The organism is Candidatus Obscuribacterales bacterium (assembly GCA_019744775.1).
GTDB lineage: Bacteria > Cyanobacteriota > Vampirovibrionia > Obscuribacterales > Obscuribacteraceae > SBAT01.
On record JAIETZ010000003.1, the window covers coordinates 575670 to 633340 of the forward strand.

Annotated in this window: 48 protein-coding genes and 1 tRNA gene (1 of these 49 only partly in view); 20 read left to right on the forward strand and 29 right to left on the reverse strand. The window is 47.3% G+C overall.

Features of this window, described 5'->3' with window-relative positions; all coding sequences use genetic code 11:
- The first annotated feature begins 48 nt into the window (after positions 1-48).
- A complete protein-coding gene (locus tag K2Y22_09325) occupies positions 49-363 on the forward strand; it encodes a hypothetical protein (GenBank protein MBX9878646.1) in 315 nt (104 codons plus the stop codon).
- Between the two features lie 8 nt (positions 364-371).
- On the opposite strand, the gene K2Y22_09330 is transcribed toward K2Y22_09325, so the two are convergent.
- Positions 372-1082, reverse strand: coding sequence for a glycosyltransferase family 2 protein (locus tag K2Y22_09330; protein ID MBX9878647.1), 711 nt, complete (start codon positions 1080-1082; stop codon positions 372-374).
- A 192-nt stretch (positions 1083-1274) separates the two neighbouring features.
- Here K2Y22_09330 and K2Y22_09335 point away from each other — a divergent pair, with 192 nt between their 5' ends.
- The 4 genes from K2Y22_09335 (at position 1275) to K2Y22_09350 (ending at position 6154) form a co-directional block, all read left to right on the forward strand.
- Complete coding sequence (locus K2Y22_09335) at positions 1275-2468, forward strand: hypothetical protein (protein MBX9878648.1); 1194 nt, start codon at positions 1275-1277, stop codon at positions 2466-2468.
- A gap of 66 nt (positions 2469-2534) precedes the next feature.
- Positions 2535-3737: a DUF1574 domain-containing protein gene (locus tag K2Y22_09340; protein MBX9878649.1), complete on the forward strand. Its 1203-nt coding sequence runs from the start codon at positions 2535-2537 to the stop codon at positions 3735-3737.
- 615 nt (positions 3738-4352) lie between these two features.
- Complete coding sequence (locus tag K2Y22_09345; protein ID MBX9878650.1) at positions 4353-5363, forward strand: MBL fold metallo-hydrolase; 1011 nt, start codon at positions 4353-4355, stop codon at positions 5361-5363.
- A 101-nt stretch (positions 5364-5464) separates the two neighbouring features.
- Entirely contained in the window at positions 5465-6154 is a 690-nt protein-coding gene (locus tag K2Y22_09350; protein MBX9878651.1) for a hypothetical protein, read from the forward strand.
- On the opposite strand, the gene K2Y22_09355 is transcribed toward K2Y22_09350, so the two are convergent.
- The 8 genes from K2Y22_09355 to K2Y22_09390 all read right to left on the reverse strand — a co-directional run bounded on the left by K2Y22_09355 (position 6151) and on the right by K2Y22_09390 (position 16796).
- Complete coding sequence (locus K2Y22_09355) at positions 6151-7389, reverse strand: hypothetical protein (protein ID MBX9878652.1); 1239 nt, start codon at positions 7387-7389, stop codon at positions 6151-6153. The genes K2Y22_09350 and K2Y22_09355 overlap by 4 nt on opposite strands.
- Before the next feature lie 6 nt (positions 7390-7395).
- A complete protein-coding gene (locus K2Y22_09360; GenBank protein MBX9878653.1) occupies positions 7396-8676 on the reverse strand; it encodes a hypothetical protein in 1281 nt (426 codons plus the stop codon).
- Positions 8677-9996 carry a DUF1574 domain-containing protein gene (locus tag K2Y22_09365; protein ID MBX9878654.1) on the reverse strand — a complete coding sequence of 440 codons (1320 nt, stop codon included), beginning with the start codon at positions 9994-9996 and terminating at the stop codon, positions 8677-8679.
- 12 nt (positions 9997-10008) lie between these two features.
- Positions 10009-11349 carry a hypothetical protein gene (locus K2Y22_09370; protein MBX9878655.1) on the reverse strand — a complete coding sequence of 447 codons (1341 nt, stop codon included), beginning with the start codon at positions 11347-11349 and terminating at the stop codon, positions 10009-10011.
- 455 nt (positions 11350-11804) lie between these two features.
- Positions 11805-12533 (reverse strand): response regulator transcription factor, encoded by a 729-nt coding sequence (locus tag K2Y22_09375; protein MBX9878656.1) that lies wholly within the window; start codon positions 12531-12533, stop codon positions 11805-11807.
- A gap of 49 nt (positions 12534-12582) precedes the next feature.
- Complete coding sequence (gene plsY / locus K2Y22_09380) at positions 12583-14280, reverse strand: glycerol-3-phosphate 1-O-acyltransferase PlsY (protein ID MBX9878657.1); 1698 nt, start codon at positions 14278-14280, stop codon at positions 12583-12585.
- A 12-nt stretch (positions 14281-14292) separates the two neighbouring features.
- Positions 14293-15657, reverse strand: coding sequence for a ribosome biogenesis GTPase Der (gene der, locus K2Y22_09385; GenBank protein MBX9878658.1), 1365 nt, complete (start codon positions 15655-15657; stop codon positions 14293-14295).
- A gap of 47 nt (positions 15658-15704) precedes the next feature.
- Positions 15705-16796, reverse strand: a complete 1092-nt coding sequence (locus K2Y22_09390; GenBank protein MBX9878659.1) for a hypothetical protein — start codon at positions 16794-16796, stop codon at positions 15705-15707.
- A gap of 65 nt (positions 16797-16861) precedes the next feature.
- Here K2Y22_09390 and K2Y22_09395 point away from each other — a divergent pair, with 65 nt between their 5' ends.
- Complete coding sequence (locus tag K2Y22_09395) at positions 16862-17221, forward strand: acylphosphatase (GenBank protein MBX9878660.1); 360 nt, start codon at positions 16862-16864, stop codon at positions 17219-17221.
- Here the strand turns inward: K2Y22_09395 and K2Y22_09400 are convergent.
- Positions 17177-18313, reverse strand: a complete 1137-nt coding sequence (locus tag K2Y22_09400) for a tetratricopeptide repeat protein (protein MBX9878661.1) — start codon at positions 18311-18313, stop codon at positions 17177-17179. The genes K2Y22_09395 and K2Y22_09400 overlap by 45 nt on opposite strands.
- Positions 18314-18626: 313 nt before the next feature.
- On the opposite strand from K2Y22_09400, the gene K2Y22_09405 reads away from it, so the two are divergent.
- Complete coding sequence (locus K2Y22_09405) at positions 18627-19301, forward strand: response regulator transcription factor (protein MBX9878662.1); 675 nt, start codon at positions 18627-18629, stop codon at positions 19299-19301.
- 89 nt (positions 19302-19390) lie between these two features.
- On the opposite strand, the gene K2Y22_09410 is transcribed toward K2Y22_09405, so the two are convergent.
- Complete coding sequence (locus tag K2Y22_09410) at positions 19391-19894, reverse strand: HEAT repeat domain-containing protein (GenBank protein MBX9878663.1); 504 nt, start codon at positions 19892-19894, stop codon at positions 19391-19393.
- Between the two features lie 253 nt (positions 19895-20147).
- Between K2Y22_09410 and K2Y22_09415 the strand changes: the two genes are divergently transcribed.
- Positions 20148-20414: a hypothetical protein gene (locus tag K2Y22_09415; protein ID MBX9878664.1), complete on the forward strand. Its 267-nt coding sequence runs from the start codon at positions 20148-20150 to the stop codon at positions 20412-20414.
- A 28-nt stretch (positions 20415-20442) separates the two neighbouring features.
- Here the strand turns inward: K2Y22_09415 and gyrA are convergent, their stop codons facing one another.
- Positions 20443-22875, reverse strand: coding sequence for a DNA gyrase subunit A (gene gyrA, locus K2Y22_09420; GenBank protein ID MBX9878665.1), 2433 nt, complete (start codon positions 22873-22875; stop codon positions 20443-20445).
- Positions 22876-23124: 249 nt separating this feature from the next.
- Here gyrA and lysS point away from each other — a divergent pair, with 249 nt between their 5' ends.
- The 3 genes from lysS (at position 23125) to K2Y22_09435 (ending at position 25971) form a co-directional block, all read left to right on the forward strand.
- Complete coding sequence (gene lysS / locus K2Y22_09425) at positions 23125-24615, forward strand: lysine--tRNA ligase (GenBank protein ID MBX9878666.1); 1491 nt, start codon at positions 23125-23127, stop codon at positions 24613-24615.
- Positions 24615-25100, forward strand: coding sequence for a hypothetical protein (locus tag K2Y22_09430; protein ID MBX9878667.1), 486 nt, complete (start codon positions 24615-24617; stop codon positions 25098-25100). Before lysS ends, K2Y22_09430 begins: the two co-directional genes overlap by 1 nt.
- Positions 25101-25212: 112 nt before the next feature.
- Positions 25213-25971, forward strand: a complete 759-nt coding sequence (locus K2Y22_09435; GenBank protein ID MBX9878668.1) for a hypothetical protein — start codon at positions 25213-25215, stop codon at positions 25969-25971.
- On the opposite strand, the gene K2Y22_09440 is transcribed toward K2Y22_09435, so the two are convergent.
- The 3 genes from K2Y22_09440 to K2Y22_09450 form a co-directional block, all read right to left on the reverse strand.
- On the reverse strand, positions 25968-27773 hold the full coding sequence (locus K2Y22_09440; protein MBX9878669.1) for a glycosyltransferase family 39 protein: 1806 nt from the start codon (positions 27771-27773) through the stop codon (positions 25968-25970). The genes K2Y22_09435 and K2Y22_09440 overlap by 4 nt on opposite strands.
- Before the next feature lie 97 nt (positions 27774-27870).
- Positions 27871-28536 carry an HAD-IA family hydrolase gene (locus K2Y22_09445; GenBank protein ID MBX9878670.1) on the reverse strand — a complete coding sequence of 222 codons (666 nt, stop codon included), beginning with the start codon at positions 28534-28536 and terminating at the stop codon, positions 27871-27873.
- A gap of 19 nt (positions 28537-28555) precedes the next feature.
- A complete protein-coding gene (locus K2Y22_09450) occupies positions 28556-29257 on the reverse strand; it encodes a hypothetical protein (protein MBX9878671.1) in 702 nt (233 codons plus the stop codon).
- 124 nt (positions 29258-29381) lie between these two features.
- Here K2Y22_09450 and K2Y22_09455 point away from each other — a divergent pair, with 124 nt between their 5' ends.
- The gene (locus tag K2Y22_09455; protein ID MBX9878672.1) at positions 29382-30806 is read left to right on the forward strand and encodes an MATE family efflux transporter; all 1425 of its coding nucleotides are present in this window, start codon (positions 29382-29384) and stop codon (positions 30804-30806) included.
- On the opposite strand, the gene K2Y22_09460 is transcribed toward K2Y22_09455, so the two are convergent.
- The 3 genes from K2Y22_09460 to K2Y22_09470 are packed head-to-tail and all read right to left on the reverse strand — an operon-like array spanning position 30803 to position 33614.
- The gene (locus K2Y22_09460; protein MBX9878673.1) at positions 30803-32209 is read right to left on the reverse strand and encodes a tetratricopeptide repeat protein; all 1407 of its coding nucleotides are present in this window, start codon (positions 32207-32209) and stop codon (positions 30803-30805) included. The genes K2Y22_09455 and K2Y22_09460 overlap by 4 nt on opposite strands.
- Positions 32210-32250: 41 nt before the next feature.
- Positions 32251-32595 (reverse strand): DUF1292 domain-containing protein, encoded by a 345-nt coding sequence (locus tag K2Y22_09465; GenBank protein ID MBX9878674.1) that lies wholly within the window; start codon positions 32593-32595, stop codon positions 32251-32253.
- Entirely contained in the window at positions 32592-33614 is a 1023-nt protein-coding gene (locus K2Y22_09470) for an NAD-binding protein (protein ID MBX9878675.1), read from the reverse strand. The genes K2Y22_09465 and K2Y22_09470 overlap by 4 nt, the downstream gene beginning before the upstream one ends.
- A gap of 268 nt (positions 33615-33882) precedes the next feature.
- Between K2Y22_09470 and atpD the strand changes: the two genes are divergently transcribed.
- From atpD to atpC, 3 genes are read left to right on the forward strand one after another with little or no spacing between them, the layout of a single operon-like run.
- On the forward strand, positions 33883-35310 hold the full coding sequence (gene atpD, locus K2Y22_09475) for a F0F1 ATP synthase subunit beta (GenBank protein ID MBX9878676.1): 1428 nt from the start codon (positions 33883-33885) through the stop codon (positions 35308-35310).
- On the forward strand, positions 35310-36014 hold the full coding sequence (locus tag K2Y22_09480; protein ID MBX9878677.1) for an ATP-dependent Clp protease proteolytic subunit: 705 nt from the start codon (positions 35310-35312) through the stop codon (positions 36012-36014). Before atpD ends, K2Y22_09480 begins: the two co-directional genes overlap by 1 nt.
- Positions 36015-36031: 17 nt before the next feature.
- Positions 36032-36466 (forward strand): ATP synthase F1 subunit epsilon, encoded by a 435-nt coding sequence (atpC, locus tag K2Y22_09485; protein MBX9878678.1) that lies wholly within the window; start codon positions 36032-36034, stop codon positions 36464-36466.
- A 34-nt stretch (positions 36467-36500) separates the two neighbouring features.
- On the opposite strand, the gene K2Y22_09490 is transcribed toward atpC, so the two are convergent.
- Positions 36501-39524, reverse strand: a complete 3024-nt coding sequence (locus tag K2Y22_09490) for a hypothetical protein (GenBank protein MBX9878679.1) — start codon at positions 39522-39524, stop codon at positions 36501-36503.
- A gap of 332 nt (positions 39525-39856) precedes the next feature.
- Here K2Y22_09490 and K2Y22_09495 point away from each other — a divergent pair, with 332 nt between their 5' ends.
- Positions 39857-42982, forward strand: coding sequence for a hypothetical protein (locus K2Y22_09495; GenBank protein ID MBX9878680.1), 3126 nt, complete (start codon positions 39857-39859; stop codon positions 42980-42982).
- Positions 42983-42985: 3 nt separating this feature from the next.
- Here K2Y22_09495 and K2Y22_09500 read toward each other — a convergent pair whose 3' ends face one another.
- Positions 42986-44134: a hypothetical protein gene (locus K2Y22_09500; GenBank protein MBX9878681.1), complete on the reverse strand. Its 1149-nt coding sequence runs from the start codon at positions 44132-44134 to the stop codon at positions 42986-42988.
- On the reverse strand, positions 44131-45273 hold the full coding sequence (locus K2Y22_09505) for a tetratricopeptide repeat protein (protein ID MBX9878682.1): 1143 nt from the start codon (positions 45271-45273) through the stop codon (positions 44131-44133). Before K2Y22_09505 ends, K2Y22_09500 begins: the two co-directional genes overlap by 4 nt.
- On the opposite strand from K2Y22_09505, the gene K2Y22_09510 reads away from it, so the two are divergent.
- Positions 45262-45693, forward strand: coding sequence for a heavy-metal-associated domain-containing protein (locus K2Y22_09510; protein MBX9878683.1), 432 nt, complete (start codon positions 45262-45264; stop codon positions 45691-45693). The two genes, K2Y22_09505 and K2Y22_09510, sit on opposite strands and share 12 nt — an antisense overlap.
- 11 nt (positions 45694-45704) lie before the next feature.
- On the opposite strand, the gene K2Y22_09515 is transcribed toward K2Y22_09510, so the two are convergent.
- Both K2Y22_09515 and K2Y22_09520 read right to left on the reverse strand, forming a co-directional pair.
- Positions 45705-46682 (reverse strand): phosphodiester glycosidase family protein, encoded by a 978-nt coding sequence (locus K2Y22_09515; GenBank protein ID MBX9878684.1) that lies wholly within the window; start codon positions 46680-46682, stop codon positions 45705-45707.
- Positions 46683-46859: 177 nt separating this feature from the next.
- Positions 46860-48356, reverse strand: a complete 1497-nt coding sequence (locus tag K2Y22_09520; protein MBX9878685.1) for an aldehyde dehydrogenase family protein — start codon at positions 48354-48356, stop codon at positions 46860-46862.
- A 327-nt stretch (positions 48357-48683) separates the two neighbouring features.
- On the opposite strand from K2Y22_09520, the gene K2Y22_09525 reads away from it, so the two are divergent.
- Positions 48684-49832 carry a tetratricopeptide repeat protein gene (locus tag K2Y22_09525; protein ID MBX9878686.1) on the forward strand — a complete coding sequence of 383 codons (1149 nt, stop codon included), beginning with the start codon at positions 48684-48686 and terminating at the stop codon, positions 49830-49832.
- Between the two features lie 16 nt (positions 49833-49848).
- On the opposite strand, the gene ftsH is transcribed toward K2Y22_09525, so the two are convergent.
- Positions 49849-51822: an ATP-dependent zinc metalloprotease FtsH gene (ftsH, locus tag K2Y22_09530; GenBank protein MBX9878687.1), complete on the reverse strand. Its 1974-nt coding sequence runs from the start codon at positions 51820-51822 to the stop codon at positions 49849-49851.
- Positions 51823-51938: 116 nt separating this feature from the next.
- Positions 51939-53372, reverse strand: a complete 1434-nt coding sequence (gene tilS, locus K2Y22_09535; GenBank protein ID MBX9878688.1) for a tRNA lysidine(34) synthetase TilS — start codon at positions 53370-53372, stop codon at positions 51939-51941.
- Positions 53373-53483: 111 nt separating this feature from the next.
- Here tilS and K2Y22_09540 point away from each other — a divergent pair, with 111 nt between their 5' ends.
- A complete protein-coding gene (locus tag K2Y22_09540) occupies positions 53484-54248 on the forward strand; it encodes a TonB C-terminal domain-containing protein (GenBank protein MBX9878689.1) in 765 nt (254 codons plus the stop codon).
- A gap of 136 nt (positions 54249-54384) precedes the next feature.
- On the opposite strand, the gene K2Y22_09545 is transcribed toward K2Y22_09540, so the two are convergent.
- The 3 genes from K2Y22_09545 to K2Y22_09555 all read right to left on the reverse strand — a co-directional run bounded on the left by K2Y22_09545 (position 54385) and on the right by K2Y22_09555 (position 56215).
- Positions 54385-54458 (reverse strand) — tRNA-Met (locus tag K2Y22_09545).
- Between the two features lie 12 nt (positions 54459-54470).
- The gene (locus tag K2Y22_09550) at positions 54471-55463 is read right to left on the reverse strand and encodes a GDP-mannose 4,6-dehydratase (protein MBX9878690.1); all 993 of its coding nucleotides are present in this window, start codon (positions 55461-55463) and stop codon (positions 54471-54473) included.
- Positions 55460-56215 (reverse strand): gamma-glutamyl-gamma-aminobutyrate hydrolase family protein, encoded by a 756-nt coding sequence (locus K2Y22_09555; protein ID MBX9878691.1) that lies wholly within the window; start codon positions 56213-56215, stop codon positions 55460-55462. Before K2Y22_09555 ends, K2Y22_09550 begins: the two co-directional genes overlap by 4 nt.
- An 80-nt stretch (positions 56216-56295) precedes the next feature.
- Between K2Y22_09555 and pyrE the strand changes: the two genes are divergently transcribed.
- The gene (pyrE, locus tag K2Y22_09560; protein MBX9878692.1) at positions 56296-56898 is read left to right on the forward strand and encodes an orotate phosphoribosyltransferase; all 603 of its coding nucleotides are present in this window, start codon (positions 56296-56298) and stop codon (positions 56896-56898) included.
- On the opposite strand, the gene K2Y22_09565 is transcribed toward pyrE, so the two are convergent.
- A protein-coding gene (locus K2Y22_09565; protein MBX9878693.1) for a tetratricopeptide repeat protein crosses the window boundary here: on the reverse strand, positions 56899-57671 show its 3' portion. Its footprint extends 289 nt past the window's final position; only the last 773 of its 1062 coding nucleotides appear in the window; the start codon falls outside the window, past its right edge; the stop codon is at positions 56899-56901.

Sequence of the window (57671 nt, forward strand, 5' to 3'; positions counted from 1 at the left end):
GGCGCCGGAGGCAAGTGAAGGTGCCATTCATGGCACCGGAACATAAGTGTGTTTCATAACCTCTTGAAATGGGTATTACTTAAGTGCAAGGCATGGTGGGAGTCTATTAGTGGGAAAGCTTGCAGGTCTCAAAAAGATGGTGCAAAACCGATGGTTACCCAGGAGAAAAATGATCATGTATTGTGGATGGCGGATTGCTACACGCTAGCAAAACGCTTTCCTGAAGTGACCACCTGGATGTCACTGTTGGAGAAAATTGCCCCTAAAACCTGCAGTCTAAGCCCATTCCACTATTGGTTGTGGAAAGAAATTTGGCTTGCTTCGCATTCAACAGATGCAGAAGAAAAACCTGCTTTGGTATAGGCGGAAATTTAAGGACGGAAAAGTGGACTTGCTTTGAGTCCATTCTTTGCTGCCCAGAAGCTCATTAGGCTGCGCAATACGCCTAAGCCATACTTGACGCTATTCATAAAATTGATTGATGAAGCTTCAGCGAAATAACGTGTTTCGACTGGAATTTCTTCGATGTTGAATCCGAAGTAGACAGCCTGGCAAAGTATTTCCGCATCGAAAACAAATGCGAGTGAATTGCGCAGGAATGGAACTGTCTCGAGGAAACGACGGCTGTATGCTCTGTAGCCCGTGTGGAACTCAGATAAGTTTGTGCCGAGAATTGTGTTTTGTGTAGTTGTCAAAAAGCGATTGGCGATGTATTTGTACATCGGCATTCCGCCTTTAAGTGCACCACCACCGAGGAAGCGTGAGCCTAATACGATATCTGCACGTCCTTCAACAATTGGTGCAATCATTTCCGGAATTTTGCGTGGATCGTATTGGTAATCCGGGTGCAACATGATGACGATATCGGCACCATCACGCAGTGCTTCGAAATAGCAAGTCTTTTGGTTGCCACCATAACCAAGGTTATGTGGGTGTTTAACAACCTTGATCGGCAATGTGCCGGCAACTGCAACTGTGTCGTCTTTGCTGCAGTCGTCTACGAGAATCACTTCTGAGAATGTGCCCTTCGGCATGTCTTCAAAGGTCTTCAGTAACGTTTTGGCAGCATTGTATGCCGGCATAGTGACTATGACCTTAGGATTTTGGGGAACAGAGCTAGTGGTGCTAGCGGTCTGGCTGGATTGATAAGTAGTCGTGCTATTAACCATATCGATTCTGCAAATTCCTAAGTAAGAGTCTAATAAATTCCCAAACCCTAGCATGTTAAGAGGACTTGGCTTCAAAGTCAATTTTCAAAGGGGTACATTAGGTTAATGAAGGGCTTGTCAACCTCGCTGAGCCATCGCTTGTATACGCTCCTGGGCGCCACTTTCGTCGTTTTCGAAGGAGTGTTTCTCACCCTTTGGGCAAATGACTTTTGGTTTAGGATTAATCTAGTCTTACTGGCACTGCCTGTTTTGGCTGTTGCGTGCGGAATGGCTCACCTATTTCTCTGCTGGCAGGAAAGCCCGCGTGGAATTGCATTTTTTGCGTGGCTTTTTAAAGGTCAGGCACCGATTACTTATCGTCGTTGGTTGAGCCTGGACGACAGTGGAATTGTGGTTGGATCAAGGCGGGTAATTTGGGAAGCAATTGATGGATTGACTGCCACTTTTTTCGGCAATTTGCAAATTCGTTCATTCGCTCTATCTGGAACAGCAGTAAAAGAACCGGAAGTAATATTGAAATTCCCCTTGGGTGCAGCAAATGTAAGTGAGCAAATTGCGCTTGTTACAGCCATAAAAGAACACAAGCCAAATCTCATTACCAATAAGAAAATTGAAAAAGTAGTAAGTGCAAAACCACTAAAAGGCGAAGTGATATTGCGTTATCTCTATGCTGGATTCATAGTGCTTTTACTCTGTGATATTGCATTTTCAACATTCTCGTATTTGGAGATGATGAAGCAATATCATCAGGCGCAAACAGCAGCAAAAAATCACGAGATGGAAAAAGCAAAAGAATATCTTGCCGCTGCTGAGAAAATTCAGGACAACCCGCCGGCGTTTTCGTATACTGCGCCAAAATTATTGAAAGATGGTTCGGTTGCAGGTGGTGCATTGCGTGTACGTGCTGAAACACTTTATGCCCTTGGTGATAAACAGGGCGCAATTGATGCGGCTTACAGAGCGCAGAAAGCTCAACCTGCTAGTTATAAAACAAATTTGTTGCTGGCCCGTCTCTTGGTTGAGGATGGAAAATTGGCAGAAGCACGCGCTCAGGTGATATCAGCAATCGATGCAAGAGCCGATGAGCTTATGCCATACCTGTACATGATGGCTATTTACTGCCAGATGGATAAACGTCCAGAGGCTGAACGCCTTTATAAGCAAACTATGAACACTTTAATAGACCAGTTCTTTGGGGAGGAGCCAATTTGGCCCCCAGGCGGCAATCGCACTCTCCATGAGCTTTTCTCCTCAGATGACGTTAATTTCCTCTTTGTGCGTCTCCTTAAGTGCCCCTAATGGTCTCTCAATAACCCTTGGCTGCCGGTTATAATTGGCAGGTCACAGAGCCAGTTTGAGAGCCGCGTGCAGCAATCAACCATATCCAGAATTCTGTTCAGCACAACGGTATTGTCCGTGGTGCTTGTTGTTGCTTTCGATCTCTGGATAGGACTTGCGCATCCGTTAGCAAAATCACCGACTGCAAGTTTGGATCGCACTGAAGTTTATTGCGCGACAAATACATACGAGAAGGAAGTGAAGTCACCTCCTGTAGTTGTATTGGGTTCGTCGCTTGTAACTGCGCCAATCATGCAAGCGGAATCTAACTATCACAAGACTGCGATACCGCGCTTTTTGCATAGACGCTCGCATGTTCTAGAAAATGCGATTGCAGAGAAATTGGGAAGCACACCCGATGTCTATTGCATGGCAGTAGGTGGAGAGATGGCATCGGATGCTTATCTCATCACGAAACGCTTACTGAAAAAGACAACGCCTATCGCTGTTGTGTATGGCGTTGCGCCAAGAGACTTTCAAGACAACTTGATGCCTGGCATTCAATCCAGTGAGACATTCAGAATTTTGTCTGACATCGATGATGTTAAAGACCTGAGTCAAAAAACCACCTTGTCTTTTGAAGAACAAGGCGGACTATTTGTTGAGCGTATTAGCGCATTGGCTCGTTATCGCGCAGACATTCGCTCATATGTTGCATTGAGAGCAAAGAAAATTATCGACGCACTTTCGCCAGTGCCACTCTTTGAAAAGATGGGCCCCGATTTGCAAGTGCGCGTGCGCCGTGATGGCTGGTTTCCTGAAGAAGCACTGGGAACTCCACCGGCTGTACCTGGCTATGCCGTGGAGCACACGCCCGAGAAGCAAGTCACTTATGAATACATCCGTCGCTATAACCCAATCGCACCAAAATTCGTAGACGCTGAATTCGGTTATCTAAACAAGCTATTTCAATTGTGCGATGAGAAAGGCGTATCCGTAGTCGTCGTCAACATGCCGCTGAGCGCCTTCAACAAAAAGCTGATGGCCAAAGGCTTCTACACCGAGTACATGTCCCGCATGAAAAACGTCTGCGCCCAAGCCAACGCCGAATTCGTCGACCTCAACACAACAGAGTGGGACGCAGCCGACAACTTCGTTGACTCCGTGCACTTAAAACCGGAAGTAAGCCAGAAATTCCTCGAGACTCTAGCCGACGTCGTCTCCAAATCACAAGCCGCCATTGCCATCAAGTCCGGCAAAACCATCGCCGCAACCACACAGACGCGTTAGTTCCGGTACTTCGTAGGGGCGCATTGCATGCGCCCGTCTAGCTCGCTCTCGGCGCTAGTCTCTGTAGGCTGGACAAAAAGTTGGGATCCACCATACACAGCCCATCCCGACAATTGCTCGACGCAACTACCTCCAAAACTTCCTCTTCCTCATGCGTTAACACTGGACTCGTCTTCGTATGCGCATTAGCGGCAAACAGCACTCGCCGTGCAATCAGCGGATCCAGCCACACTGACCCAAACTGCACCGACCTGACCGATGTCTCAAGCGCCTGAAGCATTGCCGTTCCCAGCCGAATGACCACGTCAACCTCGACAAGCAGTATTTTTACAGGTTCTGTTTGTGTTCGCATAACCGCTAACTCCTCGTTCCCAAGGGTAATGTAGTCGATTAAGGTGCAAGATTTGTGGAAAAGTTTCAGACTTTTGGATTGTAAATTAATCTGTTGTGAAGATGCAGAAAATCTACCATCAAGCCAAGAAGATAGACGGTGAGTTCGCTTAATGCAAGACTATTTAACGCGGCGGCCATTCTACTTTTGTTGCATATGAAACATTGTTGGAAAATCGATTTTCCATTGGGAATAAAAATTGATGTATCTGTTGATGGTGAAGTATGGCTGATAAGAAAAAGATGGTCCCCGGGAATGTGCCAGGCGATTTTTTCGTCGATACGACTTGTATTAATTGCGACAACTGCAGGGCTTTGGCGCCTACGGTGTTCGGGGAGTTTGGGGATTATGCGGGTGTTAAGAAACAGCCGGAAAATGATGAGGAAGTGCGGGCGGCGTTGCATGCGCTTGTTTGTTGTCCGACTGGCTCAATTGGGACTGCCGAGAAGCATGATATTAAGGCGGCGATGGCCGACTTGCCGATTCATATAGACGGTGGGATTTATTATTCGGGGTTCAATTCGCCAAAGGCTGCCGGCGGACAGAGTTATTTGATGTTGCATGATGGCGGCAATTGGATGACGGATTCGCCGAAGTTTCATCCGCATGTGACTAATTGGATTGATGAGCATGGTGGGTTGAAGTACATATTTCTGACGCATAGGGATGATGTGGCGGATGCGAATAAGTATGCAGAGAAGTATGGGGCTAAGCGAATTATTCATAGAGAGGATTTGGAAGCGCAGCCAGATGCTGAGATTGTTATTGAGGGCATTGAGCCGGTGCAAATTGATAACGATTTTCTGGTAATTCCAATGCCGGGACATACGGAAGGGCATTGCATGATGCTGTACAAGAACAAGTATTTGTTTTCCGGTGATTCGCTGACGTCGAATTACTATCGTAAGGATGGGCTGGAATGCTGGGGTCCATTGTGGACTTGGTATTCGTTTGATGTGCAGACAGAGTCGTTGGAAAAGCTACGTAAATACGATTTTGAATGGATTCTGCCGGGGCATGGGCGTCGCTGGCATGTGGATTCGGCAGAGATGAAGCGTCAGGTGGAGAATATGCTGAATCAAGCTCAGCACGAGCCGCCACCTAATTGGAAGATTAAGCTAGCCCATGTGGAAGCCTATGCGGACTATATGGAGAAGTCTCACCAGCCAATTTATGCGGCTAAACAGCGCAAGATAGCCGAAGAAATCCGGGCCCAGATGGCGATTACGAAATAGTTTGTTTGTCCTGTCCAATATTGAGCCTGTCCGTATAGATAAAGTCACGAGGGTTCATATTTCTGTTGCCGTCTAAACGGACAGAAACAGGGGAGGACTAAATGTCAGGACTGGATACTATTGAGTCAAATGATAAGCAAGCTGGTGCAACAGTTGATGCGTCGAGATTTACTGATTACATAGCGTCAAATGATGTTGGAAGTGCTGGTTATCGTCAGATGAGTGGGGCGAAGTATGATTCGGCGAAGCCGGTCGGTGGGCAGGTTATGGTGCCTAAAATGGACGAATCCATTTATCCGAAGGCGCAAGAAAAACCAAAATTACTTCAAGGACATGCTTCAGTAGTTGATCCTGATGCCGGTAATGAAGACGTTATGATTGGTTGGAATAAGTGGGCGAAAGACGTTCAACTACAGAGCAAGAAGAATCTCAATGAGTTTTTGACCCATCCAAGCAAATTGACGATAAATGATGAGGCTGTGACACAAGCTGACATGCTGGAAGGGATTGATCAGCAGAATAGATTTGCGGTTAAATTCGATCGCAACGGGCATGTCGCGCAAATCAAAAAGATGCAGAGTTCCGGTAATAAGATATTCGACAAAATATCCGAGACAGCGATAACGGATTTGGATGGTACAGATACTGTAGATTTTCCGACGGGATCGCATCGCCAGGTTAGTGATGTTCTTGAATTTGGTTTTCGTCCAGGTGCTGGGCGTGATGATTTACGACAAATGAGCGCTGAGCGTGTCACTCGTCCGAGAAACTACTACGATTCAGACAACTAGTGAACTTGCTTGATGGCAACTGGCTGATTGGTCAGTCCGGCAGTTAGATTGCGATCGTCTGAAATTGAGTTTGCGATATTGGTCAGCAACTTCAATCCGCCGTTTGCGTTCAAGTGCACAGTGTCTAGATAGTCTTCTAGAACAAAGTCAGGACTGGTCGACATGTCTGCAAGGGTTGCATTGTTCTTATTGCACAAAGTTGAAATGTTGGTGCGGAAGACCTTCCAGAAGGTATCGGGTAACAGTGCTCTATTTGGTCCAAGGCTGGGCATCATGACGATAAGTGTTGGCACTTTTGATGCATTGAGACGTTCCAGCAAGTCACTAAAGAATGCAAGTTCGCTTGCATACAATGGTGGGTTTGGATTTGTGTAGCGATTTACGTATTCAGCAGTGTTGTCTTTGAATAAGTAAGGCATAAAGGCTGGGACAAACCAAGAGTCTTTCTCTACCTTGGTAGAAGAGGCGAACATGCCCTTCATGAAGTCTGCTTCTTGAGTTGATTTTTTAGCGACAGCTGTTGTCTTGGGAAGAAACTTGGCTGGCGAATAAGTTGTTTGCATTTCGGTTTTCAAACGACCTAGCGGTAGGTACTTATTGATGTACCAATTCATTTGACCGAAGTAATCGCCAAATGCGAGTTGGGCAAGATTGCCTGGATCCGCACATTGGGAGAAGAAGCGAAATGGTTCAGTTGTGCCGGCAGAAGGAAGCGTATTGTCGATGAAGATGCGTGGCGAGATGCCTATGACTACAAGCTTTGGTTTCTCTGTGTCTGCATTGTCTAAGAACAGACTGCGGGCGATAAGGTTGTGATCAGAAGCCATTGAGCCGGCCATAGCTGCGTTAAACACAGATACAGGTCGTGCCAGCTTGTTGGAAAGTCTTTGCTCAAGTCCTTCTACATGGCGATGAGCAATAACATCAACCTTCTTGCCTGATGCTTTAGCATCAGCTGTGAAGATAGCCGTTGCCATTTGTGAGTCGCCAAGGACGACAACATCGGGAGTTCGCTTCTCATCGAGATAGGCTTTGGCAATCCACCACGGCCAAGTTTTAGACATACTTGTCGTGTCTGATTCGTCGTTTTGTTGGACGAGTTGTTGCAAGTCTTTCTGTGGCGTGAATAATCCGAATGCGGATGTTTTCCAAACAACAAGATTAACCAAAGCAAAACCAGCCAGGGCATAAATGAACCGGCTGGATAGTTTAGAGGTGTTGTTGTTGTCTGGCATTATCCTCTACATTGTGGGTTCAGATTTCTTCTGATCTTTTTCTTTTTTTTGTTCGGCAAGCGCTTGGTGTTTTTCCAAATTCTGTCCGGACATGACCAGAAGGCTTGAGCTACGCTCGTTCACTTGCAGTGTGGCAACTAGGGTGTCGAAGAATTTCTTGGCGCCAAAGGCATTTAGGTGTACGGAGTCGTGGAAGTCGCCGCGTTGATCGTATTGAGGGAAGCTCGCCATGTTGTACAAGCTTGTATTGTTGTTGATTGAAAACTGTTGTAGGTCACTTAGGTAACGAACATAAGCACCTTGTGGTAGCATGCCGACGTTGTAGAGAGTAATTGGCATATTTACGATGATAAGTTCCATGCGCTCTTTGTGACAGAAATCAGCAAGCTCTCTCAAGAAATGGAATTGCAATTTATAAGTGTGTGGGTCCGGATTGCGGTAGCGGGACATGTATTCGACTGTGTTGTCCTTGAATTCCGCTGTTTGTTTTGTGATTGGCCCAGCCATGACGGCTTCCGGATGAATCTCGCCAGGCATGTAGCGTGGTAGAAGTTTGACTCTGTCCCACCAAGTAAAAGGCGTTTTCGTCCATGGTGCAGGAAGCGCGGCAGCGAGGAATTTGTTCGCTCCGTCAACGAAAGCAAGTCTGAAGTCGAGGGATGAACCGTATAAATAGACGGCGCGTTGCAACCACCATTCAAGTTTGTCGTCAGATTTGCGGAAGGCGACATCGGTTAAGTCGTCGGCGTTGACCAGACGGCGCAAATAACGAAATGGTTCAGTATCGGCAGGTGATGACAAAGTGCTGTCGATAAAGTCACGCGGAGCTACGCCATAGATGACGATGTCGGGGCGCTGAGCGGTGTTGACCATCGCTTTGAGTGTAAGCAGCGCATCCGAAGGCATTTGTCCGGGAGCCGCCAAGCTAAAGGTGTTGAATGTGCCGCCGAAGCGTGTGCGAAGTAAATGTTCTAGGTAGCTTGCCTTGTGATAGTTGGCGAGATCTAAGCCTTTGCCGAGGTAGTTGGAATCACAGCCTGCTATGGCGCTCACCATCAAAGATGAGCCAAGTAAAGCAACGTTATTTGTTTGCTGTTGCTTGCGCAAGTCATTCATCGTCCACCAAGCCCAGCCGCGATAACCAAACTTGTATGGATCAAAATTAAAAGGTGTATAGAAAGACAAAGCCCAGTTTAGAGCTAGGAAAAGACCCATAGCAAAGAAGAAGGAACTTCTAAATGGACGAAATGCCTGTTTTTCAGCTGGTTGTTGTGAACCGGGTTCCATTTAGAGCGAGTTGCCTTTGCGTTGTGCTAGGGATTTAGTATCGATTTCTACATTGCCTTTGTTCAAGTAAGACAAAGTGGTGCTGTCCAATCTAATAGTTTCAACCAAACAGTCGAGCATTTTCTTTCCGCCATCCGGACTCAAGTGAACAGTGTCCATAAAGTCTGTGACTTGAAATGCGCCGCTGTTGTGCAAGTCGACATAACTTGCGCCTTTGGCTTTTGCCAGGGCTTTGACGCTGTTCATATATGCGCCCCAGGCTCTGTCTGAAAGCAACGAGCGATTTACATCTGTGATTGGCATCGCCATGACGACAACGTGAATACCTCGCTGTTTAGCAACGTCCAAGAAGCTGGCAAAGAATTGCATTTGGGTAAGGAAAGTGTCCCACTTCAATTCTTTGTAGCGCTTGCGATATTCAGCGAGGTTGTCGAAGATGCCGCGCTTTTTGTCTTCAGCTGTTTCAGGGCGGAAGAAGGCTTCGCCAACTTCAAGCTCTGCAGGACGATAGGCCGGAAGCAATTGGCGGCGGTCAAATATCGAAAATGGCTTAGCCCCTTTTGGTGCAGGCAATACATCATTGATGACGGTATTGGCAAGCTTTGCCAGTTTGTCAGTTATCTTCTCGCGGTCTTTGTAGAAATAGAAGACTTTGCCAAGTTCGTAGTCTAAACGAGCTTGCCAGTCAGGCAAGAACAGCGATGCATGGTCGTCAATTGAACCAAGTTGACTCAATAAACGAAACGGATCTGTTGCTGATGGACTGGGCAACAAGTTGTCCATGAAATCACGTGGACCGACTCCATAGACAATTACATCGGGCTGCTTGTCATCTTTCAACAAGAAGTTGGTCACCATGTAAGCGTCAGATGGCATTTCACCAGGCAAGGCAAACGTATAAGCACTCGCTGAATAGCCTGTGCGGCGCTTCAGTTGATCTTCGAAATATTGTGAATGGTGATGCTTTGATCCGTCCAATTTCTTGTTCAGGTAGTTAGCGTCGTTGCCTGAAAGCGGCACGAGCATTAAGGATGAGCCAAGAAAGACAACGTTCTTGCGATCGGGTGCATTGATGAAATCATTCACTGCCCAGCCAACCCAAGACTTGTCCAGCTTGTAATTGTTGGCGTTTTCCTTGCTCTTTCCGGCGATGTAATAGTTCAGTGCAAGAAAGATCATTAGGGCAACCACCGCAGTGCTGCCCTTTAGGAGGCGTGTTATGGGACAACCTGAAGACTGTGCGCAACTCGCCAACTCTGACGGAGTTGATTCACACAATCTTTGAGCCGCCGCATTCTTTGTAGCTTCGGTCTCTTTCATGTGAATCTACCGTTAGAACTGGAAGTAGATGAACTTTGGTGATGTGTCTGGGCTGAATACGGTCAGTACGCACATCAATGCCACCATTACGCAGACTTGGAGAGCCCACGGTGGGGATTGGTAGAAGCGCTTGTCGTTCATCCAGTCGATAACGACTTGAGAGATCATCAAGATTGGCAGAATGATAAGTAGTGCCGGGAAGATGATTGGATCTCTTATCTGCAGAATGTTCAACTGGCTGGCTGTGAAGTGGAGAAGATCCACTGGAGCCATCATCATTTTGCTGAGCATTTGGCCGGCGATGTTCATATCTTCAGCTCTGAAGAATACCCAGCCGATAACAACCAGGTGGAAAGTTACGACCACTGATACCCAGTGATACACCTTCGAGTTGACCAACTTTTTGGCAACACCTAATGCTTCGCAAAGTTTTTGATATTCCTTGTGCAAGACAAGTAAGATGCCGTGGAATGCGCCCCAGATGAGGAAGTGCATAGCTGCACCGTGCCAGAGTCCGCCTAACGCCATTGTTACGAATAGGTTTCTGTAGCTCTTCCACTGGCTGCACTTGGAGCCGCCCATTGGAATGTAGAGGTAATCGCGCAACCAGGTTGACAGCGAAATGTGCCAACGATGCCAGAAATCTGAAACGTTTGCCGAGATGTATGGCAGATTGAAGTTGATCGGTACTTTGTAGCCGAAGAGCAACGCCGAACCACGAGCGATATCCGTATAACCGGAGAAGTCGAAGAAAATTTGGAAGGCATATGCGTATGCGATAAGCCAAAGATCAACTGAACCAAAATTTGCCGGATGAGCAAATCCTGCCTCAACTGCTAAAGCCAAATTGTCGCCAAGGATGAGCTTTTTGAACAAGCCCATGAGAATGAGGTTCATGCCCTGGTCAACGTATTCCCATTTGAATTTTGCCGGAATGGACAATTGTGGAATGAAGTCCATGTAACGCTTAATTGGACCAGCAATTTGTGTTGGGAAGAATGAAGCGAACAATGAGAAGTCGATGAGTGACTTAACTAATGGCTTGCCGCGATAGACTTCGACTGCGTAGTGAATAAATTCGAATACGAAGAAGGAAATACCTAACGGCAACAAGATGTGCAAGTGTGGCTCTCTCCAAGCTACACCGAATAAATCCAAGCTGTCTTTGAGGCAGGTGATTGTGAAGGTTGCGTATTTGAAAATGCCCAAGGTGATTAAGTTGGCGGCGACGATAAGTCCGACCATCCACTTTTTGCCCTTTTCGGTTTTTGCTTTTGTGATTAAAGGCACCAAAAGGAAATTGCCGAGCGTGAGACCGGCAATGAGAAGTCCGTAGATTGGACGCCACGACATATAAAAGATATAGCTTGCCACCAAAAGTAGTGGCACGCGCAATCTGTGTGGACAAATCCAGTAAAGGAGGAAAACCGTTGGTAGAAAAACCAGATACTGAAGGCTTGTGAATAACAAAGCTTTGTCTCCCTATAGGTCGGCTTGTCAAGCGCTCGCAAATCAGCGCAACACCGAAATAATCGCTTACCGGTTTCCAGTAAGCGTCTGACCAATAATAATGTCTAGATTTCAAGGATGTCTAGTCAAAACTAGTTCTCTTAATCTAAAAGCTTTTATATAGAAGAAAGTAAAAGGGCGCATGCAATGCGCCCCTACGAGAACTATGCGCTCTTGACAGCTTGAATTTGTCATTCTGCGGCGATAGCCGAAGAATCTGCCGTGGCTATCTCTGGCGCAAGTGATGCAACTCGAACGTGCTGACTTACGGCAGATCCTTCACTTCGTTCAGGATGACGCTAGTCGTTGTTGTCGCCAGCGGTTGAACGGGAAAAGCCTTCGGCTATTAGCTGGTAGCCGCCGCCATAGACGGTTTTGATGTACTTGCGGTCGCCTGTCTCAAGGCGTGTGCGCAAATGGCGAATATGCACGCGTATCGTGTCCACATCGTCATCTGGCGAGTATCCCCAGACTTCTTCCAGAAGCTTGCCTGTGGATACGGTCTGACCGTGATGCTGCATCAAGCAGTGGAGAATTTCAAACTCGGTTGGTGTCAGCTTGACGATGCGTTCTCTGACCTTCGCCTGCAGGTTTTCCGGAATTAGCGTTATCTCACCGGCAGTGAGAATTTCCGGTAGCGAAGCCGACGGTGGAACGGTACCTGCACGGCGCAGAAGCGCTCTGACGCGTACTTGAAGCTCGGGAATCTCAAATGGTTTGACCAAATAGTCATCAGCACCTGAATCAAAGCCGCTGACCTTGTCATGAGTCATGCCAAGAGCTGTAAGCATCAAAACAGGAATTGTTTGGGTTGTTGGATTTTGACGGAGGCGTTGGCAAACAGTGAAGCCATCCAAATCTGGCATCATGACATCCAGGACGATTAAGTCCGGACGATTTTGCTGAGCAAGCGCCAGTCCCTTGATACCATCGGACGCCGTTGCTACCTGGTGTCCCAAGAGTTCAAGGTTTACTTTGACCAATTCGGCAATAGCCTGGTCATCATCGATTACGAGAATCCTGCTCAAGTTCAAACTCCCTTTTTCGGGCTTACTTGCCATACTTACCTTTCACTATTTACCCGGCATTTCCTACAGTCAATTTTACCGGCACTTTAATTAATTTGCCGTGCCTGAGAACAGTCAATGTAACTAATTGTCCTGGTTTCAATTTATCAACATAAGACAACAGGTCATCTGCTGAGCGAACTTGTTGATTATCAACCATTGTTATGACGTCGGCTTGCGTGCTGTCCACCGATTGGATGGTGAATGCACCTTGCTGATAAACAACATTTTTTGGTCCTTGCAGTCCGGCTTTGGCGGCAGGACCATTTGGATCAAGTCTCATCACGCGTAAGCCAACATCGAGTTGTTGAACGGCTTCGATGCCGGTGTCCGGGCGAATAATGCGGTGATGAGCAATAAGCTCAGGCACCAAATTCTTCGCGATGTTTATCGGAATGGCAAAACCAAGACCGGCAGATTGTCCAGAGCGCGAGAAAATTGCTGTGGTGATGCCGACCATTTGTCCTGACGAATCAAGTAGAGGTCCGCCTGAATTACCGGGATTTATCGCAGCATCTGTCTGAATAATGCCTTTGATAAGTCTTCCTGAGCCTGTCTGCATTGTTCTGCCTGTCGAGGAGATAATTCCTACAGTCAGTGTGCGTTCTAAACCAAACGGATTACCGATTGCCAAAACTTTTCTTCCGACTTCCATCTTGGAAGAATCACCGAATGGAACAACAGTGAGTTTTGTATTTGCCGGCGGTACGATTTTGACAATCGCCAAATCATTTGCCGGATCAGTGCCGACAATCTCAGCAGGTACATTGGCTCCGTTAAATAGCGTGACGCGCAAGCGCTGCGCCCCTTCAATCACGTGATTGTTGGTGAGGATATATCCTTCGGGGCTGATAATTACGCCGGAGCCAAAACCTTCTCTGGGAATTGCATTCAAGAAGAAGTCGCTTTGTATCGACTGAGTGGAAATGTTGACCACAGCCTGATTGGTTGCTTTGTAGACTCTGATGTTGACCGCTTCGTCGGGTAACAATCCTGTCGTGCCGTTTGTGGCAGCAGGCTTTGCCCAGACTGCAGATTGGCAAACCAATAACGTTGTTAGGAAAAAGAGGATCAGTGAGCTGAACAAGCGCTTTTCTTCTCCTCGCATAATGCGACCAATGTTGTCTTTGTGTCTGAATATTACATATGATGCGCCCATGGCGATGTAGAGGACAAAACTAATCGGTGCTTTATAGGGATAAGTAACTGTTGCAACTGATATGACGGCAACGACAGCGGCAGTCATTGATGCAATGCTTATGATGCGTGTTGTCAGTCCAATTAAAGCGAAGATAGCGAATGTAATTGCAGCAGCTACAGGTTGCATGGCGATCACATTACCGAGAGCAGTTGCCGCGCTCTTGCCGCCTTTGAAGTTCAAAAATATTGACTTGCTGTGACCAATGAGTGTCATTGCTGCCACTATCGGCGGTATTATCATCCAGTCTCCGTATGGTATCGCATCGAGCACTCTTGCTTTCTGCAAATAGATAGCAAGCCAGACTGGGAAATAACCTTTGAATACATCAGCAATCAGCACAAAAACACCAGGGCCTTTGCCGACTGTTCTGGCAACGTTAGTTGCGCCGGTTGAGCCGGAGCCGACTTCTCTTATGTCTATGCCTTTTAGGAGTTTACCGACCCAATAGCCGGTCGGAATTGAACCTAGTAAATAACCTAATGCAATCAGCCCGAGTGCTGTCAGCATGAGTGTCCTCCGTCATTTTCTTTCTTTGGGTCGTGTAATAAGTCTAATTGGCGTACCGGAAAAACCAAATGCTTCTCTGATACGTCTTTCGAGATAAGTCTTGTAGTTGTCAGTCAAAAGTTTGTTGTCGTTGACAAACAATACAAATGTCGGTGGGAGAACTGATACTTGCGTGCTGTAGTACACCTTGAGGCGTGTGCCGCGCTTGGATGCCGGCGGTGGTGTAATGGCTACTGCTTCATTTACAACCTGGTTGATTAAAGAGGTTGAAATGCGTCTGGTGCTTTCTTGCAAGGCGCGGTCGGCTGCTTCAACAATCTTGGGTAAGCGCTGCTTCGTGTGTGCAGAGGTGAAGACAATCTCTGCATAATTTAAGTGGCGCAGTTCTCGTTTCGTCTCTTCAATAAGATCGTTCATTTGCGCCGAAGATCTATCTGGAATTAAGTCCCATTTGTTGAGTACTAATACTACCGGTTTGCCGGCCTCTTCAATCTTGCCGCCGATTTTTTGATCTTGATCAGAAATCGGTTGGCTGACATCAAGCACCAGTGCCACCACATCTGCTCTGCTTATTGCTCTTAAGGAGCGTACAACAGAAAATGCCTCAATGCCGTAATCGACTTTCGATTTGCGCCTAATTCCGGCTGTATCGATGAGGGTGATTTCGTGACCCTTGAATTTGAACTTGGTATCGATTGCATCACGAGTCGTACCTGGCTCTGCGCTGACGATCATGCGTTGCGTGCCTGTCAACACATTGACGATTGATGACTTGCCGACATTCGGCTTGCCGACAATTGCCAGTGAAAAGTCTTTTTTGGCTTGAGGCTCTGCGTTTTCGTCTTCTTCGGTGAATTCAACCGGCTTGTCTTCTTTGGGTGGGAAGAATCCAATTATTTTATCGAGAAGGTCGCCTACACCACCAGAACCTCTTAGAGCTGAAAGCGAATTTGGTTCGCCTAGCCCCAGACTGTAGAAATCGCTTAAGTTGATTTCTTCTTTCGGCTCGTCAATTTTGTTGACGGCAAGAATAATTGGTTTCTTTGACTTGCGCAGCATATTTGCTACGTCTTTGTCGTGTCCGGCAACACCGGATTTACCGTCAACCAGGAAGACAATGACGTCAGCTTCTGCTACTGCTTCAGCGACCTGTTCAGATACTGCTGAGGAAATGTGCTCCTTGCTGTCTGGTACCAGACCACCGGTATCGACAAGAATGAAGTCACGCCCTGACCAATCGCATTCGCGATACAAACGGTCGCGCGTGACACCAGGGCTATCATCAACGATAGCGGCTTTGTCACCGACACAACGATTGAAAAATGTGGATTTCCCGACATTGGGGCGCCCGACAATGGCGACCACTGGTTTGAGCATGAGGAACTACCTAAGTTCTGTTTGTTTCATTTGTGAACACTATTGTGTCACATGCTTGGTTCAGTTTCATCTGGGTCGGATTCGGCGCCAGGCTGGGGTTTAGACTGGGTTCCGAACTGCTTGCCAAGCTTTGGCTCTTGAGTTTCCCACCATCTGAGCAAAACATCCTTGGCTGTATTTAAGTAAACGGCAATTTCGGAGTCTCCGCCTTGATCCGGGTGGGTACCGGGGCGTGTAATTTCGCGCTTCCAAGCCTCCATAATTACCTGCCTGCTGAGTTCTTCGGGTCTTATGCCTAATACCAAACAAGATTTACGAATATCCGGTGGAACAGTTCGTAATATAAAGCCCTTAGGCGCCTGTTCTGAAGTGCGCGCAAATCCTGAGGCGGCCAAACCCTTACCTTTGCCTTGAGCAGGATCAGCCTCTGTTTTGTCTCGATGCTGCTTCAAAATGTTGCGCAACTCTTCGGTGGAAATGGTATTTCCCATCTCGTCGTGCTGCTCGTCTTGCCCTTCCGTTTGATCTAATTGTTGATCGTGAGACTGTATTTCACTCTGATATTGTAGGTCTTCCGACCAAGCGGGAGGCGGTGCTTCTTGTGGTTCATCATACGAATAGTCAAAGCTTTGTGGCGCTGAGTACTGCTCGCTTCTGTCGTAAGCGTTGAATGTGTTTTCTTCAGCAGGCGGTTCACTGGGTGCTTCTTCTGTGAATGCGCTGCGGCTTTCCTCTGGGAAAGGAGCACCATCGACTAAGTAAATGGATGCTTCGTCCCAACCTGCTTTGTAGCCGCGCTGCCAGTTGTCTTTTTGCTGTTCTAAAAGTTCGGTGTTTTCCAATTCCAACTGGTGAACTCGCTCTTGCAGAGCAGCCACACTTTGAGTGCCTTCCGATGTCTCGTGGGGTGCGTCAGGAACTGCTTCATCAGTGTGAATCATTGGCAGTCCTGCTTTCTGGCGTGCTTCGTTTATCAACTCCATCGCTTCACTGTTGCGATAGATGTTGGTGCGAGCGGTTTTCATCTCGTCAGCTACAGTGTACGGGTTGATATCCCACGCTCTTGAGCGCAATGCAGATATCGCAGCAAGTACAACTTGCTTGTCTATTTTTTTCGGGTTGGTTAAATCGCGTAGCATGTACTCTAAATATGCCCCAGTCCTCTTTATCGTAATTGCTGAGCGTGTTTTCTACAAGAAATTTCATGTTTCCAACAATGGCTGGAATGCCCGACTGGCATAGAATTCTAGCTATGGAGCAAACAGTTACCTTTGTCAGGCTAGTAGTAAAAGGTCGCGTGCAGGGTGTTTTTTACCGGCAAACGACTAAGGAAAAGGCGCGCCAGTTGTCCCTTCGGGGCTGGGTGGCGAATGCTGACGATGGTAGCGTCGTCATCGAAGCTTCGGGTCCGGTAAAGTCATTGGAAGCGCTTATCAGCTGGTGTTGGCAAGGACCGCCTGCCGGCAAAGTTGAGTCGGTTGATGTTGATTGGCTCAGCGAAATTGCTGACAAGTCCTATTCATCGGGGTTTGAGGTTAGACCGGACATTGCGGGCCTTGGCTAAAACATCTGCGGCTAGTGGATTGTCGGGTTCAAAGGTCAGCACGAAACGCGCTATGCGTAAGGCTTCTATTGAATTGCCCGTTTTTAAATTGATGTCTGCCAGATTCAGTAGAGCGGCACTATTGCGGGGATCGCGTCGCAGTGCGCGATTCAGCAATTCTTTTGCCTCGGGCAATTTCCCTTCTTGAATAAGTAAGTACGCCAATCCGACTTTCGGTTCGACGAAATCAGGCTTCAAGAATAAGGCTTTGCGCCAGTTTTTCGCAGCAGAAGGAAAGTCGTTTAAGTGAAACTCCGTTGCAGCAAGACTTGCCCAGGCGAAGGTGAACATAGGATCAATTCGAAGTGCCTTCTCGTAGAAGTCTTTTGCTTCCGGATAGTTGCCTGCGTGATAGTAGTGGTTGCCGGAATTGTATAAGTAGTTGACTGTAGTCTTGCGTCCCATAACAAAGACAAGTCCTATTGCGATAACGCAGATGATAAGGATTCTTTGACGTCCTTTGGCAGCGTAAGCGCGTTTGAGATCTTTGTTGGTTTCACTGAATACAAATGCATTGAGTGTATCTGGTTTTGTATTGGCGATTTGCCTGCAAATAAGTTCGACCAATTCTTTGAACTTGGGTTGCGTATAAAAGAAGGACGGCAGGTCATAGCTGGCTAACTTGTTTTTGCGTCTTTCAAATACCGTTAGGCGCAGCACGTTTGGCTTGAGCCGGCAGACTTTGGAGAAAAGCGGCTGTGGCTCAATAGCGATTGCCGCAATTTTGTCCCAGCTGATCAAATGTCCAAAATGACCCAACTTGAGACCTGAGTCACTTACTTTGATTGAGCCCAAAACCAAGCCGAGGGTGTGGATGATGATTTGGAAACTGACATACCAAAGGATAAGAGCTGAAATCCAGAGCCCGACAAAGTCTATAAGTAAGGAAGTAAGGTCAGTGGCTGATGGAATCAGGGCGATCGTGTCCAGAAACGCAAGCAGGGTGGCAACTATAGCCGCTGTCCCTTGCGCCAAACGGGCGGTTGCCTTGAAGTCAAAGCCAAGGTCTTTCCATCTGATTTCTTTGCTCGGAGGCAATTTGGTTGTATCCAAGTGGCAGTTTTTCTCTATTTTTCTTTATTGACAAGCTGGGTAGATAGTAGCCAGGCAACAATTTCGCAGTAATTGATAACCTCCCCCTTTTCACTAGATTAAACACCTGGTAGATTAGTGGGACATTAACCCAATTATGAAATGGTAAGGTCTTAACAACGTAAGTCGTTCGGATATGCGATATATGGGCTTTTCGCAGTTTGTTGTGTATTAGCTTGTAACAATTTCGACATGCTCGACGATAAAGATTAAACCGGTTCAAATTGATTGGGGTTTAATATTAAATGCTGGCGTTTAATGATGAGGTGCCTCCTTGAAGATTTTGATTATTGAAGACGATGTCAATATTGCGCGTCTAATTGAGCTGGAGCTTGGTTACGAGGGATACCAGGTCAATGTTGCGCATGAAGGCAATCAGGGCATCGAGCTGTTCAAGAAAGAGCAGCCGGATTTGGTTCTTTTGGACATCATGCTTCCTGGATTGGATGGCGTCGAAGTTTGTAAGAAGCTCCGCGCTATCTCCAAAGTGCCTGTCATCATGTTGACAGCCAAGGACGGCGTTCAAGACCGCGTAGTCGGTTTGGACAGCGGTGCTGACGATTACTTGACCAAGCCTTTTGCTACAGAAGAGCTTCTGGCAAGAATTAGAGCCGTTATGCGCCGTAAGCCACAAGAAGGCATCCTTACTTATGCCGACCTGTGGATGGACCAGTTGAACCGTGTTGTTAAGCGTGGCGAGCGTCAATTGGATCTCAGAGCCAAAGAATTCGATCTGTTGAGACTGTTCATGCAGTACCCAGAACAAGTTTTGTCCCGCGAATTCATTTTCGACAAAGTCTGGGGCTACGACTTCATTGGCGAATCAAACGTCATCGAAGTGTATATCCGTTACTTGCGCTCTAAGTTGGAAGATGCCAACTCCAAGCGCCTTATCCAGACGGTAAGAGGCGAAGGCTACGTCCTTCGTGAAGAAGAACCGTCGAGATAATCGAAGGAACTGACAGCTAAACAAAGAGACGGCATCCATTTAGGTGCCGTCTCATCTTATTGTAGGGGCGCATTGCATGCGCCCGAATTCTAGAAAGCAAATCCAGGCTGCATTACCATGTTGAGTCGTGACTGCACTTCCGGGCTGAGCATTCTTACAGTTTTCATTGCCCGGCATCTGACATAAGGATTGTCGTCCTGAGCCAAGAGCAAGAGAATTTGCTCGGGCATATGTGGGCTTTCAGCCACGCCATAACGAACATCCGAATCTTCATCCTCTGCAAGTCTCACCAGGATGTCTGTCGATGCGTTGGGGTTCTCCGCTACAGCCAGGCGGACATCTGAGTGAATGTCACCGGCCAGCTTTCTCAAAACTTCTATGGGGGTATTAGGATTTTCGGCTATGCGCTGCCGAATCATCGGGTTTGTATCTTCCGACAAGCGACTTAAGACGTGACCAGGAGTATTTGGATTTCCTGCAACTACTCGCCGAATATGCAGCATGTCGTTGCTATCAGCGTCCGTTTTTGAGTATAGGTCCGAATCTTCCGAATCGAGGCTCAGCCCGCCACCAAACCTTTCTTTATCGGTCATGTACTACTCCTTGCGAAGGGGTTAGGACTAGGAGCTAGTCCGTATCTGTCTTTTACCCCCTGACAATGCCTTCAAAACGCCACAGGACACTAAATGAGCAAAAATTCAACCGGTTGCGGAAATCACCAATTAGTACGAGAAATCACCCACTTCACCCCTTGGCCATTATGCTCTGTAAAGTTATGATAAATCTAAGGTTGTCTCGGGCGCGTGCAATGCGCCCCTACAGAAAAAAGACCGAAGGGACTTCTCAGTGACACCAGTTGTAGAACTAAACAAACAACCAGCGGATCTGGAAGGTCGTCTCTGGTTGGAAATTTTGGCCAACAATGGCAATGACACCAAGTATCAACTGCCGGCGCAGTTGCGCATGCATGAAGCTGAGCTCGAAGTTTTAATGGGCAAAGTCTTTCGCGGCAGATCGCGTGGACCGGAAAACATCGACTTAGCTCGACAGATGTATCTAAACTGGTGCCTTTCGAAGAGTCGCCAGCTTGGTATTACATTCGACGCGCAATAAGCCGCGGCGCATTTTATGCGCCCGATCCTTAGCCTTCGGTGGCTTCAACATCCGTTGCATCTTCTTCAACAAGCGGTGTGACGGAGATGACTGAATCGTCTTCGCCCAATTGTTGGATGCGTACGCCTGTGGCCATGCGGCTTTGCGAGCTTATCTCTTTGCACTTCTGTCTGACGACTACACCGTTGGCGGTGGCGATAATCACTTCGTCATCCATGTTGATGATGCGCAAGCTTGCCAGTCTGGACTGTGCGTTCTTGAACTTGATACCGATTAGACCGATGCCACCACGGTTTTGACGTCTGAAGTTGTCGTCAGTCAATGGCACGCGCTTGCCGAAACCATCGTTGGTTACAACAAGTACAAATACATCATCTTTCGGCTCAAATACATCGAAGCCGACAATCTTGTCGCCTTCACGCAAGGTGATCGCTTTGACACCGCGAGCTGTACGTCCCAGTTCGGATACGCCTAATTCGTCGTAGCGAATACACATACCTTCGGAAGTACCGATCATGATGTCGCACTTGCCTGTGGATGGACGTACCCAACCGAGTTCATCACCGGCGCTCAATGTTATGGCTATGATGCCTGAGCGACGTACGTTGGCAAATTCGGTGAGCGGAATACGCTTGATGTATGCCTGACGTGTGAGCATGGTCAAGTATTGATCTTGGCGATACTCAGATACAGGAATAACAGCCGTAACAGTGTCGTTTTGTCCAATCGACAACAGATTGACGATTGCCAGACCGCGAGCGGTTCTGCCGCCTTCCGGAATGTCCATTACTTCAAGCGCAAATACTTGACCGCGGTTGGTGAAGACCAACAATCGGTCGTGCATGTTGGCACTGAAGAAATGTTCGAGATCGTCTTCTTCGCGAGTCTTCACACCGGATACGCCACGTGTATTTCGACGTTGACGGCGGAAAGTATCAAGCGGTAAGCGCTTGATGTAGCCTTGCTTGGTGATGAAAATGACCATCGGCTCGTTAGGAGTTAAATCCTTAGCGGATATATCCATATCAGCCGAGCGTTCAATCTTGGTGCGACGCTCATCGCCGTACTTGTCGCGAATCTCAGTCAATTCTTTTTTGATGAGATCAAGAACAAGATTGCGATCTTTGAGGATAGCTTTGTATTGCTTGATCTTGGCGGTAAGTTCTTTGTATTCCTTCTCGATCTTGCCGCGTTCCAATCCTGTCAATCTGCGCAGTTGCATTTCCAGGATGGCGTTTGCTTGAGGTTCGCTTAATTCGAACTTCTTCATCAAGCCAGTGCGCGCTTCTTCAGTTGTCTGAGCTGCACGGATGAGCTTAATTACTGCATCGAGATTTTCTAGTGCCTTGAGATAGCCTTCTAAGATGTGAGCGCGCTCTTCGGCTTTCTTCAATAGGTATCGCGTACGTCTGGTTACGACTTCGATTCTGTGGTCGATGAACTCTTGAATCATGTCAGCCAGCTTCAATGTAGCTGGGCGATTGCGTACCAGAGCCAGTGTGTTAACTGGGAAGGACTGTTGCAATTGTGTTTGCTTGTACAAGTTGTTCAATACGACTTGTGGATTAGCATCACGTCTCAATTCAATTACGACGCGCAATCCTGTGCGATCTGTTTCGTCGTTGACGTCGCTTATACCTGTGAGTTTTTCGTCTTTGACCAGATCGGCAACTTTCTTAGCGAATGCTTCCGGTCCGACAAGATACGGCAACGAGGTGATGACGATAGCCTGACGTGTCTGTCTTCCGCCGCCACCGGGAATTGTCTCGATGGTTGCGTCACCGCGCATCGGTATTGAACCTTTGCCGGTTTCGTAGGCTTCGGTAATACCTTCGGAGCCCATGATGGAACCGCCCGATGGGAAGTCCGGTCCCTTGATGTATTGCATCAAGCCTTTGGAATCCAATTCCGGATTATCAATTTTTGCAATTGTTCCGTCGATAACTTCTTTCAAGTTATGCGGTGGGATATTGGTCGCCATACCGACTGCAATACCGGCTGAACCATTTAAGAGCAAGACTGGAACTTTAGATGGCAGTACGACAGGCTCACGGCGGCTGTCATCGAAGTTAGGACGTGTATCAATTGTTTCTGCTTCGATATCGGCCAAAATTTCCATAGCTAACGGAGCAAGTCTGGCTTCCGTATAGCGCATAGCAGCTGGTGGGTTGTCTAAGTCACCGAAGTTGCCGTGACCGTCAACCAATACATAGCGTGATGCTGATGGTTGAGCCAAGCGGACCAAAGATTCATAGATTGCTGAGTCGCCGTGTGGGTGGTAGTTACCCATAACGTCACCGACGGTCTTTGCTGACTTACGGTAGCGCTCGTTAGGAGCCAAGCCCAATTCGTACATGCCGTAAATAATTCGGCGGTGTACTGGCTTCAATCCGTCCCTGACATCCGGAATGGCGCGGCTTACGATGACCGACATTGCATAGTCAATGAATGACTTGCGCATCTCATCGCGAAGTTCAACTGTTACGATTCTCTCGCCACCAGCTTGCTGACTCACGTGTGTATCTCCTACGAATATCCGATCGACAAAAACAGCCCAACGGCTTGCTTAAATTACCCTAAGACTTGCGGGCAATCCAGCTTTTGCTAGGTCATAGATTGTATCACGCTTATAATAAGAACTTCCGCTGAAACGATGTTCAGAAGCGGAAAAGCCAAGCATTAGCTTTTGAGTTGGTAAGGAATAAATCAAATGACGGTATTAGATATCGAAGAAACACGGCTGAGAGCCGAGCGCCTGCGAAAACTGCAGGAACTCAAAGAGCAAGGTATTAATCCTTACCCATATAAATTTGAGCGCACTCATACAGCTGAGCAACTGAAAAACCTTTACAAGGACTTGCCAGCAGGTGAAGAAACCAAGGACGAGGTCAAGGTTGTCGGGCGGGTTTTGAACGAACGCAACACCTGGATGTTTGCCGATATATATGACGAGACAGGCAAGATGCAAATTTTCTGCCACAAAGAAAGCCTGCCGGAAGCCGATTTGAAGCGATTGCGCTTGATGGACAAAGGGGATTTCATTGGTGCAATAGGAACAATTCGCCGGACAAAGCAAGGCGAATTATCCGTTCGCGTCACCAGCTACGAAGTGCTGTGTAAGTCGTTGCAGCCGTTGCCTGATAGTTGGGAAGGCTTCAAGGATGTGGAAGCACGCTATCGTCACCGTTATGTAGATATGATCATGAACCCGAGTGTGCGCGACACTATCCGCAAGCGCAGCGTTGCTGTACGTACAATTCGTGAGTTTCTTGATTCGCGTGGGTTTTTGGAAATTGAAACACCATGCTTGCAAGTTGAAGCAGGCGGAGCTGATGCACGTCCCTTTATCACTCATCACAATGCGCTTGATCTGGAATTGTTCTTGCGCATTGCCACAGAATTGCACTTGAAGCGTTTGATTATCGGTGGCTTTGAGCGCGTCTACGAAATTGGCCGTATCTTCCGCAATGAAGGAATAAGCACAAAGCACAATCCTGAATTCACCATGCTTGAGCTTTACCAAGCATATGGTGACTATCATCAATTGATGGACTTCACGGAAGAAATGCTCGTGAATGTTGCTGAAAAAGTCACCGGCTCGGGCAAGCTTACCTATCAAGGAAGCGAAATTGACTTCAAATGTCCGTTTATCCGCCTGAGCATGCGTGATGCCATCCTCAAGGAGACAGGCGTTGATGTGGACACAATCTCTGATTTTGCTGCGGCAAAAGAAGTAGCCAAAAAGCTTGCCGTAGAAACCAAAGATTTGGATTCTCGCGGAGCTGTTATCAACGCAATCTTTGAAGAAAAGGTTGAACACACTTTGATGCAGCCGACATTCATCATGGATTATCCGGTGGAGATTTCACCGTTAACCAAGATGCACCGTGAAAAACCAGGGGTGGTTGAGCGTTTTGAGTTGTTTGTATTTGGTCGCGAGTTAGGCAACGGCTACAGTGAGCTTACCGATCCGCAAGATCAAAGAGCGCGTCTAGAAGACCAGGCACGCAAGAAGGCTGCCGGGAATGAAGAAGCTCAGCCACTTGATCTCGACTTCATATTAGCTATGGAATATGGCATGCCGCCAACAATGGGTGTTGGTATCGGAATTGACAGGCTTGTTATGTATTTGACCGATTCAGCTTCGATTCGTGACGTAATTGCTTTCCCAACCATGAAACCACTACCAAGAGACAACTAATGAATTTACTTCGCTGTTACCTGAGAAAGAAACAGGTAATTATTCCAACTATTGCCAAAGCTGATGCAGGCTTCTATTTAGATGCCGAGCCGGTACATGTGTTTGATCTTTCCGATGCTTCCGGAATTAAGAAGGAACTTGTGAAGCAACAAAAAGAACAAGAACACGAAATTCCAACACCGGCTTCCGGCAAAGCTCCCGGCTCGGTCATTTTGGAAAAGCTACATCTTACTAATTGGCAAAATTTCGAGAAAGAGACAGTGATGTATACATTGCACAGAGGCAATGAAGGTGCTGCCTTGTATGTGACAGGACGCGCTGCCAACGGTCTCTGGTCGCACAACAAAGATTTCGAGCATAAGTTTCCTGAATCGGCTTCGGCAGAAGAAATTGCCGATTCAATTATGGAAAGGATGGTCTGGCAAGCTCAAATCGAGTGGCCGGACAAGCCTGCCGCAATGTTGGCGCCACCTTCAAATAATTGAAACCTGCAGGGCGTTGGGCAACAAATAAAAATTAGAGTAACACTGGTTCATTAAACAGATAATTTGATCTTCCAACCGGGTAAATCTTGCTAGTGGCGTGGAGGAATACCCCATGGGTCGCGAACTTGATGATGAGAGAATTTTGGTTGCCCAGGCTTTTGATTCGCAGAGCACCGGCTATCAGGCAGAGCAGTTAAACAAGGCAGGATTCCCGATTCAAGGCACAGGCATGTACCAACTTGGTACGGACCTGGAAGGCAACGGACGCATTACGCAAATCGACAGGGAAGACGCAAGTAACTGTACAGTCACTCTAGACAACAAGGCTAAGCTGAATTTTTGCAGCGATCATATTGTCAAAATCGAATGTCCTAATGGATCCGCATATGAACTGAAGCACGATGACGACGGTGGACTCTCTGAAATTAAGATGCTCAACGGTGAAATACTCAAGCATAAGGATGGTCACTGGTACACAGAAACAGGTGAAAAGACCGATAGACAGTTTGATATGAAAAGGGTCGGTACACTGCTTGAATGGAGCAGCAAAGACGAGAATATTGGGACGTATCATTATCCCAACGGCATCTCTATCTCAGGAAGAATTTTCCATCTGAAAGACCGGACAAATACGGCAATCACAAAAGTTGAACGATTTGGACATATGCTGGCGGAGTGTGGACATGACGATGAAGGCTACTACAACCACATAAAGCTTCAATCCGGCGAAGAATGGAAGAAGCAAGGACCGATGCTTTGGAAATCAAACAGCGGTGATGTCTATGAAGGTACTTTCTATTTTGAAGATGGGCGTCATCTGCGCCGCAGAGACATACACGGCAACAGAGACTCGTTTTACAAGCCGTTTTAGTTGCGCGTTTTAAATCGCTCAGGCAAATTCAGATTACCGCCACTGTAATAGTCGGTAAGCACGCCGTACTTTTTGTTATCCATGTTTATCATGTCCATCATGGATAGACGTTTGAACGTGTCTTCCAATGGAGCGTTTTTAGCTAGAGTACCGCCCTGCACATAGTAGAGTCCCCACTTTGGGGTCCGGCACATTGGATGCATGATGATTTTGGGATTAATGGATAACGCCGCAGCTTCGTTTGTGCGAGCGATAATATAAAGCTTTTGCGAGTCGGGCTTACTTGGCACAATTTGCGCTGCGTTGAAGAAGCAATCTACAGGACCTTGCGTGTAATACATGGTGGCAGGTAGGTAGTGCATAAAGAGTCCCACTTGAGCGGGAGTCTTTTTGATGTTGCTCACCAGTTGATGTATTTCTTTTTGTGTGTTGTTGTAAAACTGTTCAATGCACATTGGTACTGAAAGAGTTGAGAACAGGCACATGGTGGTTGTCATAACGACCAAGCTTTTTTCGATGCGTTCTGACCTTAATAGCTTGTATTGCCAGTTGAAACCTAAAGCGAGGATGAGTCCTGCAGCAGGCATTCCAAAAGCTAGCCAGGGTACTAGATCCTTGAAGTACCAAGGTGCCACAAGTCCTGCGATAAAGCCAATCCAGCCCATGAATCTGAGTACTGTGCTAATACCTCTCAGCCATTTCACGCCAAAGAGATTGAAGCCCTTGCACCAATCCACAACTGTCAGTCCGACGGCTAGAGCTAAAGGTGGGCAAGCAGGTAGCACATATGTCTCTAATTGGGTCGATGAAAACGAGAAGAAAGCAATTACAACAGCAGCGAAGCTAAGGCAAACAACACGCGGGTCTAGCAGCGAACTTGTTGGTTTTCTGTTTTTGAATGTATCGAAGAATACAGCCGGTAAATAAAGTGACCATGGAAGAAGCCCCACGGCGATGACGACGAGATAGCGCCACCAGAATGTCCTGCGTAAAACAACGTGTCCCAAGTATCTGTTGATGTTTTCGTAGCAAACGAATACTTCCGGGAATAGTCCCTTGGTGGCAATGCCTACCGCAATCCACCAGGGTAAAACAACTGCGAGAAATAACAGAGAACCGGCAATCGGATGCAATCTGTCTGACAATAATTTGGTGTCTGCTAAGCTCGGGCGAAGAACAAGCAAAGCTAGTGCGATGCCGCCGCCAAACAAGACTAACGCCGCTGGACCTTTTGTTAGAACAGCTAGTCCCAGACAGATGTAAACGAGGGGCCATGCTTTCTTTGAGCCGTTGCTAACAACGTGCAGAAAGGCGCACAGCGTCAATCCAAGAAACACCGTAAAGAAGGAATCAATTGATGACGCACGCGTAAAAATAAGTAGAAATGGAGAGCTTATTAAAAAGGCTCCCGTCAAATACCCGGCGAGATTGCCTTTCATCTTGCGAGCAACATAGAAACAAGCCATGACTAAAACTACAGTCAACGCTGCTTGAGCAAATCGCCCACCGAAATCATTGAGACCAAAAACGTTGTAAGAGGCTGCCATCAACCAAAAAGTCATGATGGGCTTTGAAAAATAAATCTGATAATTGAGTTGCGGGATGACGTAACTATTGGCTTCGATCATCTCTCTGACCGATGCTGGATAAAAGGATTCACATATATTGATAAGTCCGGCATCGCCCAGACGGAAGAAAAGCAAGCCTATGGCTAAGACAAAAAGAGCCAGGGGAGCTAGCCAGTTTTTAGCTGAGTTTATGCCTGCCGCGGCTTTAGCGGCTGGTCTCCTAAGCGTTAACAACTTGAGCCTCTCTGTGCAGCTCTCTGCAACCCAGGTAAGGTCACTAGGGTAGCAAATACTTCCGCATTGGTATACGTTTTGATTACATGCAGCTTAATTAGACTGCGTCAATTGTGAGCGAAATCTGACCATTGGAACTTGGGTTAACCTGAACCATTTCCAGTGAATCAACTACGTGCGTAGCTCCTTCAAGCTCGTGTTTTTTATGCGTGGTCAAAACAGCCAAGCATCTCATGCCTGCCGTTAGTGCCGCCTTCAGTCCATTAGGCGAATCTTCCACAACAAGACAATCAGCTGGTGCAACACCAAGAATCTTTGCCGCTGCTAAATAGCCTTCCGGATCAGGCTTGCCTTTTTTGACGTGATCAGCAGAAATCAGTATTTTGGGTGCGTTAAGTTCGACATGTGCTAATCGAGCAAGCGCAAGCTTATGTCCGCACGATGTAACTATCGCCCACTTCTCCGCAGGCAAATTACTAGTGAATACTGCCGCTCCGCCAATAGGAAACACGCCGACTAAATCTTCGCACTCATATCGCTCATATTCAGCAGCTTCTTTGTCGTGATCCAAGTGGGGCACCATGCGTTGCATTGTCTCTTTTGATGGTGTGCCATGAGCGACTGCAATCACGTCCTCATATTTAAGTCCATGTTTTTCCGCCCACTCTCTCCAATGCCGTTCTACAGCCGGTGTTGAATCGAGCAAGACTCCGTCCATGTCAAACAGGATTGCCGAACAAGTCACTATGGTGGCATTCTTCATGGGTTTGAAATTCTCCGGGTTAAGCTTTGCCGCTTTGTTGATTCTGTCTATAGCGTCGCTGTTTGTCAGCCAGGTAATCTGGGTCCGTTAGTTGTTTGTTTAATTGGAATGTGCGGAAGCGGCAGGCTTCGGAGCAGAAGCGGGCTTTGGCTTTGCCGATGAAGAAGTCGCCGCAACGGTGGATGTCTGTTGAGGATAAGAGTTTGCATTCGATGAGGATGGGGATTTCTTTGCGCCAGCGTTTTTCTGTTTCCATTGGTGGCGCTAGGCTTTCGCTGTCGAATGATCTTTGCTCTTTGAAGAGTCCTTCGCAGCGGTTGAGGGATGATTCATTGTCGTCTGCCAGAAAGTCGCTTAGAAAAGAAGCGAATTGGACAAGAATGGTTTCTTCCATTGCTTTCAGTAAGTCTGCGTCTGAGGTGCCGTTAGCTTTGGCGTGTAGGGTTGGAAGTGCAGTTGCTTTTGCCATGCTTAGTTCTATGCCGGACAATTTCTTGTCGAGCGTTTTTAAATCCACTGGCTCGTCGAAGTGCAATGCAGACACTTGATCGCGGATGAAGTTCAAACACTTCTGGAATTCATTTATAGATGCTTTGGAAAAGTCCGTCTGTTTGCCGGTAAGTTTGGTAAACCAGCTCTTTAAGTCATCGGTGGTGTTCCATTCGAATTGTTCGTTTAGAACGTCCATCCAGTCTAGTTTTGGGGGCGCTGCTGCCGGCATTGCTAAGGTTCCTAAGAGGCTGGCTTGACTACAACGATTGTGCGTGGTAACGTGTTACAACGCCTGGGCGTGATATACGCAATATAGTGCATAAGTTCCCTTTCTGCAAGGGTTGGAAAATCATATGAATAATGAAGTAAGTGCGGCTTTTGAGCCGTGCCAGACTGAGCCGTCCGAAAATGTTTTTACCGAAGGTTCGATTGGACGTGCCGTGTGGCAAATGGCTTGGCCATTATTGCTGACGTCCACGTTAAGTTCGTGTGTTGGATTAGTTGATATGTACATAGCAGGCTTCATGGGTGATGCTGCACAAGCTGCTATCGGTATCGGCGAGCAATTTATTTTCCTTGCTGTGACAATCGGCACAGGATTGTGCATCGGTTGCCAGGCTTTAATTTCGCGATGTGTTGGCGCTCGACAATTGCAGCTTGCTTGGTTGTACATAAAGGACAGTCTCTATGCTACGACGTTAATCGGATTGTTAGCTACGGTGATTGGCATAGTTTTTGCGAAGCAAATATTTTCGTGCTTCGCTGCCGAGCCTGCAGTCACTGAACTTGGTGTTCGCTATCTGCAGCTAACGTCGCTAGGTAATTTGCCGTTTGTGTTGGCAATGACATTGACGGCGATATTCCGCGCTTATGGCGTACCTCATTATGCGTTGTATGTTTGGACAATCATTACGGTAGTAAGTATCGGCTCGGCATTTGCATTTGTATTTAGTGACATGCCGTGGGGTGCGATGTCTGTAGATTCGCTTGCCTGGTCGTGGAATCTAGGTGCCACGCTTGGGGTTATTTGTGGTTTTGTATTGTTGGTGAGAGAAGCGGGCGCATGCAATGCGCCCCTACAGGACAAATTTCGCACAATGCTACCGTCAGTTACGCGCATGCGTGAGATTCTTGCTCTCGGGTTGCCGGCAACGATAGCCGAGCTGTCTTGGGTTATTTCGAATTTTCTGATGTTTGTGCTGTTTGCTAATTTCCCGCATGCAACAGAGGCGCAAGCTGCTTGGTCGGTGGCGCATAAGCTCGAAGAGACAGTAGCTTCGTATCCGCTATTGGCTCTGAGTCTGGCCGCAGCAGCAGTCGTGGGACAAAATCTTGGTGCGGGTAAAACATCGCGTGCATTCAAAGCCGCTTTGGTAATGGCTATCTACGCGGGCGTTGCTATGTTTGCTGTAGGCTGTATTTTGACTTTGGCATCTGCTCCGCTTGTTTCACTTTTCTCGCAAGATCAATTGGTAGTTCATTACGGGCAATTATTGCTTTCTGCTTCGCCGATTGTTTTGCCGTTGCTAGCAATATGGCTTGTCTTCTTCGGCGCAGTCGAAGGCGCTGGAGTGACAACTGTACCGATGATTTTCAATGCTGCTGGTTATCTGCTTGTGCGCTTACCGTTGGCGTGGGCATTGGCAATGCCGGCAGGGCTTGGAATGAACGGCGTGTTCATTGCGCTCTTTGTATCAAGATTCTTACTGAGCCTGATAGCCGGAATGGTGTTTTTGCGGCGCAGGTGGCTTAAGGTCGGCTTGTTACAGGCTGCTTAGAGTTTGCCGTCTAGAGTGTATGGAAATTCGAAAATTGCATTACCGACTGTGACTTGCAGATAGGCTTCATCAAAGGGCTTGTGTTCAAAGTAGACAATACCTGTTTTTGATTGACCAGGATTAAGCACTTGTGGCTTGAGTGCAGTGCCGCGCATGGTGTTGGCTGTGGCAATGCCTGTTGCTTCAATGGCGTTAGCTTTGGCGTAATAAGCTTCGCGGGCGGCATAATCAGGAACATCGTAAACACTTGTCCACTGCTGATATGGAATTCCCCACGCGCCCCAATAGGGTCCTGGAGTGTAACCAGAGTAGTTGGTGATGATGCGTTGGCGTTGCATGTTGCCGAGAAGGCGATTCCAGGCTGCTTTGGATTCGGCTTTGTCTTGAATCACATCAGCTATGACATTAGGGTCAAGCCTGAATAATTCCTCTTGCTTCGGTTTGCGATTGAAAAGTTTTACCGGGCCGACTCCGACAGCAATTGGTTTGTCGCTGTTGTTGGACATGGACACCATTACGTTTAGCCTTATGCCGTCATCATATATTGCTGTAGCTACGCGCAAGCCGTTAGCGCTCATGTATTTGACGGTGCGATCTGGTTCGTTTAGTTGCCGGCAGCGCGGTGAGCCTTCTGACCAGTTTAAGGTGACTCCGCCTTTTGCGTAGATTGATTGATCTAGCGCGACAAATTCTTCTTTGGCGGCAAAAGACTTAGCGAAAAGATCGGCTGCTTCGTCTCTGTTGCCTTGACGTTGATAAAGCGTGGCACAGTCTTGCATGACGTCGGCAAGAAGTAGTCCCTGATAATCAGGATTGTTTTGCAGAATAGTAATTGCTCTTCTGTAGAGTGGTTCGGCTTGATCAGAAAAGCCTTGCTTGTCCAAGCACTTACCCAGAGTGTAGATGCTTCTGGCTAATTGCGGACTATTGTCTGCGAGTTTTTGTCTAATAGCTATCGACTGCTTGGCTAAAGTTTCCGCTTTGGCAAACTTGCGTTGCCCCGTGTAAATCCAGGCAAGACCATTTAAGCATTGAGCGGCTTCTTCGCTTTCCGCACCTTTGAATTTCTTTGCTAATTCCAAGGATTTGTCAAAGAGCCATTCAGCATCGGTGTATTGCCAGGTGCCGAGATAGACTTCTCCCAGAGCAAGGCGTGCCAACATCAGTTGCTCATTTTGTGTGCCGCGCTTTTTTGATTCTCTTATGGCGCGCATCAATTTTTCATCGGCTTCGCCGTAGTTGCGCTTAGCCAGAGCGGACATGCCGGCTTTGTAGTAACGACCCCAAGGAGTTGTTTCAAATACGGCACTGCCTTTGAGCACGTCATCAGTAGATGGAGTTTGCGCAAAAGCAGATTGCTGAAGCACTAGAAGCAGGCTCAGCGATAAAAGTATTTTGTTCACAGAGATCTCTTTTGTAGGGGCGCATTGCATGCGCCTAAATCCTAATGGTCTGAGCAGCCTTCGCCACAACCATGTTCGTCGCCGCCTTCGATGGTTTTCGCCATTGATTCAACGTGGGCAACTACCTTTTGAAATTCTTCTTCTGTTTCAATTGTCTGGAAGATCGCTTGATCGCCCTTCTGTATCAGGCGCATGATGACGAGCGAACCTTTTTCGTCGGCGCCTTCCCCTTCTTCTTCGCCGTCTTCACCGCCAAGGTTCAAGAGCAACGCATATTCTTTCTCATCGAAATCGAATATATCAATAATTTGGCAGGAATATGAATGTCCGTCCTCACCTTCGAGCGTGACTATTGTGTCTTCCGATTGAAGTTGTTCTTCGTTCATTTCATTTCCTCAAGAATGAGAGCTCCTGCCAGTTCAGAAAGCTTTTTCAGTTGTTCTTCCGTGCCTAACGCAATTAGTTCGTCCGATTCGGCAAATGTATGGTCAGGTGCCGGGTTCGTAATGAGCTTACCATGTTTGCTAACCGCCAAAATCATGGCACCGGAAATCTGTTTTACGTTGGCATCTTTTAAGCTCATACCGACGAGTTTTGAGCCTTTTTTAAGGGAGACTTGTTCCATGCGCAGGTCATAGCCTGGTGTGTGCATGGCAACGTCAAGAAATTCCAGCACTAGCGGATGCGTTACGGCAGTTGCCATGCGTCTGCCGCAAATGACATACGGTGAGATAACCTTTTGGGCGCCAGCGCGAATCATTTTGGCTTCTGAGCCGGGATTGCCGGAGCGGGAAACGATGTGGATATCCTTATTTAGCTCGCTGGCGGCCAGGGCTATAAAAGTATTGGCTGTGTCGTCAGGCAGGGTGCAGACTATGCCGCTGGCAGCTTCAATTCTGGCATCTCTTAGGATCTCGTCGGCTGTGGCGTCACCTTGAATGATGAGCATGCCGTCTTGTTCGGCGCGCTTGGCGCGCAGTGGGTCTTGTTCAATGACCAAAAAAGGAACTTTGCTGTCCTTAAAGTGGTTGGCGACTTCTTGTCCGGTCCGACCATAGCCGCAAACTATTTTGTGTCCTGACAACCCGTTGATTTGTCTTTTCATATACCGACGTCCAAATATGGCTGTGGGGTTAGCCTCCAGCAAGAGTTGTACCATGTTGCCGACAATAGAAAGGAATACACCGACGCCGGCCAATATAAAGAAAATTGTGAAGATGCGTCCGGCATCGTCCAGCTTGAGCTCGCCGTAGCCGACAGTTGCCAGCATATTTACGGTCATCCACAAGGCGTCAAGAAACGTCCAGTGCTCGATAAGCATGTAGCCCATCGTGCCGAATGCTACGAGCAGAACTATTCTTATTGAATAGGAAACGATGCGTCCCTGTGTGGATGCGGGTTTCACTTGGTTACCTTTTTCTTACGCTCCGGCTCCAGCTAACGCTTCCGCCTTCGCTTGCCATCCGGCAATCCACGCTCCACTTCGCATCGCTCCTCGCGACGCTGCGTTCTCGCTGTGGCCTGTGAAATGAGCATACAGTCTACGTTTCCCTTTGTAAATAATCTGAAATTCATTACAGGTATATAGATGTACGTAGCTGGTAAGATCCGTCTTGATGCGCGTATATATAGGCGCATGCATAACTGTCGCGGTTATTACCTTTGGAGCACAAATGAGCACAACACTTAACGCAACTGAGGGACGTGTCGTACAGGTCATCGGACCAGTTATCGACGTAGAGTTTGCCCCAGGTCACTTGCCGGAGCTGTACAACGCCCTGGAAGTTATTGATAAAAACCCAGCCGGCGATGAAATCAAAGTTGTCGTCGAAGTTCAGCAAATGCTCGGTGACAACCGTGTTCGTACCGTAGCTATGAGTTCTACAGACGGTTTGACCCGCGGAATGCGCGTCGTCAACACCAAATCCGCTATCACCATTCCGGTTGGCGAAAAGACACTTGGTCGCATCTTGAACGTACTTGGTGAAGTTGTAGACGAAGGCGAAGAAATTAAAGGTGGCGACAGATGGCCGATTCACCGCCCATGTCCTGATCTCACCGACTTGGAAGTTCAAACAGTTGTGTTTGAAACTGGTATCAAAGTCGTTGATTTGCTCGCTCCATACATCAAGGGTGGTAAGGTCGGATTGTTCGGCGGCGCCGGCGTAGGCAAAACCGTTATCATCATGGAACTTATTCACAACATTGCTGTTCATCACGGCGGCTACTCTGTATTCGGTGGAGTAGGTGAGCGTACACGTGAAGGTAACGACCTCTGGATGGAAATGAAAGAGTCAGGCGTTATCGACAAAGTAGCTCTAGTCTACGGTCAGATGAACGAGCCACCAGGCGCACGTATGCGCGTAGGTCTGGCAGCACTGACAGCAGCTGAGTACTTCCGCGATGTTAACCGTCAAGACGTGTTGCTCTTCGTAGACAACATCTTCCGTTTCGTACAAGCCGGATCTGAAGTATCAGCTCTGCTTGGACGTATGCCGTCAGCTGTAGGCTATCAGCCGACATTGGCTAACGAAATGGGCGAACTGCAAGAGCGTATTACATCAACTAAGAATGGCTCTATTACATCTGTACAAGCCGTGTATGTGCCAGCCGACGACTTGACCGATCCAGCTCCTGCTACGACATTCGGTCACTTGGACGCTACAACAGTATTGTCCCGTCAGATTGCCGAGTTGGGAATTTACCCAGCCGTTGATCCGCTGGCTTCTACATCAACCGCGTTGAAGCCGGAGATAGTTGGACAAGATCACTATGATGTTGCCCGTGGCGTTCAACAAACACTGCAGCGTTACAAAGACTTGCAAGACATTATCGCCATCCTTGGTATGGATGAGTTGTCTGCAGAAGATAAGTTGATCGTTACAAGAGCTCGTAAGATTCAGCGCTTCTTGTCGCAACCGTTCTTCGTAGCTGAAGCATTTACCGGACGTCCTGGTAAGTACGTCAACTTGAAGGACACAGTTGCCGGCTTTAAGCAAATCTTGGCCGGTGAACTCGATGAACTTCCGGAACAGGCCTTCTACATGGCTGGTGGTATCGATGAAGTTAAGGAGCAAGCCAAAGCTTTGGCTAATGCCTAATGACTAAGAAACACGAGCACACAACCGAGCAACCGGAATCAAATCCGCAACCAAAGGCATCCAGCCGCCGAGTATATTTATTCGGCAGATTGGAAAATGAAGTTGCTATGCCTGTTATTGCTCGCCTGCTGAAACTAAACGATCGTGACAGCAGCCGTCCAATCGACTTGTATATCAACTCAGCCGGCGGCAACGGATACAACGCTGATGCGATAATTGCCGTTATGCACTCGATAGATGCCCCAGTAAACACGATTTGCTTGGGACATGCGCTATCCGGTGCTTGCGAAATTCTCGCCTCTGCTACAGGCAAACGCCAAGCATATGAATTTTCCACATTGATGTTCCACCAGACCCTCTGGGAAGCTGATGGCGATATCACCAATTTGGAAATTCAAGCTCAGCAGGGTCAACGTTTCCGTGAAGCGCAAATTGAACTTTTGCATCGCTGCACCGGTAAAGACAAAGATACGATCCGTACAGATATTGAACGCGATCACTATATGTCTGCCGGTGAAGCGTTGCGCTATGGACTAGTCGATGAAGTGATACCACATACGTCTAAACGTGGACGCAGCGGTAAGAAGGCTAAGTCCGGCAGCAAAGTTCGCAGCATCTCTAAAGCTGCTAAGCGCGCAAGCAAGGTTGCCGCTTCTTACAAACCGAAGAAGTCCGCTCGTACAACTCGTAAATCGCGCAAGTAAAATCCTGGAGAATTACAATGGCTAACAAGCTAATGCTTCGCATCATCACCCCAGAGCGTGTTGTTCTTGAACAAGAAGTCGAGCAAGTAGTTGCTCGCGCCGTTGACGGTGAGCTTTCAATTCTTCCGAATCACGAACCGCTTCTAACAGCGCTTTCAATCGATGTGATGCGCTGGCAGGTTGATCAAAAGCATGAAGAGACAGCAGCTGTTATGGGCGGCATCATGGAAGTCAACAAAAACGAAGTGACGATCCTTTCGGATTTAGCTGAGTTGGATACTGAAATTGACGAAGCTGCTGCGCATCAAGACAAGTCTCGCCTCGAAGCTGAGAAGACGCAGAAGCTCGATAAGCTCGATGCTTACATCACTGAAATGGGTATTGCTAAGAGCATGGCCCGCTTGAAGGCAGTGGAAATCCGCCGCACGAAGCGTGGTAAGGCATCGCACTAGAAAGTCAATAACTTGGTGTGAGCAATTGCGCTTCTTACGTAGCGTAGATACTCGGGGTCGGAGGAATGTGCAAGATTGCTCCAAATCTTCGAATTTGCCATAGTCCAGCAGGTGTCTTTAATGCTCCATCGCCTGGAACTATTGTGGCGATGCCCCATGGATACCAGGCTAATCCCCACCAGGCTATGCCTGTGGCTGGATGGCAGTAGTAATACTGGTAACCAACTCCGGATTTGAATGTCGTGAAAAGAGGAATTTCATCGGGTGGCTTCGGTGGAGGCGGCGGTGGGATTTGTGGACATGTTATTGCCCAGATAGCAGCAACGGGTGCTCCTTGAGGTGTCAGGCTGCCAAAGTAATCAGAAGCTGCGCTGGGATTTGGGGACGACTCGGACTCAGTACTCGGATAGGCGTTGGCAAATTGGTCTTTTGCCTGAATTTGATAACTGACTACTGCTTTGGCGCTATCCGAACTAGCATCGGAAACTAGTCCTGATGTGCTCTGATAAATGGTCTGCCCCTTACCGGTCGGAACATTTGTATAAGGACTATTCTTATCCATCACTACTTTTGCTTCAAACTTGCCGGGTTCTTTTGAACTGGTACCGACTAGTTGATAGTGAAAGAATGCAGCTAATGGGGGTGCCGCACTTTGTGCCAGAACAGGAGGCAGGAAGTGCGAATCCGAATTCTTTGTTTGCAGAGTAATTACGGGATTGGAATTGTGCTTGTAAATATTCAGTGCTGAAGTTGCCAGTCCATTAACTGATACCGGTGCTGCGCACCAATCACTTATTGTAGTTGCAGGTGGTTGCAGTTGAACAGGAAATTTTGTGTCCTTTGCGAGTATGAAATTCTTGGCGGCACCGGGAGCATTGGCGCCAAAATTCATGTATCCGTGTCCGTCTACCCAAATGCTGTTGCCGAACGGCCATGGATATTGTGCCGGGTAAAAGTCCGCTCCGCCTATAATGAAATGATTTGGAGCAATTTTCTTGACACCAGTTCCAGTTAGGGACTTCAAATTGTTTATCATGGAATTGGTAATTTCCAGAACATAAGTTGAATTGACTAGTGCTGCCACCACGCGAGCGGCTTCTGGCTTTTGTAAGTATTGAATCGCTGTTTTTCCTATAGACGATTCGTCTTGTGTCGATGCTTTTACTTCGGCAATTTCGTTTACCAGAGATTGTCTGGCCGCGGCACCTGTTGTTTTTGAAAGCTGTGTGTTAAGGGCAGCAACTTTCTCATTAACCTCTTTGATGTGGACATCTTTCAAAATGTCCATAACCGCTTGATTGACTACGACTGCTGAACTATTGGTGTAATCCAACGCATTTAGAAAATCGAGAAGGTCCTGATAAGGATTGCCGTCACTAGTTTTTAGTGTGCCGTCATAGCCTATGCTAACTACAGCTGCACCGGCAGGCAAAGTGCCATCCGCAGGCAGATAACCCCACATGTTGGCCTGTTGGCGATCAAAAGCGGCTGCATTGCTGTTGTATTCACTAAGATCGCGAGGGTCCTTGATAGTGCCCAGACTCTGGCGAAGTGCATCGCCTATAGTTGCGTTGGGTACTTTGAGTGTTTCCGGCAGAATAGTTAGAATTGCTGTAGTTACAGCAGGAGCAGTTGGGGCCATTACAGCAGGAACAGGTCGTGCCGGCGCAGAAGGAGGTGCTTGCTGTGCATAAGTCGGTTGGAATAGGTTGTTGGCTAATGGCGACGGCGTGACCGTATTTGAGGACATGCTCAAGGTGAATTTGGTGTCAAGCACGTCCAGTACTTTCTGGACATTGGGTAGGTTAGTGCAACTGCGCAGCCAGTCATAAACACAACAGTTTAGCGCTAATGAAGGATCTCCCTCGTCCAGACCCTTTATCCCTTTGAAGGCCGCTTGTTCTAGTGTTCCTCCGCCTGGGTTGGGACCGCCTTTTACTTGATACCATTTACCCGAGTCAGTCCAACCTGTTTTGCTGCTTTGTAGTTGTCCATTCAATACGTCAGATGTAGAGCTGTTCATTATTGACTTAACGCTGGAAAAATCTACGGCTCCCCCAGTGACGGATACCGGATTGGTCGGTATGCCCGCAGGAAATGCCATTTCTAAAACACCCGGTTGCTGAAGCACAGCTCTGTTGCCGGCTTGCGCATAAGAAATAGTGTGAACTGCAGTTTTCGATGTCTCAGCTTTTGGATCCGCAACTGCTTTTACCGGTTGGTCACAAGAGACTTGAACGGCGACCGGGATATCATTACTCGAAAGCAGACTAAAAAGACCTTGCTCCAGTAAAGCTGGCTCGTTGCCGACTGGAGCAAATCTAACTGTCGAAGCACTACTGCTGGCTACTGGCATGCCGGGAACTGGAATATCGATATTGCCCAAGTAATATTTTTGGGAGCCTTTGGAGTAAGAATTAGTCGCGTTGAAGGAAACTGTATCAAGCGATTCCGGATTTGGTACAGGTGTATTGGTTTTGGCTTGACCCGACGCTGCAGAAATCGTACCGACAGTAACGGAGAAATTTTGTGGTGCATCGGTCGTGCCGGCCAACACTTTACTGCTGGCTAAATAGGCGTCATAGGCCTTTTGGCGAATGTTGACTTGTTTTCCATTCCTATCATAGGCGGATGTACCACCGGCAGCAGATGACTTAATTCTCTGAGTTAGTACTGATAAAGCTTGGTTGGTCTGGTTGAGGTCGTTTTGAACGAGATATGCCAAGGTTTTATTGTTGAGTTCCCGGGCAATTATGGCGTCTACTCGCAAAGTTGCCATAACAGTGTTAACACCATACACAGGCCATTTGCTGTCGCCTTCAGGGTCTTCTGCCAGAGCCATACGACCCATTGGGCCATCGACAACTATGGACGTCATTTCCTTGGCTGCTGCCAAAGACGAGGCATCAATGGCATTCTGTGCTTCTTTGTGTAAGCCCTGGAGCTGGTTGGTGTTCCAAACCACAAAAGCAATGATAAATGCCATGACCGCAAACAGGGCTATGACCAATATTGTTGTATTACCTGCCTGCTTTAACCGTCCTGGCTTGAATGTCATAAATTTCTTTGCGGACGAAAAATTCGCCTTTATTGCATTCCGTGTAGAAGGGTTGTTCCCCTGTATAGGGTTGTTTTAAACGTTATTGACTGAAAAATTTAAGTAGACACGGATGGCTGATTTCTGATTGCCGGACGGCAACTAGCGAGGTTTTCGGCCGGTTTCTGTTGCTTGAGAGTGATACTAAATATGGTGGCAGTTTTGAGCGTGCGCCCGAAGTTTTAAAAACACGCAAACAGTCTTAAGTTGGGCTTTTCAACTTGCCCCAACTTGACGAGCAGGGCCACTCGGTGTACATTGGAAAAAGTTAATAAATCCACCAGGAGGATCCGATGGCAAAATCGCGCCATTCCGCCGGTAATACACTGGCCCTTATCGCTGTGGCAGTTGGCATAATACTTATCATTGGTTTCTTTGTACTAAATTTCAATCTCTTGTTCTCCCTTAATAAGGAGGCAAAAACCGCCGCCGATGCCGCAGCCCTGGAAGGCGCAAAGCAAATAGCCATGGTCACGGTTGATTCTCGCCTGGGCAAACTTGGGCTTGTCGATCAATCGGGTGCTGACCCCAACAATCCCTTTAAGCCGGCGCCGGTTATAAGCTTCAATACTGCTCTGGCTACAGCACGCCTGGATTTACTGGTAGCTGAAGATTTGAAGAATAACCAAATGGTCACTTTGGCAAAAAGCGATCTCGATGAGTTGAGATCAAAATCGGACCTTCTAGCCAAAACCGTCGAAGATAAATTTGCGCCCGGAGCTCCGGCATATGTTGCTGTTAAAAATGCATTCACTGCCAATGCTTTACGTGGCGGTTCAAATAAAGTCGATGATGTAACCATCAAAGTTTCCGTCGGTCGTGTTCAGGAAGGTTTGACCAATGTGCCAATACCAACTCCTCCTGATGATGCGGCCAAGACAAATAGCATTGGTGGAATGTATAAGGCTTGCGTCAACATTCCTGCCTACAATGTGCCGGTTGCTTTTGCTGCAATTAGCTCGCAACCAAGACTAGTTGAAGAAAAGTCCTTTATTGACAGTAAAGACGGTGGATATGAAATAGCTGGTTTCGGTAAGCTGCCGCCGTCAGTTGTTAAGGTAGAAGCTGACTTTGCAGTAAGTAGTTTGACTGTCGATTCAGAAGGTAAACAGGCAACTGAAAAGTTACACCAGATAGCTTGTGCCATGACTGGTGGCAATAGAATGTCGCAGTCGTCTTCAACTGCTTTTGCGGTGAGCTTCCTTGGAGGGTTGCCTGCCAGTCAGGCTTTCAACGGAAAGATTTCTATTCAAAATCTGATGACGATGGATAGTCCCTGGAAAATGCCGTCCGGACAAGATTCTACTTGGCTGCAAGCCGATCCCAAAGGCAATGGATTCCCTGGTTCTTCAATGACAGCCAAAGCTTTTCCCGGAAAAGAAAGCTCCGACAAAATGGATTTGCCTTCAGAAGCACTTTCTTACGGACTTTATGACTGGCTGCGAAATCAGGGGCTGACCCTTGATCGTCAGTCTGTAGTAAATGCGTTTTCCGCCGACTTAGCTGCCATCGCTAAGGCAGGAAAGACAGGCAAAGTAGTCGGCATGACCGGCTCGGACAAATTCTCTGCTAATAAATCACTTTTGCAACCAGCATTGGCTGCTGACGATGTTGATGATGAAGAGACTGCTGACGATAGCGATGACAATGACGATTTTCCAGTATTCGGTTGCATGGTCAGCGACGATTCAATGAATGCAACGTATGCAGCATTGCTCGCTGGAGACAGCGCCGGCGTCGACTATTATCTAACTTCATTCAATTACGATCTTGCCTGGCAGATGTGTCCGGAAGAAGCCATGTCAATTTTGGTTGATCCGGTTACGGGAAATGCAATTTCTCCTGCAGGCAACGACATAATTGAATGCTGCAAATTAGTCGAGGGTACTATTGCCACAAATAGAGCCGGCAATGTCAGCGCGTATGCTGGTTTGCGTGCCATGGTGGAAGCTAAACGCGCCATGAAAGTTCTGCACAAGGGACTTCATGATGCTGAGGATATTCAAAAGGAGGAGAGCAAAGCAAATCCTAATGCTGATCACATTGCAGAGATGGAACAAAGTTTTGCTGAGAATGCATCAAGCCCTGACTGGACGCTTCCTGATTTGCGTAAGGTCGTGCGACCAATCTCTACAACCATTACTAAAGTAGACGATGAGGCTACTCGCCAAAAAGCTATTTTCTTCCGAGCTAAGCAAGTGAAGCAAAACGGTACACAGGCGTCCCAGAAGACTTATAGACTGGTCAGACAACTAAGAAAGTGGTCTGCAAAAGGTATCAGACAACTCGATAATGTCACTGCCACTGATGATTCCACAAATGGCTATATGTTTGTGGTCAAAATACTGGGAAGAGGACCAAGGCTGGTTAACATCATGCCCGATGATTCGACAAGCTGTATACGCAGTAAGCCAGGCTACACGGGACCACATTTTTACGACATTGAGGCCTATGATGATGCTGGAATCGAACGATTTAGAGACGAAGTAAAAAATGTTCAATTATCGTCTTTCCCGGGCAGTGAAGATTTGACTGACGATGTTTTAGAGCCGGATTCTAAGATTCCGCCTGGTAAGTATCGGGCAAAATTGCTCGGCTCCGGTAATAAGATCATGACTGTTAGAGACAAGAAAGGGAATGGCAAGCCGGAACAGTTTCGCGCTTGGGATTCTAGAAACCTTGGCCGTAAATTCTTGCAGCGCTATACAGAAAGGGATGCCGACACATATTACAAGGACATCAAGCAGTTGAAGGCAGAAGTTTATCATGCGATGGAGAAATTGGGTCTGAAAGTACCGAAGAAATATCGCACGACAACTGCTCACTTTTTCATGCAGCCGGCATATGCCCAAGCTCAAGAAGAATTGCCGATTGCACAAGAGAAAATTTTCTTGCTCACTTGTGACAATAAAGGGCAGGTGGTTGTTAACTACCAATCGGGACTAGGAAAGTATCCATTCAGTCAGGTTAAATTGCAGCCTGGGCAAATGCTCTATTTTGCAAATGCCGCATTAGTCCAGGGTGATGATCCAACTAAGCTTACTTATAGATCAGTATTGGCTCGAGATCAGTTTGCTGATTTAACTGAGGGCAAGAGCTATGAGAAGCAAGGTACCGGTGATTGGTGCCACGATCCCAATTATCAGTTGGGAGAAGGCAGCTCAGATAGGCAGTCTTGTCCGCAACTAGCCGGTGAATGGCAACTGCAGCCTCCGTTTGCGGTTGGTTGTTGCAAGCTAAACCCAAACAAAAAGCACTTGGGTGTCAAAAGAGGATTCACCAAATGGGAAGTGCTCAATACGGAATTGGATCCGGAAGACCGCATTCCGCCTGAGATACTTGCTGATATGGAAACCGAGACAAGTCTCTGCCCACCGCTTATTCGAAAACCAATACGTAGAGGCGGTCGTCCACACTAAGATCTACAAAGATTTAAGAAAGGCTAACAAGTCAGCCTTTTGCTGCGTATCCAAGGACGAGAATTTTTCTTTGACGCTCTGTGCTTGTCCGGCATGAGCTGAAATGGCTTCCTCTAAATTGTTAGTGCGTCCGTCATGAAGATAGTACTTGCGAAAGCGTAATCCCCAAAGAGGAGCCGTGCGCAAGCGTCCATCTGAGACCCCATCTGAAATGTCGTGCAGTAGAAGATCGGAATAGGCATTAACTTCACGATTTTCCAAGGCGGTGATACGTAAATATCTCTTTGTTGGAAACTGACTATCCGGATCCAGGACGATGTATTGAGGACCGGTTTGCAGAGTTGGAATATGGCATTGAGCGCAGCCCAACTTTTCAAAAGTAACACGACCGCGATTACACGCTTCGTTTATTTTGCCTCTTTTAGGAGGTGCTGTTAGAGCAAGGAAGTAATTCAGTTTTGCCAATATGCTGCCATTGTCATTTGGTTCTTCCGGCAAAAATGCGCGTAAACAATCCGGAATGACCGATCGTTGGTATCTACTGGTGAGTCCGAGTTCTGTGCTCATTTGTTGAACGACAGCATCCAGCAGGCTCGTGTATTGGTTCTTGTAGCCAAATTTACCAATTCTGTCTTGATGACTGACGTGACTTCTATGGCTGACACTTGTTCCGGTTGTTGATAAGTTTTCGTCAGTTTGATTGAGTTCGATATCCTCTATGGTGTCGTCCGGTATGGCATCAATAAGTCCGGCGCCCCAGAGAGCCGGTGCCAAGCTTGCAGAGACAACGCCGTCTTTAGGCGCAGATATTTTACAGTCGGGAGGAAAGCTCTTCGCAAATGTGTCGGTTACGGATTTGATTGATTCGGCTTTTACGGCTTGTGAGCCTTGATTGCCTACAATTCCTGGAAAACCGTGACATGAATAGCAGCTTTCGCGGTTATAGAGAGGACCGAGCCCTTCCTTGACGGTAAATGTTTTTTTGAAGATGTCTCTGGCTTCATAGAATTTTTTGAGTTGAACAACGGATAGTCCATCTATAGGTCCACCTGGTTGTCCGACATCAGGGGCATAGACGTAGAAGTTGCTGACTGCGAAAAATGCCAACAGTCCGAGGATAAGGGACAGAATTATGTTGGCGCGATTTTTCACCGGTCACCGCCATCCAGGTAAAACCGTAGCCAGCCGAATAGATCATATTTGGACTGTTTCAATTTGCTCTTGATTAAAAGTGCATGCTTGTTATCCGGATTGAGTTCAAGACTTTTGTTTATTTGATAATAAGCTTCAACGAATTTACGGCTCTTCCTTAGATCCAGAGCGTATTTGTAGCGAAGCTCGGCATCATTGGGACTAACCAAGACGGCTTGCCGCCAGCACTCTTCCGCTAATGTGTGCCAGGCATATCTTTTCTCTAGATAATCCGGATCAGATCTTCTGGTTGTGATTGCCTGACGATCAAATGCTTGAGCTAGTTTCGACAAAACATAGGACTTTTGAGTAGCCGATTGCTTGGCTGACTTGACTAAATCAATTGCATTGTAGAGTCCGGAATGAGTCGCTACAAAACATTCAGACAGTAGAACATATGCTCCGGATTTGGTTGGATCGCTTTTAATTAGTTCATTGGACAAAAGAATGGCAGCAGGCAAATTTCTTCGTTCGAAATTGATTTGAGCAATAAGAAGTTTTGCTTGATAGTCATTGGATTTCTCGCGAAGAATACTTTGTGCAGTTGCTTCTGCTTGATCCATGTCGCCAAGGCTAAAATATATTTTGGCTAGCTGCAATTGCAGCTGGGGATTGTTGCTAGCGTTTATCTTCTCAAGAAAATCTAGAGCCTCTAATGGGTTGCCGAGCTGGGTCAAAGAATTGGCTTTACCAATTAGAGCCGGCACTGATGATGGATTTATCTGTAAGGCTTTATTGTAAAAGTGTAGGGCTCTGGCTGGTTTGTCCATAGACAGGTTAAGCTCAGCTAGATTGAAGTTGTTAGAAAAACTATTTGGATTTAGTTGAAGTGCTTGTTTGGCTGCCGTAATTGCCTCGTCATACTTTTCTTGTTGGGCATAGATTATGGCTAGTCCTTCTAAGGCAACTGCATCGTTGGGATTTTCCTTGAGAGCATTCCTTTCCAGCTCTTCAGCGAGATTCAACTGACCTGCCGACATTGCTCGCATGGCTTGTTTGTGCAGGTTTTTGTCGGCTGCAAATACGACATTAGTTGCCAGGCTAATGCTAATTGCCAAGAATGTTAATGCTGGAATTGTCTTATACTGATGATGATGCAAGCAAGTTATTACCGGAAAATTCCCTCGTTCATTATTTTACTCGTGGCCGTTTGGTTTACGGCTGCCAATTTAATGGTCTTAGCCGCCAAACCAACCGATAAGTATTCAATACTGAGCTTTTCAGTGCATGGAGCAACTTGTGCTGCCTGCATTATTGAAATAGATAGGTTGTTGCGTGCGGTGAAAGGTGTTCGAGCGGTTAACATCAATCCCAAGAATCGCCCGCTTAAGGTTGCTGTAGTCATTGACAGCGCCCAAGTGCATCCAAGAGTAATAGTTCAAGTATTGGTTGAACACAAATATCAAGTAGCTGATCAGTTGGTATTACCTTACGCCAGAGATACAGTCGCCAAATATTTGCCTATGCCTGCAAATAAAAACGATAGTTTAAATGACAAACCCAGGCTGATGATTCCATAGAAATTTTCGTTCTACTTACCAGGCATTACCAGAATTGCTGATTTCACTTTGGTCTCGGGTAACTTGGTGAGCACAGTCTTGCCTCTTGGGGGCATTGTTGGTTGATCAGCAGCTTCCGGTCTCAGGCGTACGTACATGCTTGTGGAAGTACCGCCGTCTAAGTTTATTGCTTTCGTGCAACCCAAACTCGTCATAAGGTCGGCAAGTGCTTTTAGCGTCAATCCTGGCGAACCTTCTTCTTGTCCGGGGCCAGCGACGCAAAGCAGTAAAGCATTTCCGTCATCAGTGATACCAATTGCCGTTCGTGCAGCCGGTCTCAAGCAGGAAATTGAATCCGCTTCCTTCCCGTCGGATTCGGTGCGCACAAAAGCTTCGTCTTTTTCAGTTAGTTTCGGCACGAGTTGCGGTCCTGCTTGCAGTGAACTGACTAGTTTTGTTCCTTCAGGAATAGGTGCATTGTGCAATGCGATGTCGATATAAGGCTGGTGCTTTTTGTCTTCTAGAAAACGAATTTCGCTGCGATTGAAAATGGTTTCCAGGAAATTTGCCAGCTTTGGATTTTTTATCAGGGCTTCATTGGTTTTTGGATTGGTTGCTTCCTTGCCGTCTATGACAACATAACTTGTGCTGACACCATCGGTGAGGTTGAAATAGCCACCATTTACGGCTGCCGCTGCTCCAAGTTTTTCTGCTGTTTCTCCAACGGTTGCCGTGCTGTCATTCACGAAAGGACGCAATTGCCATTTGCCTGTCTTGTAATTGACGACAAGAAGATGTGCTTTGCTGCCGTTTTTTGTTGTGAATGTGTAATAGATGGCACCGTCGCCGGGATATAGATAATTTGGTTGCTGCAAGTCGCGCCATTGCGATGGCGGAGCTATGCGTGGGCGATCGAGGGCATGGGACGAGTTGGATGCAAATTGGGTCATGCCTATGGTTACTGCCAGAGCAGAAAGTACCGTAATGCCTAGTTTCGAAAACAATTGCATGCAAATCACCTCAAAATTAGATAGCTAATAGTTTAGCAACCCAACAGCCCGACACAGTTGTCATGACTGGTGGAGTTAATTGGCTGTGGGAGGTTCTTAACAAAAAAGAGCCGGTTGTTACACCGGCTCTTTTGCAACAAAAGTAAAAGGGCGCATGCAATGCGCCCCTACATAGAACTAGGACATGTCAACCCAGACGGACTTTATCTGTGTGTACAGTTCAATTGCGTGTTTGCCGAGTTCACGACCGTAGCCGCTCTGCTTGTAGCCACCAAACGGAATTGCTGCGTTAAATACGTTGTAGCAGTTAACCCAGACTGTTCCAGCTTTGATTTGTGAGGCTAATTTATGAGCCTTTTTGATGTCCTTGGTCCAGACTGCACCGGACAATCCGAATGCAACTTTGTTGGCTTGTTCAGCAACTTCTTCAACACTTCCGAAGTTGAGTACGGACAACACTGGTCCAAAGATTTCTTCTTGGGCAATCTTCATGTTGTTGTTGACGCCTGAGAAGACAGTCGGCTTGACGAAGTAGCCTTTGGCCAATTCGCCGCCTGGACGCTCGCCACCACAAACCAACTTGGCGCCTTCTCTTTGTCCGGCTTCAATGTAGCTCATGATGCGTTCTTGTTGTTCTTTGGAGACTTGAGGACCTATCTGGGTCTTCTCGTCCATACCGTTGCCTTGACGCAAGCCTTCAGCTCTTTCTTTCAGCTTGGTCAAGAACTCATCTTGGATTGATTTTTCCAAGAAGAGTCTGGAGCCTGCGCAGCAGACTTGACCTTGGTTGAAGAAGATACCTGTGATGGCGCCTTTTACAGCAGCATCGATGTCGGCATCAGCAAATACGATGTTTGGTGCCTTACCACCCAGCTCGAGCGATACGCGCTTCAAGTTGCCTGTGGAAGCTTCCAAAATCTTTTTGCCTGTCTTGTCTTCGCCTGTGAAAGCAATCTTGTCGACATCCATGTGTCTTGAGAGTGCTTCGCCTGCGGAATTCTCGCCGAATCCGGTGACGATGTTAATGACACCTTCAGGGAATCCAACTTCACAAGCTAGTTCGCCCAAGCGCAGAGCTGACAATGGTGTCTGTTCTGCCGGCTTGAGGATAAGTGTGTTACCGCATGCTAGAGCTGGAGCCAATTTCCAGGCTGCCATCAAGAGCGGAAAGTTCCAAGGAATAATTTGTCCAACAACGCCAACTGGTTCACGCAACGTGTAGTTGAAGAAGTTTGGATTTACGTTGACTGTTTCGCCTTCGATTTTGGTTGCCCAACCAGCGTAGTAGCGGAATGTTTCGATTGCTTGCGGCACATCGACATAACGCGATTCGCGAATTGGCTTACCGTTATCGAGAGTTTCTAATTGTGCAAATTCATCTGCATGAGCTTCAATTGCATCGGCGAGTTTGTAGAGCAAACGACCGCGCTCGTAAGAGCTCATCTTGCGCCATGGACCGTTTTCAAAAGCATCGCGAGCGGCTGTAACTGCCTTGTCGATATCAGCTTTGCTGCCTTCGGCAACTTTGGCTAATACTTCGCCTGTAGCTGGGTTTAGTGTTTCAAATGTTTTTCCGGATTCGGCATCAACCCATTTGCCGCCAATAAGCAGCTTCTTGGGTGAGCCTGAGAGAAATGCCTTGCAGGCTAATTCTTTTTCTTGGACTACGGCCATGAGGAACCTCCAGTAGGTTTAACTGTGAAGTACAGGAATTGCTTGCCGACCTGCTTTTGGCAGCTCTTGCTCAGCTGTGTATCCAAGCCAATTATCAAATATTTGCTACCTAAATGCTGGGTATATAAGGTAGCTTTAAACATGTGTGACGCATTTGTGGGGATTTTGTGGATGACAAGTTTGAGCCGGGCAGTCAAGCGGCAAGATTCGCTTTTGAGCAGGCTTTCAAGGTGAATTTCCACGCAAGATTTTGGTTCTGTGTTAAGGTAAAACTATGTGGTTCGGTGGTTAAGGAACTTTGTTGTGGCATCCCAGGGAATTAGAGGCATGCGCGTCGCACGCAAGGCGTCCTCAGGTTTAGTAATCAATCTATTGGCTGTAAGCCTTCTTGCTGGTGGCTCATTAAGCGTTGCCGTGCCTGTTCAGGCAAAAGGCAGTGCGCAGTCCAAAATGGACCTTGCCGAATTGATGTTTTTCAATGGCAATATTGATGGTGCCATTCGTGCGTATAAACAAGCTTTGGCAATGGAGCCGGATTTGGTGCAGTGCCATATGGGATTGCTTAGCTTGTACATTCAGAAGCAAGATTTTGCAAAAGCAATTGACGAGTGTCACGAAGTAATTCGCTTGAAGCCGAATACGAAAGACGTGCATTTGATATTGGGGAATTTGCTCAGAGCGCAAAATGATTTAGACGGCTCTATCGAGGCTTTGACTAAAGCTGCTGAAAGCGGCTCTGATCCAGGACAAGTTCATAGTGCACTTGGTACCGCTCATTTGCAAAAAGGTAATCTAGAAAAAGCCGAAGAGCATCTGACTCATGCGGTGGAAAAATCTCCGAAAGGATCTGCTGATGCGCATCTCCTTCTCGGTGTAGTTAAGTTTAAGAAGGGCAATAAAGCCGAAGCCATTAGTCATATTGATCAATCTATCAAGATGAAGGCTAAAAATCCGGAAGCGCATAACGCTAAAGGTGACATGCTGGCTGCAGACGGCAAATGGAAAGAAGCTCTGGAAGAGTATGAATTAGCTGTCAAAGACGAGCCGAAGTTTGCACTTGCCCACGCATCAATGGGTAATGCGCATTTGCAATTAGGCGATAATGAAAAGGCAATGGAGCACTTCAAAAAGGCAAGGGACTTGAATCCTACTGACAAGAATGTCCTTTATGCTTTGCCTATTTTGCTCGAGAAGGCCGGCAAAATAAATGAAGCTCTGACGGAGTTTGAAAATTCATTGATGCTGGAAACAGATGCCACCATGGCGTCACAAATTCGCATGCATATGGATCAATTACGCGGACAGTCAGGCTTTTCGCAAGACTTGTTCAAATACAATCCTGCTGTGGGCACCGGACAAAACAATTTATTTCAAGGGCTTGGTACTCTCAAGTTTGAGACACCGAAATCTATGCCTTTGCAGCCGAAGAAGAAGCCGCCAACTGCCAGCTCCGGCAAAGAGCAAACAGCTCAATAGCTTTTAAGTAAATGAATTAAGCGAATTTAGGCTTGAATTCAGGCTTGCCTTCCGGATCTTGCGGAGGCTCTTTTTCGCCGGTCTTTATCACTGTTGACGAATCAGAGGTTGTTGCTGAAGCTGATGGTTTGTCGTTGCCGTCAGAGTCGCTGGAGGAACTTCCGCCGCCGTTAAGCTTGCGATCAACTTCTTCAACGATGTCTTTGAACTCTTTTGCCTCTAGAGTTTCTTTTTCAAGCAATACTTTCACAATGGCATCCATGTGTGGGCGATGCTTGATGAGCAAATCTCTTACGCGTTCATGTTGCTGGCTGATGAGGTTTTTTACTTCCTCATCAATTATGGTGGCAACATTTTCACTGTAGTCACGCTCGTGACCAAAATCACGACCGAGGAAAATATGCTCGTTGCGCTTGCCGAATGTCATCGGACCAAGTCTATCGCTCATACCGAATTCAGTAACCATGCGGCGAGCGAGTTTGGTGGATTTTTCCAAATCATCTTGAGCACCGGTTGTGATTTCACCATAGACGGTTTCTTCAGCTACACGACCACCGAGGCTTACGCCAATTTGATCTATTAGCTGCGATCTTGTCTGAGTCATGATGTCCTCTTCTGGCAAGAACATTGTCAGACCAAGCGCGAATCCACGAGGAATAATGCTTACCTTGTGCAGCGGATGCGCATGCTCAAGAAGGACGCACATGAGAGCGTGCCCTATCTCGTGATAAGCGGTCATTTCTTTCTCTTTGGCGGAAATGATGCGTGTCTTTTTCTCCGGACCAGCTATGACTTTGTCTATAGCCAATTCCAGATCGTGCATTTCAATCTCACGCTTGTTGTTGCGTGCTGCAATTAGAGCTGCTTCGTTAATAAGATTGGATAAGTCGGCACCAGTGAAGCCTGGTGTGCGTCTTGCCAATACTTTGAGATCAACGCCTTCAGCAAGAGGCTTGCCCTTGCTGTGTACTGAAAGAATCTGTTCGCGACCAAGCACATCCGGTCTGTCAATGACTACTTGCCGGTCAAAACGACCCGGACGTAATAGTGCTGAATCGAGAATATCCGGACGGTTGGTAGCTGCAACAACAATGATGCCGGCATTCGGTTCAAAACCGTCCATCTCGACAAGCAATTGATTGAGAGTTTGCTCGCGCTCATCATGTCCGCCGCCTAGACCTGCGCCACGCTGGCGACCAACGGCGTCTATTTCATCAACGAACACAATACAAGGAGCATGCTTTTTAGCCTGCTCGAATAAATCGCGCACGCGAGAGGCGCCTACACCGACAAACATTTCAACGAAATCAGATCCGGAAATACTAAAGAATGGAACACCAGCTTCGCCGGCGACAGCCTTCGCTAGAAGTGTCTTACCTGTACCAGGCGCGCCGACAAGAAGGACACCGCGTGGAATGCGAGCGCCAAGTGCTTGAAACTTTTCTGGATTCTTTAAGAAGTCGACTATCTCTTGCAACTCTTGTTTGGCTTCGTCAATTCCGGCAACGTCGGAAAAACTTACTTTTACTTTGCTGTCGAGCATTAGCTTGGCGCGGCTGCGACCAAAACTCATTGCTTGATTGCCACCCGATTGAGCGCTGCGGAACATAAACAAAATGCCCAGCAGTAAAAGAATCGGCAGGAAGAAAGAAGAAAGCATGGAAAGCCAGAAGCTTGATTTGTCCGGTTCTCTAACTTCAATAGGTACATTTGCCTTATTGAGTTCGCGAACTAAATCAGACTTAGCTTCAGCCGGCACGATGACAGGACGCTCTGCTTGCGAGTTCTGCATCTGAACTTGCACAACTGTTTCGCCGTTGGTGACAACGACTTTCTTGATGTTTTTAGCTTCGTCCGACTTCAGCATTTGAGATAGCTGCGAGTAGGTCAAAGGCTCTTCTCTCTTGCTGACGCTGGTCAGCGAAAAGACAAAAACCATCAAAACAATAAGCAAAAAGAAAACGGCGCCGGTTGTCCCGTACTTCCTCATTATGTTTCCTCACTTCTCTTTCATCAGATTATATCATGGTAGCACTATGTCCCGAACGCTCGCCTAGGAGGGCTTTTCAAGCCTTTTGCGAGAGCATTTGTCAAGGTGCGCTCGCATCAACAAATAGCGCTGTCTGCTGCCAATTTCAGCCATGTAAGTAAGTGTGAAGGTTTTCCTGTCACCTTGAGCTTGTCACTTAAACCTATACCCGGTACCCAGAGGACTTCCCTCTGGTCGGCCACAACTATGTTGGCAAACGGAGTTTTTCCACTTGGTTTGTGGTTGTGAAGGTATTTCTTCAGCTTAACCATCTCCTGCATACCAAATGGCTGAATTAGGTCTCCTGCCATTCTTGTTCTGACAACCAGAGGAAAGGCTGCATGAGACAGGTCAGCCACGGCAGTTAAGTCACTGCTTGGTGGAAAAGATGAGACTCCTTCATCCAGCACTTCAATTTGGAGCGCATGATCAAGGCGCAAGAGTGGGGTCGTTCCCGGTACTTTCAGTTCGATCTGCCAGGGATCGGCATTTTCCGTCCCCACATTTTTATCCTGCCAGATGATAGTGTCGGCAGTTGAGCGCAAGTCCCAGTTTTCATCTAAGCTTACAGCCGATTGTTGGGAAATAGCTTTGCGACATCCCTCAATTCGCTCGAAAGACGGTTCAACATCTCTAAATTTCAGTCCTTGCCAGAGGACACGGCGTTGGATGGCAGCAGGCAATGAAAGAAAGAGGTGTCTTTGCCAGTGATCTAAGTTAGTAGCAGAAAGTTCAACAAGAGCTTTGTTTACAGCAGAAGCTATGAATGCTTCTTCCTCTTCGTTGAGACTGCGAAATCTTTCCATGCTTTCTGACAGATTGGCAAATTGCTCTTTGATTACCGGAATGACGCGGTGACGAATGAAATTTCGTCTGTAGGCGATATTGTTGTTGGACGAATCCAATCGCGCTTCTTGCCCGCAACTGTCTAAATATGCCTGGCAATCTGAACGGGCAATATTGAGCAGAGGTCTTATCAGAATTACGTCGTCGCTTAAGCGTCGCACCATAGGCATGCCGACGAGTCCAGGACGTCCACTTCCCCGGAAGAGACGAAACAAAAGTGTCTCCACCTGATCATCCTTGATGTGAGCGGTGGCAATGAGACTAATTCCATTTTCGTTTGCAACTTTAGTCAGTCGCTCATAGCGTGATTGACGAAGTTTCTCTTCCGATACCGTCTCAAGATTACTTGGTGCATTTAAATGTTCGACAGTCAGCGGTATGGACAATTTGTCGCAGAGCTCGCGGCAAAATTCCTCATCCTTATCAGCTTCTTCTAGTCGTACATGATGATTGACGTGGCAGGCAGACAGCTTGAAATTGAGTTCGCTTTTTAGCGAATTTAAGAGGAGCAAAAGCGTCGTTGAATCAACGCCACCCGACAAGCCGACAAGAATAGATGGCTTGCACTCAGGCATTATGCTCTGAGCAAGCGCCATGGATTCTAATAGACCGTCCTTGGCGGACTGCAGAAATGCATTAACTTGCTCGGAATTATCGCTTGCCATTGGGTTCTTTGGCATTTTGCCATGTAAACTGGAGTTGTTGTTATGTTAGCAGGATTGAAAAGGGAACAAGACCTATCCTAGATAGTCTGTAAATTTATGAGCAAGCGCGAGATGTTTCTTATATTGGCACTCTTATCCATTTGTTGGGTAATTGGTTGCTGGATATTGGATGTTCATGCTCAGACAAGCGGTAAACGCGAGCCTATCAAAGGACGTGTGGAAACCCAACATCTGGAATCAGGCGATAGCCGCTATCAATTTGAAACGCAATCTCCATCAACTGATGATGCTGACTATCTCAAGGGGAGCGCAAAGCAAGATTCATTGCAAGGTCGTGCTGACGATTCCGGCTGGCAGGAAGAACCTGGCGTTGGCGAACTCGACAAAGAAATCGGGATGTTGAAAGGCAATGCTCGAAAGAATGGCGCGAATTTGCAAGCGGGTGACCCTGATGCAGAAGATCAGCAATTGATGATTGAATGGGATCGCTGGCGCAATCGTCTTTTGCGTGCAGTGCAATTGGGCACAATTGGCATTATCAACAATCAGGGAGATGATGCTTACAGATGGGATGCGCAAAGAAGAGTAATGCGCAGCAAATATCCTCTAGGTACAGAGGCATGTTTTATCTGTCAGGTAACACCAACTCTAAAAATTCAGAAATTGAAAATATTGAACTCATCGGGATTTCCTGAATTCGACAACGCAGTCTTGCAGGCGGTCAAAGACTTGGAAGACACGAAAATTCTCAAGTTTCCTGATCGCTCGAAGCGTCCTTTCGTGAGCCAAGCGGCCTGTATTCGTACCGCGACTAGCGACAACTTCCAATATCACAAGTTCGGCGATGTCGAACGTCAGGTAATTCCAGGAAGATAGTTAGTAAAAAAAACGCCCCAGCAGCACAAGCAACAGCGGAGCGCCGGATTGCGACAGAGCAATCCAGAGCGAGAGCGTGGAAAAGCCGGATGGCAAGCGAAGGCGTAGGCGCTTCGCTGGAGCCGGAGCATAAATATGGCACAGGGGGAATTCGAATCCCCGACATCGCGGTTATGAGTCGCGTGCTCTAACCAACTGAGCTACCGTGCCATGGGGTATTGATTATGCAGGGCTGCCTTGTGTCATGTCAAGTAACGATGAGTGCCAGTTAACAAACTGCTTAATACCTTCGGCAAAGGTTGTGTGGGGCTCATAACCCAGCAATTGGCGTGCCTTGCTGATATCCGCGTAGGTGTAGGGCATATCGGCAATTTCAAAGGGCTTGTTAATGATGGAGGCTTTTTTACCTAAGGCTTCTTCAATGGAGGCAATCATGTCTTTAAGATAAACAGGCTCGCCCCTGCCCAGATTAATGATTTCGTAGTCAGTTGCCTTGTATTCCATAGCCTTAGTGATACCAGATACGATATCAGCGACGTAAGTGTAGTCACGCTTACTGGTCCCATCGCCAAACATTTCAATTGGTTGTCCGGCTTCAATTAGTTTGGCAAATTTGTGAATTGCCAAATCCGGTCTTTGCCTTGGTCCAAAAACAGTGAAGAATCTCAAACAAACAACAGGCAGTCCATGATTGTAGTGGCTTGTGTAGCAGCTCAATTCCCCGGAAATTTTTGATGCGGCATAAGGGGACAATGGTTGATCGATGCGATCGTTTTCAGAAAAACGTTCGCCGGATCTTTTGCCGTAAACAGAACTTGATGAGCCGAAAACAAATTTGCAAGAGTGTCCTTGCGCATTGACGTGCTTGAGGAGCTTTTCTGTTCCGGTGACATTCACGTCCATGTAGTGCGCAGGATCAATTAGTGATGGGCGTACACCAGCCATTGCTGCCAGGTGAACCACTGCATCAAATGGCCCTTGAGCAAAGACTCTTTCGAGATCTTCGTCACTGCGCAAATCGCCTTCAATTAATTGATAGGCTGGATTTTTCAGATGCTGAATGATGTTGTGGCGTTTGACAGCCGGATTGTAGAACTTATTGAAGTTGTCTAAAACAACGACGCGATTCTTTTCAGCGAGCAAATAATCAACTAAGTGACTGCCGATAAATCCTGCTCCACCTGTTACCAGTACATTGCGATTTTGATTTGTCACGATATTTTCCCTGCAAATGCTTGCGTTGCGTTAGTTGTTTTGCAAGCTTTGATGAACTCCTCGAATAATTTCTTGTTGCCGGAGTAGTCACGCTCTGGATGCCATTGCACGCCTATCGTAAATGGACGGTCAACAAGTTCCACCGCTTCAATAACTTCGTCATCGGCATTTGCTGTTGCTTTGAGTCCTTTGCCTAAGTCCTTAATCCCTTGATGATGAGATGTCGGCACTGTCAATTGTTTTGGATACATCGAAGCCAATTGACTGTCTGGAAAAATATTTACCGAGTGACGCATGAAGCCTTCAGCAAAATCTGCCAATGTTTTGCCTGGAGGCAATGAATGGTGCACTGGTGAATCCGGCAAGTCGGACGGAATGTCCTGCATGAGTGAGCCGCCTAGAGCGATATTCAAAAGTTGGAAGCCGGCGCAGATGCCTAAGACCGGCATGTGTGTGTCTTTCAAAGCCATGTTTATAAGACGAAAATCAAAGTCTTCACGGTTTGAATCAATTTGCTGTACTTTGGGGCATGCTTCTTCACCATAACGTGTCGGCGAATAATCCCGACCACCGATAAGAACCAGTCCATCTAATTTTGCAATTAACAGTTTGAGATCTTCATCCGGCATTGGCGGAATAGCAAGCGCAATGCCGCCTGCCTTTTGCACAGCCTGAATGTAAAGGTTTTGTATTGAAGCCTTAGCCGGCGGACCAGCCTCGACGTCCATGTTGATGCCAATAAGCGGTTTCATGTCCACAGCATACAACAATTGTGTTAAATGGAAGCCGCAGAACGCCTATAATTAAACCCAAATCAGCCAAGAGGTGTCAGGTGTCTAACAATATTGAAACCTTGCTCAAGTCAGTAGATGCTATTCAGACAGGACATTTCCTGCTGTCGAGTGGACTGCACAGCGATCATTACATGCAGTGTCAGAAAATCATGCAATTCCCCAGGCATGGCGCGACTCTGGCTGACGAGATGGCTAAGAAAATCATGGCTGCCGGCATCACGCCGGATGCTGTTGTAGGACCGGCGCTAGGAGCTGTCCACTGGGAAGTCTTTATGGCAAGCGCGCTGGATAAGCTTTCATCATCAATGGTGCGCGCCATATTTGCCGAGCGCGCTGACGGTACCGAATTTCAAATTCGTCGTGGAATTGAGATAAAGCCCAAAGAAAAAATTATCGTAGTGGAAGATGTCACCACTACCGGCGGTTCAGCAATGAAGGTTGTTGATCTTGTACGCAAATTAGGCGGCGAACCACTAGCAGTAGCGACGATCATTGATCGCTCCGGCGGGAAAATTGATTTTGGTATTCCATTTTTTAGTTTGCTCACTGCGCAATTGCAGACATTTGATCCGGCTGATTGCCCAATGTGCAAAGAAGGCTCACCAGTTGTGAAGCCTGGAACGACAAAACACAAGACCTAACTAGTTTTGAATATCTTGACCAAGAAGACTATTGAGCGAAAGCTTAGCTTCGTAATCATCCGGCATTAGTCGTGTAGTCTGAATCAACTCAGCAATAGCGCCCTGCAAGTCTCCTGATTGATTAAGACAATCAGCAAGCGCATGACGTAATTGCGCACTTGTCGGATTGAGTTTGACGGCAATTTTGTAGTGAGCAGTAGCGGCTGCGCGATCGTTTTTCTTTTGATAAATCCAAGCAAGTGTTGCGTGAGCATCAGCACTCGCCGGCGAAAGGCTTAACGCTTTACGCGCTTCTTGCAAGGCTTCATCTGTTTTGCCCGTGCTGGCATAAGTCCAGCTCAAACCTAAATGCGCTTCATGTGATCTCGGTGCAAGCTCAACTGCTTGTTTGAATTCCGGCAGCGCTTCTTCCCACTTGCTGAGTTTACCCAATGTGTTGCCGTAACGAATATGCAGCAGAACATCACTGGGGTTTAGTGTATTTGCTTGTTTTAGATGATACAAAGCAACTTCTGGTAGATTCGCCTTTAAACAACAATCTGCCAGCACTATGTGTGGAACAATAAGATTTGCGTCCAACTCCAACGCTTTTTTGCAATCAAATATGGCGCCGCTGTCGTCACCTAACGTACGCGCGCATTCACCCGAGTATGCATAAGCCAAAGCATTCTTGTGATTCAACTTTATCGCTCTTCGATAAAGTCCTGATGCTTCGCGAAACTTCTCTTGCAAGCGTTTCGACTCAGCCAACATCAAATGAGCATCTGAGCTTC

What these genes read in the sequence shown, in the direction of transcription:
- K2Y22_09355 (MBX9878652.1), bottom strand. Translation starts at nt 7,389, where the DNA reads ATGCCAGACAACAACAACACCTCTAAACTATCCAGCCGGTTCATTTAT.
- tilS (MBX9878688.1), bottom strand. Translation starts at nt 53,372, where the DNA reads ATGGCAAGCGATAATTCCGAGCAAGTTAATGCATTTCTGCAGTCCGCC.
- K2Y22_09365 (MBX9878654.1), bottom strand. Translation starts at nt 9,996, where the DNA reads ATGAAAGAGACCGAAGCTACAAAGAATGCGGCGGCTCAAAGATTGTGT.
- K2Y22_09410 (MBX9878663.1), bottom strand. Translation starts at nt 19,894, where the DNA reads ATGACCGATAAAGAAAGGTTTGGTGGCGGGCTGAGCCTCGATTCGGAA.
- K2Y22_09480 (MBX9878677.1), top strand. Translation starts at nt 35,310, where the DNA reads ATGACTAAGAAACACGAGCACACAACCGAGCAACCGGAATCAAATCCG.
- K2Y22_09390 (MBX9878659.1), bottom strand. Translation starts at nt 16,796, where the DNA reads ATGCTACGCGATTTAACCAACCCGAAAAAAATAGACAAGCAAGTTGTA.
- K2Y22_09520 (MBX9878685.1), bottom strand. Translation starts at nt 48,356, where the DNA reads ATGGCCGTAGTCCAAGAAAAAGAATTAGCCTGCAAGGCATTTCTCTCA.
- lysS (MBX9878666.1), top strand. Translation starts at nt 23,125, where the DNA reads ATGACGGTATTAGATATCGAAGAAACACGGCTGAGAGCCGAGCGCCTG.
- K2Y22_09445 (MBX9878670.1), bottom strand. Translation starts at nt 28,536, where the DNA reads ATGAAGAATGCCACCATAGTGACTTGTTCGGCAATCCTGTTTGACATG.
- der (MBX9878658.1), bottom strand. Translation starts at nt 15,657, where the DNA reads ATGCTCAAACCAGTGGTCGCCATTGTCGGGCGCCCCAATGTCGGGAAA.
- K2Y22_09435 (MBX9878668.1), top strand. Translation starts at nt 25,213, where the DNA reads ATGGGTCGCGAACTTGATGATGAGAGAATTTTGGTTGCCCAGGCTTTT.
- K2Y22_09370 (MBX9878655.1), bottom strand. Translation starts at nt 11,349, where the DNA reads ATGTCGTGGCGTCCAATCTACGGACTTCTCATTGCCGGTCTCACGCTC.
- atpC (MBX9878678.1), top strand. Translation starts at nt 36,032, where the DNA reads ATGGCTAACAAGCTAATGCTTCGCATCATCACCCCAGAGCGTGTTGTT.
- K2Y22_09515 (MBX9878684.1), bottom strand. Translation starts at nt 46,682, where the DNA reads ATGCAATTGTTTTCGAAACTAGGCATTACGGTACTTTCTGCTCTGGCA.
- atpD (MBX9878676.1), top strand. Translation starts at nt 33,883, where the DNA reads ATGAGCACAACACTTAACGCAACTGAGGGACGTGTCGTACAGGTCATC.
- K2Y22_09490 (MBX9878679.1), bottom strand. Translation starts at nt 39,524, where the DNA reads ATGACATTCAAGCCAGGACGGTTAAAGCAGGCAGGTAATACAACAATA.
- plsY (MBX9878657.1), bottom strand. Translation starts at nt 14,280, where the DNA reads ATGCTGACAGCACTCGGGCTGATTGCATTAGGTTATTTACTAGGTTCA.
- K2Y22_09395 (MBX9878660.1), top strand. Translation starts at nt 16,862, where the DNA reads ATGTTTCCAACAATGGCTGGAATGCCCGACTGGCATAGAATTCTAGCT.
- ftsH (MBX9878687.1), bottom strand. Translation starts at nt 51,822, where the DNA reads ATGAGGAAGTACGGGACAACCGGCGCCGTTTTCTTTTTGCTTATTGTT.
- K2Y22_09345 (MBX9878650.1), top strand. Translation starts at nt 4,353, where the DNA reads ATGGCTGATAAGAAAAAGATGGTCCCCGGGAATGTGCCAGGCGATTTT.
- K2Y22_09510 (MBX9878683.1), top strand. Translation starts at nt 45,262, where the DNA reads ATGATGATGCAAGCAAGTTATTACCGGAAAATTCCCTCGTTCATTATT.
- K2Y22_09360 (MBX9878653.1), bottom strand. Translation starts at nt 8,676, where the DNA reads ATGGAACCCGGTTCACAACAACCAGCTGAAAAACAGGCATTTCGTCCA.
- K2Y22_09335 (MBX9878648.1), top strand. Translation starts at nt 1,275, where the DNA reads ATGAAGGGCTTGTCAACCTCGCTGAGCCATCGCTTGTATACGCTCCTG.
- K2Y22_09540 (MBX9878689.1), top strand. Translation starts at nt 53,484, where the DNA reads ATGTTTCTTATATTGGCACTCTTATCCATTTGTTGGGTAATTGGTTGC.
- gyrA (MBX9878665.1), bottom strand. Translation starts at nt 22,875, where the DNA reads ATGCGCAAGTCATTCATTGACTATGCAATGTCGGTCATCGTAAGCCGC.
- K2Y22_09455 (MBX9878672.1), top strand. Translation starts at nt 29,382, where the DNA reads ATGAATAATGAAGTAAGTGCGGCTTTTGAGCCGTGCCAGACTGAGCCG.
- K2Y22_09330 (MBX9878647.1), bottom strand. Translation starts at nt 1,082, where the DNA reads ATGCCGGCATACAATGCTGCCAAAACGTTACTGAAGACCTTTGAAGAC.
- K2Y22_09450 (MBX9878671.1), bottom strand. Translation starts at nt 29,257, where the DNA reads ATGCCGGCAGCAGCGCCCCCAAAACTAGACTGGATGGACGTTCTAAAC.
- K2Y22_09495 (MBX9878680.1), top strand. Translation starts at nt 39,857, where the DNA reads ATGGCAAAATCGCGCCATTCCGCCGGTAATACACTGGCCCTTATCGCT.
- K2Y22_09555 (MBX9878691.1), bottom strand. Translation starts at nt 56,215, where the DNA reads ATGAAACCGCTTATTGGCATCAACATGGACGTCGAGGCTGGTCCGCCG.
- K2Y22_09465 (MBX9878674.1), bottom strand. Translation starts at nt 32,595, where the DNA reads ATGAACGAAGAACAACTTCAATCGGAAGACACAATAGTCACGCTCGAA.
- K2Y22_09350 (MBX9878651.1), top strand. Translation starts at nt 5,465, where the DNA reads ATGTCAGGACTGGATACTATTGAGTCAAATGATAAGCAAGCTGGTGCA.
- K2Y22_09430 (MBX9878667.1), top strand. Translation starts at nt 24,615, where the DNA reads ATGAATTTACTTCGCTGTTACCTGAGAAAGAAACAGGTAATTATTCCA.
- K2Y22_09525 (MBX9878686.1), top strand. Translation starts at nt 48,684, where the DNA reads ATGCGCGTCGCACGCAAGGCGTCCTCAGGTTTAGTAATCAATCTATTG.